Source organism: Caballeronia sp. LZ029 (assembly GCF_031451275.1).
Lineage (GTDB): Bacteria > Pseudomonadota > Gammaproteobacteria > Burkholderiales > Burkholderiaceae > Caballeronia > Caballeronia jiangsuensis.
This window is the reverse complement of record NZ_JARUXO010000004.1, coordinates 209,018-266,688: the sequence shown is the minus strand read 5'-3', so window position 1 is coordinate 266,688 and position 57,671 is coordinate 209,018. Positions and strand designations below refer to the sequence as shown.

At 64.1% G+C, this 57,671-nt stretch carries 48 protein-coding genes and 1 tRNA gene (1 of these 49 cut by a window edge); 22 read left to right on the top strand and 27 right to left on the bottom strand.

The features are described 5' to 3' along the window. Positions 1-225 carry the 5' portion of a hypothetical protein gene (locus QCE73_RS27165; protein WP_309884384.1) on the bottom strand. Its footprint begins 54 nt before the window's first position, so the window shows 225 of its 279 coding nt (coding positions 1-225); its start codon is at positions 223-225; the stop codon falls past the left edge of the window. 228 nt (positions 226-453) lie between these two features. Here QCE73_RS27165 and QCE73_RS27160 point away from each other — a divergent pair, with 228 nt between their 5' ends. Next, positions 454-1,386 (top strand): M23 family metallopeptidase, encoded by a 933-nt coding sequence (locus QCE73_RS27160; RefSeq protein WP_309884383.1) that lies wholly within the window; start codon positions 454-456, stop codon positions 1,384-1,386. Between the two features lie 95 nt (positions 1,387-1,481). On the opposite strand, the gene QCE73_RS27155 is transcribed toward QCE73_RS27160, so the two are convergent. Both QCE73_RS27155 and rpoD read right to left on the bottom strand, forming a co-directional pair. Further along, a tRNA-Ile gene (locus QCE73_RS27155) sits at positions 1,482-1,558 on the bottom strand. A gap of 123 nt (positions 1,559-1,681) precedes the next feature. Continuing rightward, complete coding sequence (rpoD, locus tag QCE73_RS27150; RefSeq protein WP_075583860.1) at positions 1,682-3,739, bottom strand: RNA polymerase sigma factor RpoD; 2,058 nt, start codon at positions 3,737-3,739, stop codon at positions 1,682-1,684. 49 nt (positions 3,740-3,788) lie between these two features. On the opposite strand from rpoD, the gene QCE73_RS27145 reads away from it, so the two are divergent. Beyond that, on the top strand, positions 3,789-4,148 hold the full coding sequence (locus QCE73_RS27145) for a hypothetical protein (RefSeq protein ID WP_309884382.1): 360 nt from the start codon (positions 3,789-3,791) through the stop codon (positions 4,146-4,148). 46 nt (positions 4,149-4,194) lie between these two features. Here QCE73_RS27145 and dnaG read toward each other — a convergent pair whose 3' ends face one another. From dnaG to QCE73_RS27130, 3 genes are all read right to left on the bottom strand, one after another. After that, a complete protein-coding gene (gene dnaG, locus QCE73_RS27140) occupies positions 4,195-6,075 on the bottom strand; it encodes a DNA primase (RefSeq protein ID WP_309884381.1) in 1,881 nt (626 codons plus the stop codon). A gap of 20 nt (positions 6,076-6,095) precedes the next feature. Further along, complete coding sequence (locus QCE73_RS27135; protein ID WP_035502425.1) at positions 6,096-6,542, bottom strand: GatB/YqeY domain-containing protein; 447 nt, start codon at positions 6,540-6,542, stop codon at positions 6,096-6,098. 259 nt (positions 6,543-6,801) lie between these two features. Then, the gene (locus tag QCE73_RS27130) at positions 6,802-8,028 is read right to left on the bottom strand and encodes an NAD(P)/FAD-dependent oxidoreductase (protein ID WP_309884380.1); all 1,227 of its coding nucleotides are present in this window, start codon (positions 8,026-8,028) and stop codon (positions 6,802-6,804) included. Between the two features lie 76 nt (positions 8,029-8,104). On the opposite strand from QCE73_RS27130, the gene tsaD reads away from it, so the two are divergent. Beyond that, a complete protein-coding gene (gene tsaD / locus QCE73_RS27125; RefSeq protein ID WP_309884379.1) occupies positions 8,105-9,133 on the top strand; it encodes a tRNA (adenosine(37)-N6)-threonylcarbamoyltransferase complex transferase subunit TsaD in 1,029 nt (342 codons plus the stop codon). Between the two features lie 4 nt (positions 9,134-9,137). Here the strand turns inward: tsaD and QCE73_RS27120 are convergent, their stop codons facing one another. Together QCE73_RS27120 and QCE73_RS27115 are read right to left on the bottom strand one after the other, a co-directional pair. Next, entirely contained in the window at positions 9,138-9,761 is a 624-nt protein-coding gene (locus QCE73_RS27120; RefSeq protein WP_309884378.1) for a glutathione S-transferase N-terminal domain-containing protein, read from the bottom strand. A 35-nt stretch (positions 9,762-9,796) separates the two neighbouring features. Continuing rightward, complete coding sequence (locus QCE73_RS27115; protein WP_309884377.1) at positions 9,797-11,017, bottom strand: MFS transporter; 1,221 nt, start codon at positions 11,015-11,017, stop codon at positions 9,797-9,799. 104 nt (positions 11,018-11,121) lie between these two features. Between QCE73_RS27115 and QCE73_RS27110 the strand changes: the two genes are divergently transcribed. Further along, entirely contained in the window at positions 11,122-12,039 is a 918-nt protein-coding gene (locus QCE73_RS27110; protein WP_309884376.1) for a LysR substrate-binding domain-containing protein, read from the top strand. Positions 12,040-12,047: 8 nt separating this feature from the next. Here QCE73_RS27110 and folE2 read toward each other — a convergent pair whose 3' ends face one another. The 4 genes from folE2 to QCE73_RS27090 form a co-directional block, all read right to left on the bottom strand. Then, positions 12,048-12,854: a GTP cyclohydrolase FolE2 gene (folE2, locus tag QCE73_RS27105; RefSeq protein ID WP_309884375.1), complete on the bottom strand. Its 807-nt coding sequence runs from the start codon at positions 12,852-12,854 to the stop codon at positions 12,048-12,050. 146 nt (positions 12,855-13,000) lie between these two features. Then, on the bottom strand, positions 13,001-14,917 hold the full coding sequence (dxs, locus tag QCE73_RS27100; RefSeq protein ID WP_035502411.1) for a 1-deoxy-D-xylulose-5-phosphate synthase: 1,917 nt from the start codon (positions 14,915-14,917) through the stop codon (positions 13,001-13,003). Positions 14,918-15,003: 86 nt separating this feature from the next. Then, positions 15,004-15,891 carry a farnesyl diphosphate synthase gene (locus QCE73_RS27095; protein WP_309884374.1) on the bottom strand — a complete coding sequence of 296 codons (888 nt, stop codon included), beginning with the start codon at positions 15,889-15,891 and terminating at the stop codon, positions 15,004-15,006. Next, positions 15,888-16,220 (bottom strand): exodeoxyribonuclease VII small subunit, encoded by a 333-nt coding sequence (locus tag QCE73_RS27090; RefSeq protein ID WP_035502408.1) that lies wholly within the window; start codon positions 16,218-16,220, stop codon positions 15,888-15,890. Before QCE73_RS27090 ends, QCE73_RS27095 begins: the two co-directional genes overlap by 4 nt. A 311-nt stretch (positions 16,221-16,531) precedes the next feature. On the opposite strand from QCE73_RS27090, the gene QCE73_RS27085 reads away from it, so the two are divergent. Beyond that, on the top strand, positions 16,532-17,638 hold the full coding sequence (locus QCE73_RS27085) for an aromatic ring-hydroxylating dioxygenase subunit alpha (protein WP_035502406.1): 1,107 nt from the start codon (positions 16,532-16,534) through the stop codon (positions 17,636-17,638). A gap of 112 nt (positions 17,639-17,750) precedes the next feature. Then, positions 17,751-18,620, top strand: coding sequence for a sulfurtransferase (locus QCE73_RS27080; RefSeq protein WP_309884373.1), 870 nt, complete (start codon positions 17,751-17,753; stop codon positions 18,618-18,620). Positions 18,621-18,626: 6 nt separating this feature from the next. On the opposite strand, the gene QCE73_RS27075 is transcribed toward QCE73_RS27080, so the two are convergent. The 3 genes from QCE73_RS27075 to polA all read right to left on the bottom strand — a co-directional run bounded on the left by QCE73_RS27075 (position 18,627) and on the right by polA (position 23,961). Next, complete coding sequence (locus QCE73_RS27075; RefSeq protein WP_035502403.1) at positions 18,627-19,502, bottom strand: dienelactone hydrolase family protein; 876 nt, start codon at positions 19,500-19,502, stop codon at positions 18,627-18,629. Positions 19,503-19,694: 192 nt separating this feature from the next. Further along, positions 19,695-21,059, bottom strand: a complete 1,365-nt coding sequence (locus QCE73_RS27070; protein WP_309884372.1) for an NAD(P)/FAD-dependent oxidoreductase — start codon at positions 21,057-21,059, stop codon at positions 19,695-19,697. A 163-nt stretch (positions 21,060-21,222) separates the two neighbouring features. Further along, positions 21,223-23,961, bottom strand: coding sequence for a DNA polymerase I (gene polA, locus QCE73_RS27065; protein WP_309884371.1), 2,739 nt, complete (start codon positions 23,959-23,961; stop codon positions 21,223-21,225). Between the two features lies 1 nt (position 23,962). On the opposite strand from polA, the gene QCE73_RS27060 reads away from it, so the two are divergent. Both QCE73_RS27060 and QCE73_RS27055 read left to right on the top strand, forming a co-directional pair. After that, positions 23,963-24,712, top strand: coding sequence for a TIGR00730 family Rossman fold protein (locus QCE73_RS27060; RefSeq protein WP_035502399.1), 750 nt, complete (start codon positions 23,963-23,965; stop codon positions 24,710-24,712). Between the two features lie 329 nt (positions 24,713-25,041). Next, positions 25,042-25,887, top strand: coding sequence for a hypothetical protein (locus tag QCE73_RS27055; RefSeq protein WP_309884370.1), 846 nt, complete (start codon positions 25,042-25,044; stop codon positions 25,885-25,887). A 53-nt stretch (positions 25,888-25,940) separates the two neighbouring features. On the opposite strand, the gene QCE73_RS27050 is transcribed toward QCE73_RS27055, so the two are convergent. Further along, positions 25,941-27,467 carry an AMP nucleosidase gene (locus QCE73_RS27050; protein ID WP_309884369.1) on the bottom strand — a complete coding sequence of 509 codons (1,527 nt, stop codon included), beginning with the start codon at positions 27,465-27,467 and terminating at the stop codon, positions 25,941-25,943. 231 nt (positions 27,468-27,698) lie between these two features. Here QCE73_RS27050 and QCE73_RS27045 point away from each other — a divergent pair, with 231 nt between their 5' ends. From QCE73_RS27045 to QCE73_RS27035, 3 genes are all read left to right on the top strand, one after another. Further along, a complete protein-coding gene (locus QCE73_RS27045; RefSeq protein WP_035502396.1) occupies positions 27,699-28,106 on the top strand; it encodes a hypothetical protein in 408 nt (135 codons plus the stop codon). Between the two features lie 118 nt (positions 28,107-28,224). Next, positions 28,225-29,193, top strand: a complete 969-nt coding sequence (locus QCE73_RS27040) for a homoserine kinase (RefSeq protein ID WP_309884368.1) — start codon at positions 28,225-28,227, stop codon at positions 29,191-29,193. A gap of 9 nt (positions 29,194-29,202) precedes the next feature. Continuing rightward, a complete protein-coding gene (locus QCE73_RS27035) occupies positions 29,203-30,024 on the top strand; it encodes a BPSS1780 family membrane protein (RefSeq protein WP_309884367.1) in 822 nt (273 codons plus the stop codon). A gap of 113 nt (positions 30,025-30,137) precedes the next feature. Here QCE73_RS27035 and QCE73_RS27030 read toward each other — a convergent pair whose 3' ends face one another. Further along, a complete protein-coding gene (locus QCE73_RS27030) occupies positions 30,138-30,311 on the bottom strand; it encodes a DUF3563 family protein (protein WP_075583859.1) in 174 nt (57 codons plus the stop codon). A gap of 138 nt (positions 30,312-30,449) precedes the next feature. Next, positions 30,450-31,607 (bottom strand): PHB depolymerase family esterase, encoded by a 1,158-nt coding sequence (locus QCE73_RS27025; protein ID WP_309884366.1) that lies wholly within the window; start codon positions 31,605-31,607, stop codon positions 30,450-30,452. A gap of 331 nt (positions 31,608-31,938) precedes the next feature. On the opposite strand from QCE73_RS27025, the gene QCE73_RS27020 reads away from it, so the two are divergent. Then, on the top strand, positions 31,939-32,625 hold the full coding sequence (locus tag QCE73_RS27020; RefSeq protein WP_309884365.1) for a phosphatase PAP2 family protein: 687 nt from the start codon (positions 31,939-31,941) through the stop codon (positions 32,623-32,625). Positions 32,626-32,655: 30 nt separating this feature from the next. Here QCE73_RS27020 and QCE73_RS27015 read toward each other — a convergent pair whose 3' ends face one another. After that, positions 32,656-33,480: a TOBE domain-containing protein gene (locus QCE73_RS27015; RefSeq protein WP_309884364.1), complete on the bottom strand. Its 825-nt coding sequence runs from the start codon at positions 33,478-33,480 to the stop codon at positions 32,656-32,658. Between the two features lie 45 nt (positions 33,481-33,525). After that, complete coding sequence (locus tag QCE73_RS27010) at positions 33,526-35,016, bottom strand: CHAD domain-containing protein (protein ID WP_309884363.1); 1,491 nt, start codon at positions 35,014-35,016, stop codon at positions 33,526-33,528. 177 nt (positions 35,017-35,193) lie between these two features. Between QCE73_RS27010 and QCE73_RS27005 the strand changes: the two genes are divergently transcribed. Next, positions 35,194-36,780 (top strand): inorganic phosphate transporter, encoded by a 1,587-nt coding sequence (locus QCE73_RS27005; RefSeq protein ID WP_309884362.1) that lies wholly within the window; start codon positions 35,194-35,196, stop codon positions 36,778-36,780. 312 nt (positions 36,781-37,092) lie between these two features. Beyond that, positions 37,093-37,251: a DUF3309 family protein gene (locus tag QCE73_RS27000; RefSeq protein WP_035502384.1), complete on the top strand. Its 159-nt coding sequence runs from the start codon at positions 37,093-37,095 to the stop codon at positions 37,249-37,251. An 87-nt stretch (positions 37,252-37,338) separates the two neighbouring features. Here the strand turns inward: QCE73_RS27000 and QCE73_RS26995 are convergent, their stop codons facing one another. Both QCE73_RS26995 and QCE73_RS26990 read right to left on the bottom strand, forming a co-directional pair. Continuing rightward, positions 37,339-37,650: a hypothetical protein gene (locus tag QCE73_RS26995; protein WP_309884361.1), complete on the bottom strand. Its 312-nt coding sequence runs from the start codon at positions 37,648-37,650 to the stop codon at positions 37,339-37,341. A gap of 17 nt (positions 37,651-37,667) precedes the next feature. Further along, the gene (locus QCE73_RS26990) at positions 37,668-37,892 is read right to left on the bottom strand and encodes a hypothetical protein (protein ID WP_309884360.1); all 225 of its coding nucleotides are present in this window, start codon (positions 37,890-37,892) and stop codon (positions 37,668-37,670) included. A gap of 267 nt (positions 37,893-38,159) precedes the next feature. Here QCE73_RS26990 and QCE73_RS26985 point away from each other — a divergent pair, with 267 nt between their 5' ends. From QCE73_RS26985 to QCE73_RS26975, 3 genes are all read left to right on the top strand, one after another. Then, positions 38,160-38,432, top strand: a complete 273-nt coding sequence (locus tag QCE73_RS26985; RefSeq protein ID WP_035502378.1) for a DUF2866 domain-containing protein — start codon at positions 38,160-38,162, stop codon at positions 38,430-38,432. Positions 38,433-38,525: 93 nt separating this feature from the next. Further along, positions 38,526-38,963: an MbcA/ParS/Xre antitoxin family protein gene (locus QCE73_RS26980; protein ID WP_035502376.1), complete on the top strand. Its 438-nt coding sequence runs from the start codon at positions 38,526-38,528 to the stop codon at positions 38,961-38,963. Further along, positions 38,963-39,694, top strand: a complete 732-nt coding sequence (locus QCE73_RS26975; RefSeq protein ID WP_309884359.1) for an RES family NAD+ phosphorylase — start codon at positions 38,963-38,965, stop codon at positions 39,692-39,694. Before QCE73_RS26980 ends, QCE73_RS26975 begins: the two co-directional genes overlap by 1 nt. 22 nt (positions 39,695-39,716) lie before the next feature. Here the strand turns inward: QCE73_RS26975 and QCE73_RS26970 are convergent, their stop codons facing one another. The 5 genes from QCE73_RS26970 to QCE73_RS26950 all read right to left on the bottom strand — a co-directional run bounded on the left by QCE73_RS26970 (position 39,717) and on the right by QCE73_RS26950 (position 45,377). Next, positions 39,717-41,078, bottom strand: coding sequence for a DNA topoisomerase IB (locus tag QCE73_RS26970; protein WP_404989818.1), 1,362 nt, complete (start codon positions 41,076-41,078; stop codon positions 39,717-39,719). Positions 41,079-41,129: 51 nt separating this feature from the next. Then, positions 41,130-41,867: a metallophosphoesterase gene (locus QCE73_RS26965; RefSeq protein WP_035502371.1), complete on the bottom strand. Its 738-nt coding sequence runs from the start codon at positions 41,865-41,867 to the stop codon at positions 41,130-41,132. A 153-nt stretch (positions 41,868-42,020) separates the two neighbouring features. Beyond that, complete coding sequence (locus QCE73_RS26960; RefSeq protein ID WP_309884357.1) at positions 42,021-43,250, bottom strand: cytochrome c; 1,230 nt, start codon at positions 43,248-43,250, stop codon at positions 42,021-42,023. After that, entirely contained in the window at positions 43,247-44,842 is a 1,596-nt protein-coding gene (locus QCE73_RS26955) for a GMC family oxidoreductase (protein ID WP_309884356.1), read from the bottom strand. The genes QCE73_RS26960 and QCE73_RS26955 overlap by 4 nt, the downstream gene beginning before the upstream one ends. A gap of 43 nt (positions 44,843-44,885) precedes the next feature. After that, positions 44,886-45,377, bottom strand: coding sequence for a sugar dehydrogenase complex small subunit (locus tag QCE73_RS26950; RefSeq protein WP_309884355.1), 492 nt, complete (start codon positions 45,375-45,377; stop codon positions 44,886-44,888). 85 nt (positions 45,378-45,462) lie between these two features. Between QCE73_RS26950 and QCE73_RS26945 the strand changes: the two genes are divergently transcribed. From QCE73_RS26945 to glgB, 5 genes are all read left to right on the top strand, one after another. Then, positions 45,463-46,119 (top strand): DUF1345 domain-containing protein, encoded by a 657-nt coding sequence (locus QCE73_RS26945; protein ID WP_309884354.1) that lies wholly within the window; start codon positions 45,463-45,465, stop codon positions 46,117-46,119. Between the two features lie 274 nt (positions 46,120-46,393). Beyond that, positions 46,394-48,049 (top strand): glycogen synthase GlgA, encoded by a 1,656-nt coding sequence (gene glgA / locus QCE73_RS26940; RefSeq protein WP_309884353.1) that lies wholly within the window; start codon positions 46,394-46,396, stop codon positions 48,047-48,049. Positions 48,050-48,400: 351 nt separating this feature from the next. Continuing rightward, complete coding sequence (locus tag QCE73_RS26935) at positions 48,401-51,805, top strand: maltotransferase domain-containing protein (protein WP_309884352.1); 3,405 nt, start codon at positions 48,401-48,403, stop codon at positions 51,803-51,805. 94 nt (positions 51,806-51,899) lie between these two features. Beyond that, positions 51,900-55,286 (top strand): maltose alpha-D-glucosyltransferase, encoded by a 3,387-nt coding sequence (gene treS / locus QCE73_RS26930; protein WP_309885264.1) that lies wholly within the window; start codon positions 51,900-51,902, stop codon positions 55,284-55,286. After that, positions 55,273-57,498 (top strand): 1,4-alpha-glucan branching protein GlgB, encoded by a 2,226-nt coding sequence (gene glgB / locus QCE73_RS26925; RefSeq protein WP_309884351.1) that lies wholly within the window; start codon positions 55,273-55,275, stop codon positions 57,496-57,498. Before treS ends, glgB begins: the two co-directional genes overlap by 14 nt. Positions 57,499-57,671: the final 173 nt, after the last annotated feature.

Sequence of the window (57,671 nt, the reverse complement as noted above, 5' to 3'; positions counted from 1 at the left end):
CGATCGTTTGATCGCCGTCGCTGCGCCTCGCGTCTCGAACAATGAGAAGGAGATAACGTGTATCTGACATCCAGCCAACGCAGCGCGCTGATGCAAGCCTTCGCGCGAGAGCAAGACGACCGTCAGCGAATCGCCGCCATCGATGCCGTCGTCGCACAATTGCGGCTCGACAATCCCGCCGCGTTTCATACCGCCGCGTCGCTCGAACAGCGGGTGTTCTTGCACGAACCGGACAGCGATATTCCGTATCTCGCAGCTATCAAACCGAAAGTCTCTGCATCGCGACGCGGGGACGGTTCTGCGATCTAGACCAGCGCGACGGCCGGTCGGTTCGTTGCCTTGCGATCGCAGTTCTGCTCACGCCTATCCCAAATTTATCTGATTTGTCCGATAGAGGGATGTCCGACGCGCTCTTACTATCTCAAAATTCGCACTGGTTGCTGGGAGGTAAGGGTGGCTTCAGTCGTGTCGCGGTCGAAAAGCGATCTGTACGTTGTGATGCGGCGTAGTTCGCTGCGCGCCATTGTCGGCACCGCGTGCTCGGTGGCCGTGCTCGCGCTGGCTGCCGGCCTTTCGTTGGCGCATTACGGCGTTCAGACGTCGCGTATCCATTACGCGTCCGCGAGGGCGTCTCCCGCCTTCCCTTACACGAGCGGCGAGGTCGCGCGTTTGCAGGCCGCGAACGCCTCGCTGGACGCGCGCGTGGAGCGACTCGCCGCGCAGCTCGACACGCTCAGCGCGTTTGACCAACGCCTGCGCGCGCAGTCACTGCGGGCAATGCCGACCAACACGGTGGCATCGGCGCGCACTCGCTACAGCAACGCGGCGGGTGGTCCCGAACTGCCGCCCCGGACTTGTGAAGCAACCGACGCGCATCCAGATCCGCAAATCACCCGTGACAATCTTGACTGCCTGGCAGCGACGCTCGCCGCCGTCGAGCAGGGAGCCGCGCAGCACGAAGCGGCATGGGCGGCTTTCCCGGGGCGCCGTCCGCTCGCGCTCGGGCGGAACGGCTCATCGTTCGGCAACCGCCTCGACCCGTTTACACGCCACCTGAGTTTTCATCCGGGCATGGACCTGGTCGCGCCGACAGGCACCTCGATCCTCGCGGCGGCCAGCGGTCGCGTGATCCACGCCGGACGCATGCCCGGCTATGGCAACACCGTGGAGATCGATCACGGTAACGGCTTCATCACGCGTTACGCTCACGCTTCGAAGATAGGGGTGCGGGTCGGGCAGCGAGTGCAGCCGCGCGAGCTGATCGCCAAGGTCGGCTCGACCGGTCGCTCGACAGGTCCGCATCTGCATTTCGAAGTCCGCGTGGGCGGTCGAGCGGTCAACCCCGCCGACTATCTCGCGCTGTTTGCGGCCGACGGCGATGCGTGAAAACGAAGCTTTGTTGTGAGTTGGCTTTGGGATAGCGAAGTGTCAGAGCGAAAGCGGCGGACGAACTGGAAGGGATGATAGAACGAAAAAATGAATGGTGGGCCGGGTGGGACTCGAACCCACTATCGGTCGATTATGAGTCGACAGCTTATACCAGTTAAGCTTCCGGCCCTTTGCACTCAAGAGGCAAAAAGAAAGCGCCGATAGCGGCGCTTTCTGTTACTCCCGAACATTGCGCGAGGCGACTACGAAGGGTTGCGAGTGTGCCTCACAACGCCTCTCAAAACAAGTCCCGTCAGTTGCCTTCCAGGAACGATTTCAACTTGTCCGACCGACTCGGATGCCGCAACTTGCGCAGCGCCTTCGCCTCGATCTGGCGGATCCGTTCGCGCGTCACGTCGAACTGCTTGCCCACTTCCTCGAGCGTGTGATCCGTGCTCATCTCGATACCAAAGCGCATCCGCAACACCTTCGCCTCACGCGGCGTCAGCGAGTCGAGCACGTCCTTAACGACATCGCGCATCGATGCATGCAGCGCGGCATCGGACGGCGCCACCGTGTTCGTATCCTCGATGAAATCTCCGAGATGCGAATCGTCGTCGTCGCCGATCGGCGTCTCCATGGAGATAGGCTCCTTCGCGATCTTCATGATCTTGCGGATCTTGTCCTCCGGCATCTCCATCTTCTCGGCAAGTGTCGCCGGATCCGGTTCGAGGCCGGTTTCCTGCAGAATCTGCCGCGAGATGCGGTTCATCTTGTTGATCGTTTCGATCATGTGAACCGGAATGCGGATCGTGCGCGCCTGGTCCGCGATCGAGCGCGTGATGGCCTGCCGGATCCACCACGTCGCGTAAGTCGAGAACTTGTAGCCACGACGATATTCGAACTTGTCCACCGCCTTCATCAGGCCGATGTTGCCTTCCTGAATCAGGTCAAGGAACTGCAAACCGCGATTCGTGTACTTCTTCGCGATGGAAATCACGAGACGCAGGTTCGCCTCGGTCATTTCACGCTTCGCCTGACGCGCCTTCAACTCGCCCGCCGCCATCTGACGGTTGGTTTCCTTCAGGTCCTTCAGCGGCAATACGACCCGCGCCTGAAGATCCAGGAGACGCTGTTGCTGCTCGCGGATAGCCGGAATATTGCGCTCCAGCACCGCGCTGTACTCGTGACCTTCGGCGACGACCTTGTCGGACCATTCGAGATCCGTCTCGCTGCCGGGAAAACGCGTGATGAATTCGGCGCGCGGCATGCCGCACTTGTCGACGACCGTATGCAGAATCTGCCGCTCGACCTGACGCACCTCATCGACCTGCGCGCGCAACGTATCGCACAGGCGCTCGACGGTGCGCGCCGTGAAACGGATGTTCATCAGCTCCGTCTGGATGGCTTCCTGCGCCTTCAGATAGGCCTTCGACTTGTAGCCTTCCTTCTCATAGGCGCGGCGCATCTTGTCGAACCATTCGCTGATGAGCGCGAACTTCTCGAGCGACTGTGCCTTGAGGGCTTCGAGTTGCGCGGCATTGGCGCTCGCTTGCGCACTGCCGTCGTCCTCTTCTTCCTCTTCCTCGTCGCTCTCTTCCTCGGTTTCCTCGTCTTCGGATTCGATCGCCTCGGCTTCCTGCTCGGAGAAACCGTCGGTGTCCTGCGCATTCGGATCGATCAGGCCGTCGACGAGTTCATCGACGCGGATCTCTTCGTTCTGCACACGCTCGGCCATTGCGAGGATGTCGGCGATGGTCGTCGGGCACGCGGAGATCGCCATGACCATGTGCTTCAGGCCATCCTCGATCCGCTTCGCAATCTCGATTTCGCCTTCGCGCGTCAGCAACTCGACCGTGCCCATCTCGCGCATGTACATGCGGACCGGGTCGGTGGTGCGTCCGAATTCCGAATCGACAGTGGAAAGCGCGACTTCGGCTTCTTCCTCGACTTCATCGTCGGAGGAGGCGTTCGGCGCGTTGTCGTTCAGAAGCAGGGTCTCGGCATCCGGCGCTTGCTCGTACACCGCCACGCCCATGTCATTGAACGTGCTGATGATGCCTTCGATCGCCTCTGTCTCCGTGAAGTTGTCCGGGAGGTGATCGTTGATCTCGCCGTAGGTCAGGAAACCGCGCTCCTTGCCGAGCTTGATGAGCGCGCGCAGCTTCGAGCGCCGCTCCTCGAGTTCCTCTACGGTGCCAGGCGCGCTCGACGAGAACGCGTCCTTCAGCAGTGCTTTTTCCTTCGCGCGGCGATCGCGAGCCTTGGCCTTTTCGACCTTCGCCGCAGGAGCGGCAACAGACTCTGCGTTTTGCGTTGCGTCGTCTTCGACGGATACATCGTTCAGCTTTTTCGTCATGGAGTTCGCCATACCGGCCTTAGTCTCGACTCGCGGCTGCTGGACAACAGCCGATGGAACCGTGAATACCCAATACGCGCACGCTGCTTCGTCCTGCGTGCCCTGCCCGGGGCGCCATCGCGGTTCGAACGAGTGTGAATCGTCTCCTCGCCCTACCCTCAATAGCAGCCGCTTCCCTTATGCCCGTCTGTTCGTCGGCGTGCTTATCGGCCTCTTTTGTAAGATTTATGCGGCGTGCACCACGTATGACCGTGCCGCATTCCCGAGAACCAATTCAGCCCGCGCCTTCCTGCTTCCTTCCCGTTCCTCTCCCGCACCGGACAACCACGCCGGCATTCCCGCCAAAACCATCCAAATGCCCTTTGCCCATTGCCCGGGTGCCGCCGCCGAACCACGTTTCAGAACGACGAAAAACGCCTGAACAGTTGACAAAAAACATTCATTTTGAACTTTTTATTATAGCATTCTCACTTTCCGGCATCCGGGCTCGCGCCCCGCCCAGCCTTGATCTGTGCGACTCTCGCCGACAGCTCAGAAAACTCCGCCACCTCTTCCGCCGACAAGCTACTTTGCCTCGCCAGTTGATCGAGCCGCGCCCGATAGCTGTCGTGCCGTAACTTCACCACCGTCGCCTGCAATTCTTCCGCGAGCAGACGCTTCTGTTCCTCGACTCGCTGCGCCGCGTCCTCGTCGGCGGGGTCGCGCATCAGCAAATCGCGAACGTTTTCATCATAGGCGAGAATTTCCTGGAAGATATCGTCGTACGTGGGCGCGTTTGCGGCATTTCTCAAGATCTCGGACAGCAACTGGAATTCCGCCGCATCGCCGAGTTCGCGCGCGTGCGACACGACCTCGCTGAACAGTTCGCCGTGCTCGGTCATCGTCACGAGGGTGCGCTCGCTATCCTGATCGAGCGCAGCCGCGATGCCCGGGTACATCACCAGATTGCGCAGCGCGCGCTGTTCCTGCCCGGTCACACGCCGGCGTTCGCTCTTCGGCACGTTCGCGCGCGCGACGGCTGCCGCACGCGAATCGATGTCGCACAACGCCGCGATCTCGGTGAACGGCGTGTCGAGCCGGTCCGCGAGCATATGAAGGATCTGCACCCGCAACGCATTCGCGGGCAGCGCCTGAAGCAGCGGCTTGGCGTCGAAGAGCGCCTTCGCGCGGCCTTCGGGCTGCTCCAGTTCCTTGTCGTTCAGCACCTCGTTCAGGAGGAACTGCGACAGCGGCATCGCGCGATCGACCTGTTCGCCGAATCCGTCGGTGCCGAATTCGCGCACGTAGCTGTCCGGATCGTGCTCCTTCGGCAGAAAGAGAAACTTGACCGTGCGGTTGTCCGCCGCATGCGGCAGCGCCGCTTCCAGCGCCCGGCGCGCGGCGCGGCGGCCCGCCGAATCGCCGTCGAAGCTGAACACCACGGTGTCGGTCTGGCGAAAGAGCTTCTGTACGTGGATCGGCGTGCAAGCCGTGCCGAGCGTCGCCACGGCGTTCGCAAAGCCGAGCTGCGCGAGCGCGACGACATCCATATACCCTTCGACGACGAGCACGTAGCCCAGTTCACGAATCGCGAGACGCGCTTCGAACAGCCCGTAAAGCTCGCTGCCCTTGCTGAACAGCGGCGTCTCCGGCGAGTTCAGATACTTGGGCTCGCCGCCGTCGAGCACGCGCCCGCCGAAGCCGATCACGCTGCCCTTCACATTGCGGATCGGGAACATCACGCGCTCGCGGAAGCGATCGTAGCGCCGTGCCTGTCCCTGCGAATCGGTCTTCTCGCTGACGATCACGAGGCCCGATTCGACCAGGTTGTCATCCCGATAATCGGGAAACGCCGTTTCGAGGTTCTGCCAGCCATCCGGCGCATAGCCGAGCCCGAAACGCGCGGCGATTTCGCCGGTCAGTCCGCGCTTCTTCAGATACGCGATGGCGTCGGGCGCGCCGCGCAGTTGCTTGCGATAGAAATCGCAAGCGGTCTGCATGACTTCCGTCAGCGCGACACTGACCGCCTTGCTCGGCGCGCTCTCGCCGCCGCTGCCGCCACGGAAGCCGTTCGATGGCTCCTGCGGAACCGTAAGGCCCGCGCCTTGCGCGAGGTCCTTCACGGCCTCGGGAAACGTGAGGCCGGTGTGCTCCATCAGAAAGCCGATCGCGGTGCCATGCGCGCCGCAGCCGAAGCAGTGATAGAACTGCTTGGTCGGACTGACCGTGAACGACGGGCTTTTCTCGTTGTGGAACGGGCAGAGGCCCATGAAGTTCGCGCCGCCCTTTTTCAACTGGACGTAGCGGCCCACCACGTCGACGATATCGACGCGGTTGAGCAAATCCTGCAGGAAAGCGTGCGGAATCACCGAATCAGAAGCAGTGCAAGTTACTTGGCGAGTGCGGCTTTCACCTGCGCGGAGACAGCGGTCATGTCGGCCTTGCCTGCGAGCTTCGGCTTCAGCACGCCCATGACCTTGCCCATGTCCTGCGGGCCGGCGGCGCCGGTCGCGGCGACGGCGGCCTGAACTTCGGCGGCGATCGCATCGGCGGAAAGCTGTTCGGGCATGTACGCCGACAACACCGCCAGCTCCGCTTTTTCCTTGTCGGCGAGATCGGTGCGGCCCGCGGCTTCGAACTGGCTGATCGAGTCCTTGCGCTGCTTGATCATCTTGTCGATGACGGCGGTGATGCCCGCGTCGTCGAGCGTGACGCGATCGTCGACTTCACGCTGCTTGATTCCCGCGAGCAGCAGTCGAATCGTGCCGAGGCGCTCGGTTTCCTTTGCGCGCATGGCAGTCTTCATGTCGTCGCTGATCTGGTCTTTGAGGCTCATCGTTCACCCGGTGCAATTGCGAAAGTATGGATTCCGGCCGGCGCCCGGCTGTCCCGCGAAAGCAAAAACCCGCTTGGGAACATCTCCTCAAGCGGGACTTTTAGCGGGCCGTTTTGAGGCGCGGCAAAGCGGTGCGACGACCCTTGCCGCGCTAACCGTGATAGCGCCTGCCAGAGCGGAGAGAATCCTCCGATGACCGTCTGAGTATAGCAAACGGGTTCGCGTTTCGAGACTCGCCAAAACCCCCGGCCAGGCGCGCTCAGGCAGCCGTCGACGCGTTCCGCGCGAACTCGCCCGCGGCCTTGCCCGCCGCCACGCCCGACGCCCACGCCCACTGAAAGTTATAGCCGCCGAGCCAGCCCGTGACATCGACGGCCTCGCCGATGAAATAGAGCCCCGCGACGCGTTCGCTCATCATCGTTGCGGACGAAAGCTCGCGCGTATCGACGCCGCCGCGCGTGACTTCCGCCTTGCGATAGCCTTCGGTGCCGCTCGGCGTGAGCGTCCAACTGGACAATGACGCGCCGATCGCCTTCAGCGTGCGGTCGGGCAAATCGGCGAGGCGCGCATCGACAGGCACGCGCTGCGCTTCCAGCCACGCGTGCGCGAGACGCGCCGGCACGTGCTCCGCCAGAAAATTGCCGATCTGCTTCTTCGAGCCGGCTTTGGCTTCGAGCAGCGTCTCGGTGGCGTCGGCACCGGGAAGCAGATCCACATGAATCGGCTCCGACGTATTCCAGTAGCTCGAAATCTGCAGCACGCCCGGCCCCGACACGCCGCGATGCGTCAGCAGCAGGTCTTCGTCGAACTCGCCGCGCGTCTTGCCGCGCCCCGTGCTGATGCGCACCGGCAACGAAAGCCCCGAGAGCGCGGCAAACGGCGCCCAGTCGGCCGACGTGAACGTGAGCGGCACCAGCGCCGGACGCGTGTCGACGAGCTTGTGCCCGAACTGCTTCGCGACGCGATAGCCGAACTCCGTCGCGCCGATTTTCGGAATCGACAGGCCGCCCGTCGCGATCACGAGCGCCGCCGTGTCGATGGCGCCCGCGGTCGAATCGAGCGTGAAGCGCGCGCCGTCGTGCCGGATCTCGTGCACGACGACCGGACGCCGCCACGCGACGCCGCCCGCATCGCACTCGCTTTTGAGCACGTCGATGATGGTTTCGCTGGAGTCGTCGCAAAAGAGCTGGCCCTTGTGCTTCTCGTGCCACTTGACGCGGTATTGCTTGAGGAGCGCGAGAAAATCGCGCGGCGTATAACGCGCGAGCGCGGAGCGGCAGAAATGCGGATTCGCCGACAAGAAATTGGCCGGCTGCGCGTTGATGTTGGTGAAGTTGCAGCGTCCGCCGCCGGAGATGCGGATTTTCTCGGCGAGACGCTCGGCGTGGTCGATGAGCACGACGCGGCGCCCGGATTGAGCGGCCACGGCCGCGCACATCATGCCGGCCGCGCCCGCGCCGATGACGGCGATATCGAAGGATTCCATGGCGCGCATTTTACCTTCGACACGCTCATCGAAGCCCGCTGCTATACTTTTCTGTTACCTCTGACGCATTGAATCCATGCTCGTTCTCGGCATCGAAAGCTCCTGCGACGAAACCGGCCTCGCCCTCTACGACACCGAGCGCGGCCTGCTTTCGCACGCCCTGCACTCGCAGATCGCGATGCATCGCGAATACGGCGGGGTCGTGCCGGAACTGGCTTCGCGCGATCACATCCGGCGCGCGCTGCCGTTGCTGGAAGAGGTGCTCGAACGATCCGGCGCGCAGCGCGCCGACATCGACGCCATCGCGTTCACGCAGGGGCCCGGACTCGCGGGCGCGCTGCTCGTCGGCGCGAGCATCGCGAATTCGCTGGCGATGGCGTGGGACAAGCCGACCGTCGGCATTCATCACCTGGAAGGGCATCTGCTGTCGCCGTTGCTCGTCGATGCGCCGCCGCCGTTTCCGTTCATCGCGCTGCTCGTGTCGGGCGGACATACGCAGCTCATGCGCGTAACCGATGTCGGCGTCTACGAGACGCTCGGCGAAACCCTCGACGACGCCGCCGGCGAAGCCTTCGACAAGACCGCGAAGCTGCTCGGCCTCGGCTATCCCGGCGGGCCGGAAGTGTCGCGGCTCGCGGAATTCGGCACGCCGGGCGCGGTCGCGCTGCCCCGTCCGATGCTGCATTCCGGCGATCTCGATTTCAGCTTCAGCGGCCTGAAAACGGCCGTGCTCACGCAGAGCCGCAAGCTCGGCACCAACGTCTGCGAGCAGGCGAAGGCCGATCTGGCGCGCGGTTTCGTCGATGCGGCGGTGGATGTGCTGGTCGCGAAATCGCTCGCCGCGCTGAAGAAAACCGGCCTGAGGCGGCTCGTCGTGGCGGGCGGCGTCGGCGCTAACCGGCAGTTGCGCGAGGCGCTGTCGGCGGCCGCGAAGAAGCGCCGCTTCGACGTGCATTACCCCGATCTCTCGCTCTGCACCGACAACGGCGCGATGATCGCGCTCGCGGGCGCGCTGCGGCTGTCGCGCTGGCCCGAGCAGGCCGTACGCGACTACGCGTTCACCGTGAAGCCCCGCTGGGATCTCACGTCGCTCGCGCGCGCCTGAGCGTTCATCGCGGCGGATTGAAAGGCTGCACGATCGCCTTGAAGACAGGCAGCGTTTCGCAGCGATCACTATGGCCGATGAGCGTAGGCCAGCGCGTCGAGCTGAAAATCTCCGGATGCGCCTCGCGCGCGAAACGCAGCGCGCAAGCCACGGCGATGTCCGCGTGACCGATCGCGTCGCCGAACCAGTATTGCGTCGCGCGCGCGGCGCGGTCCGCTTCCAGCGCATTCAAAACGCGCTCGACCTGCCCCGTGCAGCGATCGAGCCACGCCTGCGATTTCTCCTTGTGCAGCACGCGTTCGTAGACGAGCGCGACGGCCTTGTCGGCGAGACCCGTCGCGAGCGCGCAGACCTTCAGCGCCTGACGCCGCTCCGGGCCGCCCGATGCGATCATCGCGCGCTCGCCCGCCTGTTCGTCGAGATAGTCGAGGATCATCGCGCTTTCCACGAGCACGTCGCCGGAATCGAGCACGAGCGTCGGCACGCGGATCAGCGGATTGAAGGGCGCGATCTTGTCGGCATCGCCGAAGACGGACCACGGGCGATGCTCGTACGCCATGCCGTAGAGATTCAGCGCGATGGCGACGCGCCGCACGAACGGGGAATCGAATTGGCCGATGAGAATCAAGATGCGCTCCGTGATCGATTTCTCGGATGGCCAGTTTAAGGTCGCGCGGGCCTCGGAAACAACAGCAGCGCCAACGACGCGCACAGGCCCGACGCCAGCCATACGACCGGCCACGAACCCGCGGCGAGCACATGCGGAATGACGAGCGGCGTCACGAAGAACCCGGCGTACACGGCCGTATTCGCCATACCGAGCGCGGTGCCGGCGCGTTCGGTGCCGGCCAGTGTAGCCAGTTCCGTGTACGCGACGCCGTGCCACGCCGACACGCAAATCCCCGCGAAAACGAGCATCGCCGAAAGCAGTAAAGGCACTTGCGCCGCGCCGCCCGCGACCGCTGCCGCGAGCACGACGAACGACGCCGACGCCACGATCACCGAGCCGCGCAAGTACGCGCGCCGGTTGCGGTGACGATCCGTATGCCGGCCGCTCCAGACGCGCATGACCATCGCGCCGAGCTGGATCGCGCCCATCGTCGCGCTGATCGCGGTTACGCCGAAATGACCAGCGTCGTGAAGGAAGACGGTCGCGAAGGTCAGAATCGCGAATTGCGGCACGCACAGGATGCCGATGCCGAGCACGACGCGCCAGACCAGCGCGTTCTTCAATGGCGGCGCGCCTTTGCCCGTTACCGCGCGATGCACGGCATGCGGCGCTTCATGCAGCCAGCGCCAGGCGAACGCGCCGGAAACCGCGCACATTGCCGCCAGCGCGCCGTAGACCGCCGCGAAGCCATGCGACGACGCCAGCCACGGCAACAATGCCGCGCCTATGCCGCCGCCGAGCGGCACTGCCGTTTGCCGGATGCTCATCGCGAGGCCGCGCTCGCCATCGGCGAACCACGCCATCACCGCCCGCCCGCTCGATCCATTGACGCTGCCGCCCAGGAGACCCAGCACGCACATCGCGAAAACGAGCCAGCCGAGCGTCGCCGACGACGGCACCGCGAACAGACTCATCGCGACGAGCATCGCGGCTGTCAAAAGCAGGCCGGTCAGCAAAACAGGGCGGTCGCCCCAGCGATCCGTCAGCACGCCCCACGGCAGTTCCGACAGCGCGACGCCCAGTCCCAGCGCGCCGAGCGCGAGTCCCAGTTCGCCGTTGCTCAGGTGATAACCGCTGCGCATCCACACGGCCGTGGTCGGAATGCCCGCCGCCGCGGTCGAAAAGCTCGCGTTGGCCGCCACGCCGACGCCCAGCACTTTCCAGCGATGCGCGTCGCCGAACGCGTAAGCGCCTTTTACGAGAGAAGTGGCCATGATGCAATCCAATCGAATTTGACTTCGGCCAGTTTGACGGCTTAGGATCGTCCTGAAAATCGCAAAGTTTTTCATCGATCATTCAGAAAATCAGGACGATTGCCATGAGCCAGACGACATTCGATCTCGCGGTGCTGCGCAGCTTCGTCGCGGGGATGGACCTCGGCAGTTTCGCGAAGGCGGCGGACCGCGTCGGGCGCTCGACATCGGCGGTGAGCGCGCAGTTACGCAAGCTGGAGGAACAGGCGGGCGCGACGCTCTTTCGCAAATCCGGACGCGGGCTCGCGCTCACCGATGCGGGCGAGGTGATGCTCGGCTATGCGCGGCGCCTGGTCGAACTGAACGACGAAGCCGCCGTCGCGATTCGCGGCGTCGATCTGGAAGGCTGGATACGGCTCGGTTTGCAGGAAGATTTCGGCGAAGTCGTGCTTCCGGATGTGCTCGGCCGCTTCGCGCGGGCGCATCCGAAAGTGCGGATCGAAGCGCGCGTGGCGCGCAATACCGAACTGCTGGAGCGCATCGATACCGGGCAACTCGATCTCGCGCTCGTGTGGGGCGCGCCAGGCGTCACCGACGAAAGCAACGCCGCGATGATCGCCGAGCCGATCGCGGCGCCGTCGATGCGCTGGATCGCTTCATCGACGGTTCCGTGGCAGTTCGATCCCGACGAACCTTTACCGCTCATCGCGTTCGACCGTCCGTGTCTCTTTCACAGCGCGGCGGCCGCGGCGCTGGATCGCGCGGGCATCAAATGGCGTGTGGCGTTCACGAGCCCGAGTCTGTCGGGATTGTGGGCGGCAGCGGCGGCGGGTCTGGGCGTCACCGTGCGAACGAGCTACGGATTGCCGTCGACGGTGCGTGCGCTCGATGCCAGCGAAGGCGAATTGCCCGCGTTGCCTTCGATTCCTCTTGCGCTGCATCGCGCACCGGGAAGCGCATCGCCGCCGGTCGAGCGGCTCGCGTCGCTGGTGATGGCTTCCGTGCGGGCAGCGCACGTTCCTGCGGAAACGGCGCTCGCCTGAAGACGCGCTCAGGCGTCGCGGCGCTTGTCTCGCTCGATCACCGCATACGCGCTGTGATTGTGGATCGACTCGAAGTTCTCGGCTTCGAGCACATACGCGACGATGCGTTCGTCGGCGTTCAGGCGCGTCGCGATATCGCGCACGAGATCCTCGACGAACTTCGGGTTTTCATAGGCGCGCTCGGTCACGAACTTCTCGTCGGGGCGCTTCAGCAAGCCCCACAGTTCGCACGACGCCTCTTCCTCCGCGATGCGAATCAGTTCCTCGACCGCGACTTCGCCCGCGAGTTGCGCCGCGATCGTCACGTGCGAGCGCTGATTGTGCGCGCCGTATTGCGAGATCTTCTTCGAGCACGGGCACAGGCTCGTCACGGGCACGAGCACTTTCATCGACAGATGTGTTTCGCCGTCGCGTTTCTCAGCGATGAACGTCGCTTCGTAATCGAGCAGGCTTTGCACGCCAGAGACCGGCGCCGTCTTCATCACGAAGTACGGCAGAGTTACTTCGATGCGCCCCGAATGCGCTTCGAGCTTCGTCAGCATCGAAGCGAGCAGCGAGCGCAGCGCGGCCTGATCGAGCGGCTCGCGATTCTCTTCGAGCAGCGCGACGAAGCGCGACATGTGCGTGCCCTTCTGATCGGCAGGCAGATGCACATCGAGATTCCATACGCCGACGCTCGGCTGCACGCCGTTCGCCGTGCGCACCGACAACGGATGCCGCACGCCCTTCACACCGACGCGCTGAATCGCGATCTGACGCGTGTCGGGCGTGCTCTGAACATCCGGCATCACGAAGGCGGGATTCATCTGATTCATTTGTTTTGTCCTTATGCGCCGCGCGTCGCCGAGGACGCGAGCGGATCGAAACGTTCAAGCGCACACGGCGCGGGACGATGCCCGCGCCGTGTGCCAAAGCGTTGATGCACGGCGCGCCCCGAGCGCGCCGTTCGAGCGATGCGTCGTCAGGCGACGCGCTTGGTCAGTTTGCCGGCGTGCGCGCTTTCGACCGCGTCGATGAAGCGCTCGCGAATCGACCTGACGATGCCAGCCGAGTCCAGGCCGACGCTCGACAGCAGCTTGGCCGGATCGCCGTGATCGATGAAAGCGTCGGGCAGACCGAGTTGCAGCACGGGCTTCACGATCGAGCTGGCGAGCAATGCTTCGACGCACGCAGAACCCGCGCCGCCCATGATCGCGCCTTCTTCGATCGTCACGATGGCGTCGTGCGTCGCGGCGAGTTCGCGCAGCAAATCGGCATCGACCGGCTTCACGAAACGCATGTTGGCGACCGTCAGATCCAGCTCTTCCGCGGCGGCGAGCGACGGCGCGACCATCGTGCCGAACGCGCAGATCGCGATGCGCTTGCCCGAGCCGAGCTTCTGCGACGACTCGCGGCGAATCTCGCCACGGCCGACGGGAATCGCGGTCATTTGCTTGACCGTCGCGACGCCTGTGCCCGCGCCGCGCGGATAGCGCACGGCCGTCGGGTTCGGTTGCTGCAGCGCCGTATAGAGCATCTGGCGGCACTCGTTTTCGTCCGATGCGGCCATCACCGTCATGTTCGGAATGCAGCGCAGGAACGCGAGGTCGTAGTTGCCCGCGTGCGTCGCGCCGTCCGCGCCGACGAGGCCCGCGCGATCGATCGCGAACACCACCGGCAGGTTCTGCAGCGCGACGTCGTGGATCAGCTGGTCATACGCGCGTTGCAGGAAGGTCGAATAGATGGCGACGACGGGCTTCATGCCGTCCGCGGCCATGCCGCCGGCGAACGTGACCGCATGCTGCTCGGCGATGCCGACATCGAAATAGCGCTCCGGGAAGCGCTTCTCGAACTCGACCATGCCGGAGCCTTCGCGCATTGCCGGCGTGATGCCGACCACACGCGAATCCTGCGCCGCGGCGTCGCACAGCCACTCGCCGAACACCTGCGTGTAGGTCTTCTTCGACGGCGCCGTCGACGGCTTGATGCCTTCCGCCGGATTGAACTTGCCCGGACCGTGATAGAGCACCGGATCGGCTTCGGCGAGCTTGTAGCCCTGGCCTTTCTTCGTGACGACGTGCAGGAATTGCGGGCCGCGCAGTTCCTTGATGTTCTGCAGCGTCGGGATCAGCGAATCGAGATCGTGACCGTCGATCGGCCCGATGTAGTTGAAGCCGAACTCTTCGAACAGCGTGGCCGGCACGATCATGCCCTTCGCGTGCTCTTCGAGCTTGCGGGCGAGATCGAGCACCGGCGGCGCGTGGCGCAGCACGCGTTCGACGCCCGCGCGCGCGGCGGCGTAGAAACGCCCCGACATCAGACGCGCGAGATGGCGATTCAGCGCGCCGACCGGCGGCGAGATCGACATGTCGTTGTCGTTGAGGATGACGAGCAGCGGCACGTCATCGGCGACGCCCGCGTTGTTCATCGCCTCGAAGGCCATGCCCGCGGTCATCGCGCCATCGCCGATCACGGCGATCGAATAGCGGTTGTCGCCCTGCAGCTTGTTGGCGATCGCCATGCCGAGCGCCGCCGAAATCGACGTGCTCGAATGCGCGGTGCCGAAGGTGTCGTATTCGGACTCGGCGCGGCGCGGGAAGCCGGAGATGCCTCCCAACTGACGCAGGCCCGGCATCTGATCGCGACGGCCGGTGAGGATCTTGTGCGGATACGTCTGATGACCGACATCCCAGACGATGCGGTCATTAGGCGTATCGAACACATAGTGCAACGCGATCGTCAGCTCGACCGTGCCCAGATTGGACGACAGATGGCCGCCCGTCTGTGACACGCTGTCGAGCACGTAGGCTCGCAGCTCGTCGGCCAGCGGTTGCAGTTGGCGGCGATCGAGGGCGCGCAAATCGGCCGGATCGTCGATGGTTTTCAGCAAGTCGTACATCGTCGTCCCATTTTAGGAAAACTGGCGTGATTCGTTCGGCGCGATTATGTCTCTTCTCGCCGTGGGGTTCGTCACGCGTTCAACAATCAATTCACCCGGTTCACGACCAGGTCGGCAAGTTCTGCCAGGCGCTGGCCGCGTGCGCCGAACGGCTGGATCGCGGCGTGCGCGTCGCGGCCGAGCTGCGCAGCGAGTTCGCGCGACGCGTCGAGCCCGATGATCGACACATAAGTAGGCTTGTCGTGCTGCGCATCCTTGCCGGCGGTCTTGCCGAGCGTGGCGGAATCGGCGGTGACATCCAGAATGTCGTCGACGACCTGGAATGCGAGGCCGATGGCGGCGGCGTAGTGGTCCAGCGATTCGAGCGCATCCGCACCCGGATGCGTGCCCGCGAGCGCGCCCATGCGCACCGACGCGCGCAACAGCGCACCCGTTTTCTTGCGATGCATCGTCTCGAGCTCGGGGCGCGACAGCTTGCGGCCGACGCTTTCGAGGTCGATCGCCTGTCCGCCCGCCATGCCGAGCGAACCGCTCGCGACTGCCAGCTCGCGCACGAGCGCGGCTTGCTGGCCATCGTCCAGACCATTGCCTTCGGCCGTCAACGCGACGAACGCCTGCGATTGCAGCGCGTCGCCGACGAGCAGTGCCGTCGCTTCGTCATATTGGATGTGTACCGTGGGCTTACCCCGGCGCAGTGCGTCGTCGTCCATGGCGGGCATGTCGTCATGCACCAGCGAATAGACGTGGATCATCTCGAGCGCCGCGCTCGCCGCTTCCACGGCCGGCGCGCTCGCGCCGGTCAGTTCGCCGGCCGCGTGGACGAGGAGCGGTCGCACGCGCTTGCCGCCGCCTAGCACCGCATAGCGCATGGCCTCATGCAGACGCGCCGGCGCGACGTCCGTGCCCGGCAGATAGTGTTCGAGCGCCGTCTCGACGCGATCGAGCGTCACGCGCATCCATTGTTCGAAGTTCATAGGTCGTCGTCCCCGTTGTCGTTTGTCGCTCCGGCACCCTGGGTGGCGCGCTGTACCTCGGCGGGCAGCGGCTTGAGCGTCTCGCCATCGAGAACGCGTACCTGCTGCTCGACTTTTTCGAGCTGCTGTTGGCAAAAGCCCACAAGCGCCGCGCCGCGGCGATAGGCCGCGAGCGATTCCTCGAGACTCAGCGCGCCCTCTTCCATGCGCGCGACAAGCGATTCGAGTTCCTCCAGCGCCGACTCGTAATTCTCCGGAAGCTGCGCGGCGTCCGCGCCTTGCGCGTCGCCGGTTTGCTCGACTGTTTCCTGGACAGCGGTCTTCGCCATGAATCGTGGATGTGCAATTGAATTTTTGGAACCAAGTCGCACATTCTACGGCAAAAGACAAATTTTCGACCCGCATCCCGTCCGCGCGGAACCACCACGAGTGCTTTGCCGGATTGTCCGCCAAACGTCGCGGAGCGTGCCATCCGCATTCGTCTGCGTGGCGATTGCGAGGAACTCTCGCGACAATTTATACCCAAATCAAGGCCTTAAGTACCCCAAGGAGGGGGATTTCGGTATAATCGCGGGCTCCCTAAATCGAATCTTCGATGGTTGGGTTGTTCACTGCTTTCACGTTTTCATCGGGAGTGGGAATGTCCAATCTGAGCAATGCATTGCAGCTGAATGCCATTCACAGTCAGCTGCCAGTCACGGCTTACTTTGACGAAGCGCTTCTTACGCGCGAACTCGACACACTTTTCAAGCAAGGTCCACGCTACGTCGGGCACGAACTCATGGTGCCCGAAGCGGGAAACTATTTCGCGCTTCCGGGCGAAGGCGAAGGGCGCGTGCTCGTTCGTAATCAGCAGAACAATATCGAGCTGCTGTCGAACGTGTGCCGTCATCGTCAGGCGATCATGCTCAATGGCCGCGGCAGCACGGAGAACATCGTCTGCCCGCTGCATCGCTGGACCTACGATCTCGACGGTCAGCTGCTCGGCGCGCCGCATTTCGCGGACAAGCCCTGCCTGAACCTCGGCAAGACTTCGCTGCAGAACTGGCAAGGCCTGCTCTTCGAATCGGAGGGCCGCAACGTCGCCGCGGATCTCGCGAGACTTGGCACGGCGCGTCATTTCGACTTTTCGGGCTTCATGTTCGATCACGTCGAAGTGCACGAGTGCAACTACAACTGGAAGACCTTCATCGAGGTCTATCTCGAGGACTATCACGTCGCGCCGTTCCATCCGGGCCTCGGCAGCTTCGTGTCGTGCGACAACCTCGAGTGGGAATTCGGCGACTGGTACAGCGTCCAGACCGTCGGCGTCCACAAGAATCTGGAGAAGCCGGGCAGCCCGACGTACCGCAAGTGGCACGACGAGGTCCTGCGCTTCCGCAACGGCACGCCGCCCGAATTCGGCGCGATCTGGATGGTGTATTACCCCGGTCTGATGATCGAGTGGTATCCGCACGTGCTGGTCGTATCGTGGCTCATTCCGCACGGCACGCAGAAGACGACGAACATCGTCGAATTCTATTACCCCGAGGAAATCGCGCTCTTCGAGCGTGAGTTCATCGAGGCGGAACGCGCCGCATACATGGAAACCGCGCGCGAGGACGACGAAATCGCCGAGCGCATGGACGCCGGCCGTCGCGCGCTGATGTCGCGCGGCGAGAATCAGGTCGGCCCGTATCAGAGCCCGATGGAATCCGGCATGCAGCACTTTCACGAGTTCTTGCGGCATCAACTCGGGACCATCTGACGGCGGTTCCGGGTTTGCGTCGGACGTCGGCAAAAGACGGGCTTTCGAGCCCGTTTTTTCTTTTAGACTATTGGCTCATCCCCGCATTACAAGCGCCGCTTGAGGAGCCGTCATGCCGCACACCCACTACACCACGCTCATCTCGGCGACGAATCTCGCCGAACGGCTCGCCGCCGCGCCCGGCAGCATCCTCGTCTTCGATTGCCGCTTCGATCTCGCCGCGCCGGAATCGGGCGAAGCGGCTTATGCGCAAGGGCATATTCCCAGCGCGCACTATCTTCACCTGGATCGCGATCTGTCCGGCGTCAAGACCGGCACGAACGGGCGTCATCCGCTGCCCGAACGCGCCGCGCTCGTCGCAAAGCTGGCGAGTTTCGGCCTGAACGAAGGTCAGCAAGTGGTTGCGTACGATGCGCAAGGCGGCATGTACGCCGCGCGTGTCTGGTGGCTGCTGCGCTGGCTCGGCCACGATTCCGTCGCGCTGCTCGATGGCGGCCTGCAGGCGTGGGAAGCCGCGGGCAATTCGCTCGACAGCGCCGTGCCGCCGAAGACGCAAGGCACGTTCAAGGCCGGCGCACCGCTCCAGGTGACCATCGATGCGCAGGCGATCGAGCGCGGCATCGGCACGCGCGACCATCTGCTGATCGATGCCCGCGCCGCCGACCGTTATCGCGGCGAGAACGAAACGATCGATCCCGTCGGCGGACATATCCCCGGCGCGCTCAATCACTTCTTCAAGAACAACCTGACGACGGAAGGCCGCTTCAAGACCGCGCACGAGCTGCGCGAGGCGTTCGGCTCGCTGGTCGGCACGACGCCGGCAGACCGCATCGTGCTGCAATGCGGATCAGGCGTGACGGCGTGCCATAACGTGCTCGCGATGGAAATCGCGGGCCTGCATGGCGCGGCGCTCTATCCGGGCTCGTGGAGCGAGTGGAGCGCCGATCCGGGCCGACCGGTCGCGACCGGCCCGAATCCCTGAACGTCGTTATTTGACGCCGTGCTCGCGGAACCACGCGAGCGCGCGCTTCCAGCCGTCTTCCGCGTCGGCCTTGCGATAACTCGGACGGTAATCCGCGAAGAACGCATGCGGCGCGTCGTCGTAGACGACGAACTGCGAGTTCTTCGCCGGCGGCGGGTCGTTCGCGAGCGCCTGCTTCATCTGCTCGATGGTGTCCTGCGGGATGCTCTGATCCTGCCGGCCATACAGCCCGAGCACCGGCACCTTGAGCTGGCTCGCGAGGTCGATGGGATTGCTCGGCGTGTTCTCGGTCTTGTTGCCGACGAGCCGCCCGTACCACGCCACCGCCGCCTTCAGGTTGGGATTGTGCTCGGCATAGAGCCAGGCGATGCGCCCGCCCCAGCAGAATCCGGTGATGCCGATGCGCTTCGGATCGCCGCCATGCTCGCCCGCCCATTTGACGGTCTGGTCGATGTCGGAGATCACCTGCGAATCGGGCACCTTCGACACCAGTTGCTCGTTCAGTTGCTGCATCGACTTGTACGCCGATGCATCGCCCTGACGCGTGTAGAGATCCGGCGCGATGGCCAGATAACCCTGCTTCGCGAAGCGCCGGCAGACATCGGCGATATGCTCGTGGACCCCGAAAATCTCGTGAATCACGATGATCACCGGCAGATGCGTCTTGCCCTTCGGCTGCGCGCGATACGCGGGCACGAGCGTGCCGTCCGCACCGCGTATGCCAATCGCGCCCGCTTCCAGCCCGTCGGAATCGGTATGAATGGTTTGCGCCGACACCGGCAGCACGGCGGCCGCGAAGCCGGTGCCGAAGGTCGCCTTGATGAACGTGCGCCGATTGAACGGAACGTGCGGAATGAGGCTGTCGACTTCAGGGTCTAGCATGAATAGCTCCCGCGGCGGGGCCGTCGCGTCACTTTCGCGATCGAGCGCGACGGCGTGGATCCTTGAAACCGCGCGACGTGCTCGAGGCTGCACGCGGCGCGGCGCTGCACGACGAAGAACGCGCGCCCTCGATCGGGCGCGCCGCCCATTCTAAACAGCTTTGAACGAATGACGCAGGCGTTCTATTCCGTGTCAGTGCAGTTTCACGCGTGGCGCGGTGGAGCGGCGCAGCCAGTGCGCGACGGTATCGAGCACCATGCGCGCATAGCCGTGCAACGCGGCGACGTGCAGCCGGTAGAGCGACATGTACATGAAGCGCGCGAAGAGCCCTTCGATCAGCATGTTGCCGCCGATCAGCCCGCCCATCAGATTGCCGACCGCGCTGTAATGCCCGAGCGACACCAGCGAGCCGAAATCGCGATACGTGTATTCGGGCAGCGGCTTGCCCTGCAACATCCGCTCGAACGACTTGAACAGGAAACTCGCCTGCTGATGCGCGGCCTGCGCGCGCGGCGGCACGTTGCGCTCGTTGCCGGGCCACGGACACGCGGCGCAATCGCCGAGCGCGAAGACGTTGTCGTCGGTTTCGGTTTGCAGCGTGCGGCGCACGATCAGTTGGCCGAGGCGAGTCGTCGGCAGACCTTCGAGATTGGAAAGGATCGCGGGGGCCTTGATGCCCGCCGCCCAGACCGTGAGATCCGCGCGAATCATCTTGCCGCTCGCCGTGCGGATCGTGTCGCGCGAAACCTCTGCGACCGTTTCGCCGGTCATCAGCTTCACGCCGACCTTGGTGAGCAGTTCCGCCGTCGCGCTGGACACGCGCTCCTGCAGCGCGGGCAGAATGCGCGGCCCGGCTTCGATCAGCACGATGCCGATATCGTGTTTCGGATCGAGCTTGTGCAATCCGTATGCGGAAAGCACCTGCGCGGTGTTGCGCAGTTCCGCCGACAATTCGACGCCTGTCGCACCGGCGCCGACGATCGCCACCTGGATGCGCGGCACCGGATCGACGCCGGGATCGTCCTCGCCGTCCTCCACGCCCGCCGCGACCGGTTCCGGCGCGAAGTGCTCGGCGCGCATGCATGCCGCGATCAGGCGCTTGCGGAAGAGTTCAGCCTGACCGACGGTATCGAGCGCGATCGAGTTTTGCTGCGCACCTTCGACGCCGAAGAAATGCGTCGTACTGCCGATAGCGATGACGAGCGTGTCGTACTCCAGCTCGCGCTCGGGCAGCAGCTCGCCGGCTTCTTCATCGCGCAATGCGCCGATCGTGATGCGCTTTGCCGCGCGATCCAGTCCGACGAGGTCGCCCTGCTGGAATTCGAAGCCATGCCACAGCGCTTGCGCCGCGTATTCGAGTTCCTGCGTGAAAGGGTCCATGCTGCCCGCTGCGACTTCATGCAGGAGCGGCTTCCAGATATGCGTCGGATTGCGGTCGACGAGCGTGACTTGCGCTTTGGGCGGGGTCTTGCTGTCCGTCGAGCCGAAACGGTCGCCGAGACGAGTCGCGAGTTCGAGGCCGCCAGCCCCTCCGCCGACGATGATGAAGCGATGCATGGATCTCTCCCTGTGCTTTTATATTGGATCGGCCTTCGTGCTGTTCTTCCTCGACTGACTTATTGTGCGTGAGCTTCGATGACAGTCACAAGCGTGTCACCAACATGTCGGGCATATGCGACATCCGCCGCATATGCCTTGCGCAAAGAATTTCAGTGCGCCTTCAGTGCGCTTCTTCCCAGTTGTTGCCGACACCCACTTCCGCGACGAGCGGCACCTTCAGCTTCGCGACGCCGCACATCAGTTCAGGTAAGCGCTTCCTGACCTCGGGCAGCGCTTCCTCGGGCACTTCGAGCACGAGTTCATCGTGCACCTGCATGATCATCTTCGCGCCGATGCCCGACGCTTCCAGCCAGTCCTGCACCGCGATCATGGACAGCTTGATGAGATCGGCGGCGGTGCCCTGCATCGGCGCGTTGATCGCGGCGCGCTCTGCCGCCTGACGGCGCGGCCCGCTGCCGCCGTTGATCTCGGGCAGCCACAGACGCCGGCCGAACACGGTCTCGACGAAGCCATTCGCCTTCGCGCTCACGCGCGTGTTCTCCATATACGCCGCGACGCCCGGATAACGCGCGAAATAGCGGTCGATATAAAGCTTCGCCGCATCGCGCGTGATACCGAGATTCGACGCGAGGCCGAACGAACTCATGCCGTAGATCAAGCCGAAGTTGATGACCTTCGCGATGCGCCGCTGATCGTTATCGACTTCGAGCGGCGTGACGCTGAACACTTCCGACGCCGTCGCGCGATGCACGTCCTCGCCTTCCTTGAACGCGCGCATCAGCGATTCATCGCCGGAAATATGCGCCATGATGCGCAGTTCGATTTGCGAGTAATCCGCCGACACGATCTTCCTGCCCGGCGGCGCGATGAACGCTTCGCGAATGCGCCGCCCTTCGCCCGTGCGCACCGGGATGTTCTGCAGGTTCGGCTCGTTCGACGACAGGCGCCCCGTCACCGCGACGGCCTGCGCATAGTTCGTATGGACGCGCCCCGTCGATGCGTTCACCATGCGCGGCAGCTTGTCCGTATACGTGGACTTGAGCTTCGACAGCCCGCGATGTTCGAGCAGCACCTTCGGCAACGGAAAGTCTTCCGCGAGCTTTTGCAGCACTTCTTCATCGGTGGAAGGCGCGCCGCTCGGCGTCTTCTTCACGACCGGCAATTGCAGCTTCTCGAAGAAGATCTGGCCGATCTGCTTCGGCGAACCGAGATTGAATTCGCCGCCCGCGAGTTCGTAGGCTTGCGCCTGCAAATCGATGAGACGCTTCGCGATCTCGTTGCTCTGCGTATCGAGCCGCGCGCGATCGATCAGTACACCGTTGCGTTCCATCTTGCGCAGCACGCGCGAGGTCGGCAATTCGATGTCGCGATACACGTGCAACAGACCTTCCTCACGCGCCACTTGCGGATAGAGCGCCTGATGCAGACGCAGCGTGATATCGGCGTCTTCGGCTGCATAGGCGGCGGCCTTGTCGAGCGGCACTTCGTCGAAACCGATCTGCGATGCGCCCTTGCCCGCGACGTCTTCGTACTTGATCGTCTTCACGCCGAGATGCCGCAACGCGAGGTTGTCCATGTCGTGCGGACGATGCGACTCCAGCACGTACGATTGCAGCAGCGTGTCGTGCTCGACACCGCGCATTTCGATGCCGTAGTTCGCGAGCACCTGCTCGTCGTACTTCAGATGCTGACCGACTTTCTTCTTCGATGCGTCTTCGAGCCAGGGCTTGAGCTTCGCGAGCACTTCATCGCGCGGCAATTGCTCGGGCGCATCCGGCCCGCGATGCGCGACCGGAATGTAGGCCGCGTGGCCGGGCTCGGTCGACACCGACATGCCGACGATCTGCGCGGTCATCGGATCGAGCGACGTGGTCTCGCTGTCGAAGGATGTGAGCTCCGCTTCATTGATGCGCTTAAGCCATGCGTCGAACTGCTCCCACGTCTGCACCGTCTCGTAGTGATGCACGATTTCGGTGACTTCGGCGGGCGGCGTGTCGGTCGGACCTTCGACGGCATCGGCGATTTCGACTTCGCGCAGCCATGTCTTGAAGCCGTGACGCATGAACACGTCGCGCAACTCGTCGCGCGATTCGGGACGCGCCAGAAGCGTGCCTTCGATCGACTCGATCTGTGAAGCGAGGTCGCATTCCGTGTGCACGGTGACGAGCTTTCGCGCCATCGGCAGGAAGTCCAGAGCCTTGCGCAGATTGTCTCCTACCGCACCCTTGATCTCGCCGGCATGTTCTACGATGCCATCAAGGGTGTCGTATTGCGTGAGCCATTTGAGCGCTGTCTTGGGACCGCACTTCTCGACGCCCGGCACGTTATCGACGGTATCGCCGATGAGCGACAGATAATCGACGATCCGCTCCGGCGGCACGCCGAACTTCGCGAGCACGCCGGCACGGTCGAGCGTTTCGTTGGTCATCGTATTGATGAGGGTGACATGATCCGTCACGAGTTGAGCCAGATCCTTGTCGCCCGTCGACACGATCACCTTCATGCCGCGCTTCTCGGCTTCGACAGCGAGCGTGCCGATGACGTCGTCGGCCTCGACGCCCTCGATCATCACGAGCGGCCAGCCGAGCGCGCGCACGGCGACGTGAATGGGCTCGATCTGTCTGGAGAGGTCTTCCGGCATCGAGGGCCGGTTGGCTTTGTACTCGGCGTACCAGTCGTCGCGGAAAGTCTTGCCTTTGGCATCAAATACGCACGCGCTATACTCTGCATTGATTTCGCGCCGCAAGCGCCGCAGCATGTTGATCATGCCATACAGAGCGCCGGTGGGCCCGCCGTCGGGGCCTCGCAAGTCCGGCATCGCATGGTAGGCCCGGTACAAGTAGCTAGAACCGTCGACCAATAGCAGGGTCTTACCTTCAAGACTTAGTTCTTCAGGCATTATGAACAAGAGAAAAGTGATTCCGAGTCTGCGATCACTCGCAGATCAAGAGCGCGCGACGGCCAAGAAGGCTCGCGCATCGTGGCAGATGTTCACGATTATGGCAGAGTTTATCGAGGCGACCGAGTACCTCTCGGAGATTCGCCCTGCCATCAGCATCTATGGTTCGGCGCGTCTGAAACCGGAGTCGCCGTACTATCAGCTCACGATCGAAATCGCGCAGAAATTCTCCGACGCGGGCTTCGCCGTCATATCCGGCGGCGGGCCGGGCATCATGGAAGCGGCCAATAAAGGCGCGCACGCGGGCAAGTCGCCTTCTGTCGGCCTCAATATCGAACTGCCGCACGAGCAATCGGGCAATCAGTGGCAGGACATCTCGCTGCGCTTCCGTCACTTCTTCACGCGCAAGGTGACATTCGTGAAGAACTCGGATGCCGTCGTGGTGATGCCGGGCGGCTTCGGTACGCTGGATGAGCTCGCCGAAGTGCTGACGCTCATTCAGACCAAGAAGTCGCGTCATGTGCCGATCGTGCTCGTCGGCGCGGAGTTCTGGGCCGGACTGCTCGACTGGTTCAAGAACACGCTTCTGACCAACGGCGTGATCAGCCCGAAGGATCTCGATCTGATGCAGGTGATCGACGATCCGGATCAGGTGCTCGATGCCGTGCTGCGGTTCTATGAAGATCGCGAAGATTCGGTCGAGCAGCCGGCGGAAGGTAAGTCGGATGAGGATCGGATGTTTTATCTTTGACGCGGTAGCACCAACCGTGCGAAAGGCCGTGTGCGCACACGGCCTCGAGCTTGAAATTGTTGTAGCGCGCTTCTCATATCCCCGCACCGCAATGCCGCGGTATCATACATTTCCACAAAATATAGTTATCCGAAATGTATCCTAGCGCCCGCGCGGGCAGTTAGCCCTGCGTCTTGGCGCTCGCCATCGAAACTCGCATACGACAGTCAGGCACATGTCGATTTTTGCGTTTGTCGATAGCTTTCACTGATTAAATCTGGCTTTTCGAGAGATAGCGCCCCGATCGGAACGCCCTTGCCTTTGCCAGAAATGGCAAGCCCGGACCCAACATGAAACATTTGTCGAATCGACCATTGCGGCTGGCCGCCGCCGCGGCCTTGGTCATCTCACTGCTCGCCGCCTGCGACCAATCGAAAAACCCTTCGAATACCGCGCCAGCATCCGTCGCCCAGGATAGCAAGATCACGCTGCTCAAGGACATCTCCGGCGTATGGACTCCGACCGCGACTCCCGGCCTGACCACGATCTACTACGCGGATAACCGCTTGCAGATCCTCCAGGGCGACACGCCGCTGGCCGTCACCCTGGGCGACGTGGACCCCGCCGAGGAAACGGTCAACGTCAACACAGTGGCGCGCGGCAAGGAAGAGATTCTGACCATCCGCAGAAAGTGGAACTCCGATCACACCGCCTACAACCTGTCGATGACCGGCGGCGATGGTTACCAGGAGACACTTGGCTTCGTGCGTCGAATCAGCAATGATGATCTGAACAGGATCAGCAGGCTCACTGTGGCAAAGACGCCTGCGCCGCAGCCTTCGCAGCCCGTCGAAACCTCGCCCGCTTCCGTCGCTCCGAGCGATCGCGGCGTCATCGATATGTGGCTGAGCGGTATCGACATGAACATGCGCTCGTGCCCCGGCTCGACTTGCGCGGCCGTCATCATCGTGCCGAAAGATTCGAAATTGAGCGCCGATACGTCGACGATTCGCAACGTCACCGAATCGTCGGGCGCGAACACGCCTTGGGTACGCGTTACTTACGAGGGCGCGTACTGCACGCCGGCCGAGCTGGATCAACAGACCGGCTGTACACCGTCTCACGGCACCGAAGCGCCCGTCACCGGCTGGATGAACTACAGCCGACTGCTGTCGGCCCCACGCGTGCAGCAATAATCACTTCGCGGGCGGCATCCTGCGCCGCCCGCCTTTTTGTTAGTTCAGCCACGTCACTGAAACGCCACTTCCGCAAAGCTTCGCAACTTGCGCGAATGCAGCTTCGACAACCCGTTCTCGCGCAGCAACTCCATCGCCTTCACACCGATCTGCAAATGCTGATCCACCTGCGCGCGATAAAACTGATCGGCCATGCCGGGCAGCTTCAGTTCGCCATGCAGCGGCTTGTCCGACACGCATAGCAACGTCCCATACGGCACGCGGAAACGGAACCCGTTCGCCGCGATCGTCGCGCTCTCCATGTCGAGCGCCACCGCCCTGCTCTGCGACAACCGACGCACCGGCTCGCGATGATCGCGCAATTCCCAGTTGCGGTTATCGACGCTCGCGACCGTGCCCGTGCGCATCACGCGCTTCAGCTCGACGCCTTCGAGTTTCGTCACCTGCGCGACCGCGCGCTCGAGCGCGACCTGCACTTCCGCGAGCGCCGGCACCGGCACCCACAGCGGCAGATCGTCATCGAGCACGTGGTCTTCGCGCACATAGCCGTGAGCGAGCACGTAATCGCCCAGACGCTGCGTGTTGCGCAAGCCCGCGCAGTGCCCGAGCATGATCCACGCATGCGGCCGCAACACCGCGATGTGATCCGTGATCGTCTTCGCGTTCGACGGCCCCACGCCGATATTCACCATCGTGATGCCGCTGCCGTCCGCACGCTTCAGGTGATACGCGGGCATCTGCGGCAGACGCGCGGACGCCGTGCCTTCCTCCGGCTGCTCGCCGAGATTCGCGTTATACGTGACGACATCGCCGGGTTCGACGAACGACGAATACTCGCTGCGATACGCACGCGTTTCCTCGTCGTCGGCGCGCGACATCATCGTGCGGCCGAGCTTCACGAACTCATCGATATAGAACTGGTAGTTCGTGTACAGCACGTAGTTCTGAAAGTGCGTGGGCGACGTCGCCGTGTAGTGTCTCAGCCGATGCAGCGAAAAATCGACGCGCGCCGCCGTGAACAGCGCGAGCGGATGCGGCTCGCCCGGGCCCGGCTCGTACGTGCCGTTGACGATGCGATCGTCGAGCAGCGCGAGATCGGGCGTATCGAAGATATTTCGCATCGCGAGCAGCCGGTCGCGATCGAGATCGCCTTCGAGATGAATGCCTTCGGCGAATGCGAAGTGAATCGGAATCGGATGCGCGGACACGCCCACTTCGAGGCCCACATGATGATTTTTCGTGAGCAGTCGCAATTGCTCGCGATAGTAATCGCCAAAGAGATCGGGACGCGTGAGCGTCGTTTCATAGATGCCCGGGCCCGCCACGAAACCATACGAGCGCCGCGAATCGATCTGCGTATTCAGCTCGGTACGCACGCGCACGAACGGATAGCACGCGCGCACGCGATGCGTGAAGCGTTCGTTGCGGCGATAGCGCGCGAACGCATCGCGCAGAAATGCGGTATTCGCTTCATAGATCGACGAAAGGCGCGTGACGGCCGCAGCGGGATCGTCGAAGGATTCGGTCGGAAAATCGTTGGCAGGCGTGCCCTGTGTGCTTTGAGTCCGGTCGTTTGTCATGATCTTGTGTGTTCTTCAAATGCCCTCGTGGTGAATCGACATTAACACGGAAGAAAGTGCGAACCATGAAGTCCCTCTTTGCGTGAGTGCGTGCGATCACACCTCGCAACACCTTTTTGGTTTCCGAAGTCAAAATTCGCGAAACCAGCGCAAAATAAGGCGTTGACCCAGCGCGAGTCACTGAGTCCGCAACCGTTTTGTTAGAATCCGGCCATCGCCTGGAGAACCATCATGAAGCCGCACCTTTGCGCCGCCGCCGCGGCAGTCCTCGCCGCAACAAGCTTCGGCGCATTCGCGCAGCCGGCGCAGGCCGGCAGCACGGCACCCCAACCGGCGACCCAGAAAATGTCGCCGGAAGAAGCCGCTGGCCTTCCGGATCTGAAAGCCATCAATCGCCCGCCCGCGAATGTCAGCTCGAAAGTCGAGATTTCGCCGCCGCGCACGCCGAGCTATCACGAATTGAGCACCAACGGCACCGAAATCACCGAATTCCGCGACAAAGGCAAACCCGTCGAAATCGATGTGCATTCCAATTTCGGCACGCGCTATCAGATGAGCGCGCCGGCCGACACATCGCCGCAAGTGCGCGACAACGGCAAGGCGAGCACGCGCCTGCCATCGATCAACCTGCATTACTGATCCCGTATCGCTCTCGGACCCGCTCTTTCCGGGCGGGTCGCGGCACTGTGGCTCCTTGCCCGGCGCCTCCGTTCACAGGCCTCTTCCCGGCCGTCCAACCTGACCGACGCTTTCCCGCATGGCCGTCTTCACTCCCGTCACCAACGCCGATCTCGGCGACTGGCTGCAAGACTACGATCTCGGCGACGTCGTCGAATTTCGCGGCATCCAGTCGGGTATCGAGAACAGCAACTTTTTTCTCACGACGACGCACGGCGAGTACGTGCTCACGATCTTCGAGAACCTCACGGCGACGCAACTGCCGTTCTATCTCGATCTGATGCGGCATCTGGCGTCGCATCGCGTGCCCGTCCCCGATCCGATGCCGCGCCGCGACGGCTCGCTCTTCGGCATGCTGCACGGCAAGCCCGCGAGCATCGTGACGAAGCTCGAAGGCGCGCCCGAACTCGCGCCGACGCCCGCGCACTGCATCGAAGTCGGCCAGATGCTCGCGCGCATGCATCTGGCGGGCCGCGATTTTCCGCAGCATCAGCCTAATTTGCGCAGCCTTTCGTGGTGGCAGGAGAAGGCGCCTTCGATTGTCGATTTCCTGAGCCGCGAGCAGCGCGATCTGTTCGAGAGCGAACTTGAGCATCAAGCGGCGTTCTTCGGCTCGGCGGATTACGCATCGCTGCCCGATGGCCCGTGTCACTGCGATCTGTTCCGCGACAACGTGCTGTTCGCCCACGGCCGCGAGCACGCGCGGCTCGGCGGCTTCTTCGATTTCTACTTCGCGGGCGTCGACAAATGGCTCTTCGACGTCGCCGTGACCGTAAACGACTGGTGCATCGACCTCGCCACGGGCACGCTCGATTCGGCGCGCGTCGATGCGATGCTGCGCGCATATCAGACCGTGCGCCCGTTCACGCCCGCGGAGGAGCGTCACTGGAACGACATGCTGCGCGCCGGCGCGATGCGCTTCTGGGTCTCGCGCCTTTTCGACTTCTATCGCCCGCGCGAAGCACAAATGCTGAACGCGCACGATCCCGGCCACTTCGAACGCATTCTGCGCGAACGCGTCAAAGCCGCTTCTCCCGTTAATCGATAACCTAGCCACATGCGACTGATCGAAGTTCCCGCCAAGACCGGCTACGTGTGGTTCCGTCAGGGCATCTGGCTGTTCCGCCGCAACCCGTTTGCGTTTCTCACGGTGTTCTTCGCCTATTTGTTCGTGATGACGCTGATCTCGCGCGTGCCGCTCCTCGGCCCGCTCCTGCCGCTGCTCTTCATTCCGGGGATTGCGGTCGGCTTCATGGCGGCGTGCCGCAACACGATCGCGGGCAAGCCCGTCTGGCCGACCATACTCGTCGACGGCTTCCGTTCGTACGGCAGCGTCGTCGCGCGGCGGCTGCTCGCGCTGGGCGCGCTGTATATCGTCGCGATGGCGCTGATCTTCACGGCATCGGCGCTCGTCGATGGCGGCACACTGCTCAGCATCATGATGGGCGATGGCCCGAGCGGCGATCCGGAAACGGTCGCGGCGAGCTTCAGCCCGCTCGCAGTGCTCGTCGCGATGGGATGCTATGTTCCGGTCGCGATGCTGTTCTGGTTCGCGCCGATACTCGTCGCATGGCACGACGTGCCGCCCGCGAAGGCGCTGTTCTTCAGCCTCGTGTCGTGCTGGCGCAACCGCGGCGCGTTTATTTACTACGGCGTGCTGTGGATCGCTATCGCGCTCGCGGTGTCGTTCGGCCTGACCGCGCTGATGCAGGCGCTCGGCGCGGGTCAGGAAATGGCGCTGGCGGTGCTCATGCCCGCGTCCATCATCGTGACGACGGCGCTGTATTGCTCGTTTTACGCGACTTATCGCGGCTGTTTCGGGGTGCAGTCGTCGGACTCGCCCGACATTCCGGACGCGACCGGCACGCCCAGCACCTGACGGTGCCGCATCTGGCGGCGTCGCAAACAAAAATGCCGGCTCGAAAGCCGGCATTTTGCATTTACATCCCGCAGTGACGCCGAAATCTACCAGCGCACTTCAAACCGAGAAACTTAGTTCGCCATCCACGACGGGTGACGAGCGATCGCACGCTGATCCAGCTTTTTCATACGATATTCGAGATCGTAGATATCCGTGGCTTCGGCGAGATAGGCGTCGTCGCGCGCACGATCGCGCTCGTCGGCGGACTTGGTAAGGAACAGGAAAATGCGGCTAATCAGGAACATGGTGGACCTCGCTTGAATACTGGGGTTACTACCTATGAAACCGATTATAGGGTAATCCCTGATCAAACACCAGCCCTAACCGCTAGAAGATTGATACGAAAGACTAATTTGCAACACCTGAAACGCTCGGCGGCGACCTCAAGCGACGTATGCGCCGCGCGCAGCCTCGCTGGGGCGCCGCTGGTGCTTGAAGAACTCCCACATGACCGCAGCCGAATCCGGCCCCTTGGACGAATGGAACGCGACGGTATCGTCGCCACCGGCCCATGAATGCCCGAGGCCGCGCACGATCGACGTCTTCACGACGCGCCGGCTGTTCTTGAAGTAATCGGTCACGACGCCGTCTGGATGCTTTTCCTCGCGCGCCTCGCCTGCGCGGCGATTGCCCGCCGCATCGATGAAACCGTTCAGCCGCAGAAACTGTTTCGCCAGTTGCGCGGCATTGGCTGCCGTCACCACGGAATCCAGTTCACCGTGCACGATGATCGCAGGCATGCCCGGATAATCGCGGACGTCGACGGCAGCGTCGATCAGCGCGACAGGATCGCTGCGCGCGCCACGACGCATCACATCCATCGCACCGATGGCCGAGCGCGCCTCGCCGAACACCACGCCCGAATGCAGGCCGACGGCGGCGAACATGTGCGGATAGCGCACGGCGAGCAGCGCCGCAAGCCCTGCACCGGCCGACATCCCCGCGACATACACGCGCTCCGCATCCAGATCGTGCTGCTCGACGACCGCATTCACCAGCGATACGACCGACGCCGCCTCGCCGCCGCCGCTCCCGGCATCGTCATACCAACGCCAGCAGCGATGCGCGTGATCGTGCTTCGACTGCTCGGGGAACAACACGGCGAAACCGAATCTGTCGGCGAGAAGATTGATGCGCGTGCCTTGCGCGAATTCGTCGGCGTTCTGCTTGCAGCCGTGCAGCATCACGACGAGCGGCATCGGCTCGGGCCCGGCTTTGGGCGGCATATAGAGCGCGTACGACATGTGATTCACGAAGCGCCCGGCCGTGGGCGGCGCCGAGTGGTACGAGCGCGCCCACTTGCCGCGCGCCCAGGCCGACGCACGCGGACGAACGCGCGATTCACGCGCCGCCGGTCGCGCGGCGGCACCGGGCGCGACCGTCGCTTTCGCGGCCGTGCGTGGCTTCAGCTTCGACTTGGTGGTCTTCACGCGCGCGGGCTTGGCTGCCGCGCGGGGCTTCGGTGAGCGAATCGCGTCCACCTGGCCGGCGACCAGGCGTCTCAAGCCGCGCAACCAGAGCTTGGTAAGGCTTTTTGACATTGGGCTGGGTCCTCCACAAACGTGCAATCGGATGACGCGTCGAAACGCGTCGGGTTGTGCAGTGCACAATAGCACTAAACCGCGTTGACGACGCGCGCCCCGACCTCACATATCGGGATGAATTAACAGCAATTCAACAAAAAAGCCAAAATTAAACGAAAGTTACGCGATGTAACGACAAGCCGCTCTGAACTAGCGCGCATAATTCAGCATGTTCCCAAGCGTTATACTGCTATAAATTTGCGGCGTCGCATTTGACGTACTTCCGAAGTCGCGGGCCATTTCTGGCGTGGCTGCCGCACTGCAGCAACCCTCATTCCCAAGAGTAGCAATGAACGTGGATTTATCTTTTTCCGCCTGGATTTTCGTGACCGCGCTCGGCAGCGTCGGCGTGATGGGGCCGGTTGCGCTCATCGTCGCCGCGTGGCTCGCGCTCGGCTATCGCTGGAAATACGCTGGCGCGTGGCTCGCGCTGCTCGGCGCGGCGAGCGGCCTCGTCGCGTTGAGCAAGATCGCTTTCATCGGCTGGGGAATCGGCGTGCGTCACCTCGATTTCACCGGCATCAGCGGACATGCGTTGATGTCGACGGCGGTTCTGCCCGTCGCGATTTTCGTCGCGCTTCTGCCCATGCGTGGTGCAGTGCGCGCCATCGGCGTCGCGCTCGGTCTGATGCTGGGAATCTGGGTCGGCGTGTCGCGCGTCGTGCTCGATGCGCATTCGGTTTCGGAGGTGGTCGCGGGCTGCGCGCTCGGCGCGGTGGTCGCGCTCGCGTTCGTGTGGATCGCGTGGCGGGCCGAGTCCGGCAAGCTCGCGCCCGCGCCCGTCGCCGCGAGTCTCGCGGCGGTCGTCGTGGCCTTGCATGGCGTGCCCGTGCCGACGCAGCACTGGATCACGGAAATCGCGCTCGGACTGTCGGGCCACGAGCGTCCTTATGTGCGAGCGAGCTGGAAGGCGAAGACCTTTCGCGCGCCGGATCGCCGCACCGAATTGCCGCCGGAGCAACGCGCGGCCGCCTGATGCGGCCGCCGCGCCCGCACTGCGCGCGGCTTAGTCGTTCACGCCGATGATCACGCTCGACGCCTTGATCACCGCCACGGCCTTCTGACCTTGCGCGAGGCCGAGCGTATCGGCGCTCTGGTTCGTGATGATCGCGGTGATGGTCGTGCCGCCGTCGAGCGACAGCGACACTTCCGCATTGACCGCGCCCTTCGTCACGCTGGCAACCGTGCCGCGCAACTGATTGCGCGCCGACAGCTTCGCGTTCGTGTCTTCCATCAGCATGACCCACGACGCCTTGATGAGCGCGAACGCGTCGCCGCCTTCCTTCAGTCCGAGCGATTGCGTGCTCTCGTGCGTCACGACCGCGACGATCGTCTGGCCGCCCGGCAAGCCGAGTTCGATTTCATCGTTGACCGCACCGCGCGTGACTTTCGTTACCTTGCCGGCCAGTTGGTTGCGTGCGCTTGTTTTCATGCCTAGTCTCCCGATCAGTTGCCAATCATGGGCGAAGCCTTCGATGGCCGCGCCCGCCCGTTCCAGAAATTTTCGATGCTCGCGTTCGATCGCGCGGAACGTGTCGATGAGACGAAGCGCGGCCGGCGTGAGCACCGTGCCGCCGCCGCCCTTGCCGCCGACCGCGCGTGTCACGAGCGGCTCGCCGGCCAGATTGTTCATCGTATCGACTGCATCCCACGCGGCCTTGTAACTCATGCCGACGGCCTTCGCCGCGCCGGTGATCGATCCCGCGTCGCGAATCGCCGCCAGAAGCGCGATGCGCGCCGCGCCGCCGAGCGTCTCGGTGCCGCTTCGCAGCCATACGGAGCCGCCGAGTTCCAGCGGATCGCGCACGTTCGACGGTGCTGTCTTACTCATCTGTCGCCTTTGCGGACGGTGCCGGATCAATGAACGCGTGACGCATTATATCGATGCCTTCACACGCGGACGACGCATCGAACGAAGCAGCCGCTCGCCCTCCTGCGCGTCCTTCCTCGCCGACGCCGCGCCCCACGCCCGCGCGAAACCGCGCTGATAATCGCCGGCTTCCGGAATCGACGCGAGCCGATCGGCGGCGACGGCCGCGTCGTTCGCTTCGCCTAGCGCCGTCTGCAACTCGCCGAGCAGCTTCGCGGTGTCCTTGCGCGTGCGCCGCGACGTGACCGAGCGGAAAAATTCGAGCGCATAGCGCAGCCGCTTTGCATGAATGCGCACGCGATGTCGCTCATGCGCTTCGAGCGATGCGAGATCGGGCACGCGCGCGATGCGCCGGTAGTCCTTGCGGATGCGCTTTTCGGCATAGCTGACGAAGCGCGTCGGCGACTCGTCCTCTTGCGAGGCGAAGCGGGCGAGCCATTCGACGAACGCGAGCGTGAGACGCGCGTAGCGCTTCGACGCGAGCGCATCGCGCACCTTGTCCCGCGCGACGCGGCGCTTCACTTCCGCAGCGGCGATGAGCGTCTGCCAGCGCTCAGCGCTGTCGTCCGATTCGGCGTACGCGGGGAGCGTCTTGTCGACGAAAACGTCCCAGTCGCGCGCATGGGCTAGCAGGTCGCCGAACCACGTCAGATCGGGCGCGATGCGGGTGCTCCAGACATCATCAACATAATCGCGAAAGAGTTTCAGCAGTGTCTTGAGCCGCCGCTGCGCGACGCGCAACTGATGCACATGCTCGTCGCCGAGACCTGCGCGCGATGACGCCGCGTTGCCGAACCACTGCCCCGCCACCGACGACGCGATCGCGACGAACGCCTCGCGGCGCGTCGCGGTGCGCGGAAGATCGAGCGTCGCCGCGTACACCGGTTCCGCTTCCGACGCGTGCTCATCGTCCGGCGCGATGCAAAACGGCGCGGCATCGATCACTTCGCCCGCGACGCTGAAGACGGCATCGAGCGCACCGTTCACCGATGGCGCCGCGAGCCGCAACGTCGGCAGCGTCTGTGCGGACGTTTCGAGCGTCGCGAGGATGTCCGCGCCGCTCGCGTCGATGCGCCATTCGATGCGCTCGACTTCGAGCTCGGGCGCAAAAGCATCAGGCGTCGCGACGGTGTCGGGCTCCGCCTGCCGATACGCCTTCGCGAGCCGCCCGCGCAACGCTTCGTCGGCCTGCGCGAATTCGATCAGGGATGCCGACAGATCGTCGCCCGCAGGCCGCGCGAACGTCCGGTAACGCATGAAGCCGGGCATCGGCGCGCCTTCCGTCTCCACGGCGCACAGCGTGCGTGCGCCTTCCAGCGTTTCGACCGACAGCCGCCAGCCCGGCGCTTTCAGCGGAACCTCGCGCGTCGCAAAGCGCGTCGACAAGGATGTCGCGCCCGCGAACGCGGCGATGCGCTGCAACGTCTCCGCGAGCGCGCAGATCGATCCGTCGTCCGATCGGCTGGATTGCAGCGTCACCTCGACCCACATCGTCATGAAGTCTCCCGGAGCGGTCTCGCGCCGCCCGTCAATTCATACGAAAGGCTCGTATTTCCCGATTCATGAAATCGACACACGCACCGGGAAACATGGCCATTTGAGCTTCTGAAACGCTTCTCGTCTGCCTTTTCACCTTCCGATACGCCCTCGCGCAAGACCACCCAAGGACGCGACATGAACCAGATTGCCTTTCCCCAATCACGAGAAGGCCGCACGCTCGGCCAGCGGCTCGCGCTGCTGCTTTTCCTGCTCGCCATCGGCGTCGGCGCCGGCTACTGCGTCCTGCATCTGCTCGAAGATCTCGCGCCGGTGCGCGAATCGTCGGTGTTTCCGTATGTCCTGCTCGGCGTCGCGCTGCTGATCGCGCTCGGCTTCGAATTCGTCAACGGCTTTCACGACACCGCGAATGCTGTCGCAACCGTAATCTACACGCACTCTTTGACACCAAACTTAGCGGTTGTCTGGTCGGGCGCATGGAATTTCATCGGCGTGCTGATTTCGAGCGGCGCGGTCGCGTTCGGCATCCTGCAACTGCTGCCGGTCGAGCTGATTCTCGGCGTCGGCAGTTCGCAGGGCTTCGCGATGGTCTTCGCGCTCCTGATCGCGGCGATCATCTGGAATCTCGGCACCTGGGCGCTCGGTCTTCCTTCGTCCAGTTCGCATACGCTGATCGGCTCGGTGATCGGCGTCGGCCTCATGAATCAGATGTTGCACGGCACCAACGGCACGTCGGGTGTGGACTGGAGTCAGGCGATGTCGGTCGGCAAGTCGCTGCTGTTTTCGCCGATCATCGGCTTCGTCCTCGCGGGCTTTCTGCTTTATGTGCTGAAGCTCGTCGTGCGCGTGCCGGCGCTCTACAAGGAGCCGGAGAAGAACACGCCGCCGCCGTTCTGGATCCGCTGCCTGCTGATCCTCACCTGCACGGGCGTGTCGTTCGCGCACGGCTCCAACGACGGCCAGAAAGGCATGGGCCTCATCATGCTGATCCTGATCGGCACCGTGCCGACCGCCTACGCGCTCAACAAGGCCGTGACGGCGAACGAGACGCAGACCTTCGTCGCCGTGAGCCACAGCGCGTCCGACGTGCTGCAGCGCTACAGCAACGGCGCGGCGCCGGCAGCCGACGCGCGCGGCCAGGTCGAAAAATACGTGCAGACGAAAACGCTCGCGCCGGACACGATCGCGTCGCTGAAGAGCGTGGTCGATTCGATCGAATCGCAGATCCGCCCGAGTCAGACGATCGCCGACGTGCCGCAAGGCAACGTCCGCAACGTGCGCAACGAGATGTACATCGCGTCCGAAGCGCTGCGCATCATGGAGAAGCAGAAAGCGCCGGCCTTCTCCAGCGACGATGACGCCGTGCTCAACAACTACAAGAAGCAACTCGATCACGCGACCAAGTTCATTCCGACCTGGGTGAAGGTCGCCGTCGCGGTCGCGCTCGGTCTGGGCACGATGGTCGGCTGGAAGCGCATCGTCGTGACGGTCGGCGAGCGCATCGGCAAGACGCATCTGACGTACGGGCAAGGCGCGTCGGCGGAGCTCGTGGCGATGGTGACCATCGGCGCCGCCGATGTCTACGGCCTGCCGGTCAGCACGACGCACGTGCTGTCATCGGGCGTCGCGGGCACGATGGCCGCGAACGGCTCCGGCCTGCAATGGCGCACCGTGCGCAGCCTCGCGCTCGCGTGGATCCTGACGCTGCCGGTGTCGATCGCGCTCTCGGGCCTGCTGTTCTGGGCGTTCCGCGGCATCTTCTGACCGGTTCTTTGGGATGACTGCACGGCGGCTTTCAAGCGCCGTGCAACTTTTGCCCGCCCTGCCTCGTTTCGCCTCTCCTTTTCGACAATCGTATGCTCACGCGGGCGTTCGTTCGATCCGCGGAACGCCTTGTGCGACGGTCTTTCAGGCTCACTGGCACGACCGTTGCTCTTCTCCTCTCGTCGATCGCACATCTGATCGTGCCGGCGGCCACGAGCCGCCGTTCCCCTGGCGCATGACTGTCGATGACAGTTGGGAGGCTGCGCCGGACGCCGGTCCGTCCCGCGGTCATTTGAACAAAGGAGAAGTCGAATGACGATCGGAACCATACTGCTGATCATCCTGATCCTGCTTTTGATCGGCGCCATACCTTCCTGGCCGCACAGCCGCAGTTGGGGCTACGGGCCGAGCGGGATTCTCGGCGTCGTGCTGGTCGTGGTGATCGTTCTGTTGTTGATGGGTCGGTTGTGACATAGCGCGGTCAGTCTGGCCGCAAAAGCAAAAAGGGGCGCTCCGTTCGGGCGCCCCTTTTTGCTGTTCGTGCCGCGCGCACGCGTTCTAGACGCGCATCACCTGCCCGTTCGGCTCGATCTTGCGCGGAATGACCGGCACGGCCGGCTTCGGCGACGCCGACTTCGGACGCGGCGTGGCGGACGGCTGCTCGATGGCGGCCCTGTCGGCGACCTGCTTCACCGACGTGGCGCTCTTGTGCTTTTTCCTGGCTGCGGCGGTCTGCGCGGCCGCGTGCGTCTTGCTCTTGCCCTTGACGGACTGTGCTTCGGGAGGATTCCAGACTTCCGTGTAGCGCTCGGCCGCAAAGAGCGACGACGAGCCGATCAGAAGGACGACGATCAGGAATACGCGCTTCAAGTGATTCGCTCCAACGGTTAGTGGCCCGCTCTGCGCGAGAGGATGGCGTCGAGCGATTGCTCGGAGGTTTCCAGTTCGCGCAACGCGGCGTCTAGACGCTCGAGCGAGCGAGCGACGGATTGCCCGTCCTGCACGAAATCGGGCTCGCCTCGCGTGGCGTCGAACGCAACGTTGACCGCGCGCGTCGCGCGCATGAAACGTTCGAGCGCAGCCGCTTCGAGCGGATCGTTGCGTGGAATCATCGGCAGGCTCCCTGTTGCAGACAAGCTGTACGAATATACAGTAAGCCGTCGCCACGGCAAACAGGCGGCACGCGGCGTGGTGAAAATGCCGAAGCGCCTCTTGACCTGCGCTCGCGGCGTCTTTCGGCGGCATTTCGTCGCGGCTCGACGCGACGTCGCTCGCGATTAAGTCGCCCTTAATTCTCGCCCGACACACTCGTCTTGCGATCCGGCTCAATTGCCGCCGTCCGCATCGGACGGCCGGGTCATCACCGTGAGGAATGTGCCATGTCAGCCAACACCGCCGCGCGCCGAAGCTCTGCCAATCTCGCTCCGACGATGCGCAAACAATACGCGCTCACGCTGCGCGAATGCCGTCTCTCCCTGCCGGTCGAACCGCTGTGGGGACCGGCGTATCGCATGGTCGAATGGGTGCTGAAGAACGATCAGCGCGTGCAACGCCGCGTGCTCCCCGCCGATTGCACGCCCTCGCAGATCGCGGATGCGCTCAAGTCGCACGTGCCGGGCCGCCGCTACGGTCCCACCGACGACGACGGCTGATCCGTCGCTGCGAGTCGAAACATTCATGGCATGCTTGTATTAATCCAAATGTGGACTAATATGTGAAACAAGTTCCTTTGGAGACTTAACGACATGTCCAACGCCGCACGCGCCGAACTCGCGCCGGCCAGCCGCCCGGTGCCGCGCCCGGCACTGGATTCGGGCGATCTTTCCGCCGCCGGCCTGCGCGCGTTCTTCAATATCGCGCGCGACTGGGAGCTTTCGGCCGAGGAGCAGATCACGTTGCTCGGCTCGCCCGGCCGCTCGACCTATTTCAAGTGGAAGCAGGACCCCGCATCCGCGCGGCTCGCACGGGACACGCTGGAGCGCCTGTCGCTGATTCTCGGCATCTACAAGGCGCTGCAAATCCTCTTGCCCGATCCCAAAGCCGCCGATACCTGGATTCGCCGCCCTAACGCCGCGCCGCCCTTCGGCGGCCATCCGGCGCTCGATCGCCTGCTGGCGGGCAATATCAGCGACCTCGTCGCCGTGCGCCAGTACCTCGACGCGATGCGAGGCGGCTGGGCGTGATGGGGATAGCATTCAGCAAGGACGAATCGAACTGGCGCGAACGGTGGCCCCACAGCTTCATCGACTGGTCGCCTGCGTATCGCGTGATTCCCACGCGTTTTCCGGCCGTCAATCTGTTCGACCGCGTAGCGTCGCCGCAGGATTTCGAAGCGCTCTACGCGCTCGAAGCGATGACCAACGACCGCCTGCGCACCGAAGTCGGCGAACTCGATCTCGTTCCGGCCGACGAACGCTGTTTCGGGCCGGGTTGCGGGCCGATCATGGCCGCGTTCACGCATCTGAATCCGAACGGCAGCCGCTTCTCCGATGGCAGCTACGGCGTGTTCTATTGCGGCCGCGAACGGCAGACCGCGATCGCCGAAACGCGCTATCACGCCGGCCTCTTTCTCGCGGCGACGAACGAAGCGCCGTTGCGCCAGCAGATGCGCCTCTACACGGTACTGGCGCGCGGCGAAGTCGTCGATCTGCGCGGCGATGCGATCGTGCAGGCGGGCCTCGATCCGCGCATTCTCGCGCCGGACGACTACGGCCCCGGCACGGCGCTCGGACGCGCGGTGCGTGCGGCGAGCGCGCCGGGGATCGTGTATCCGTCGGTGCGTGATCCGGATGGCGAATGCCTCGCCGCACTGCGCACGACGATGCTGCGCGATTGCCGGCACGCGGCATATCTGGAATACAACTGGAACGGCGAGACGATCGACTATGTCTTCGAGTTGAATCAGGTCGGCTGAGCGGGCAAACGTTTCACATGCTTCAGCGGATCGCGATTGCCGTTTCGGTGCGCGTGCGCGCGAGCTTCTTCGAAGCCGGGCGCGCAGCCTTTCTCGCCGGCTTCTTCGCGACATGCTCCAGCGCCTGCGCTGCTGCGTTCTTGCCGCTCGCCTTCAGCCCGCCGGCGCGCGCCTTGCGGCTCGATTCCGATAGCAGCCTAGTCAGGCGCGCGTCGCTCGGCGCATCGCCCTTGCGGTTCTTGCGCGCCGCCTCGCGCGTGCGGCGCTTCGCTTCCTTTTCGAGGAAGATCGCGAGCGCGGCCTCGTCGGTCTTGAGCCCGTGACGGCGCGACGCGGACATCGTCTCGGCGAGCTCGCCGGCCTCGAATGCGTCGATCACCGCCGGATGCACATAGCACTTGCGGCACACGGCGGGCGTATTGCGCAGCAGTTGCGCGACTTCCTTGATCGTGCCGACGATATGCTTGCGCGCCTCCGTGACGGTCTCCCATTTCAGCCGTCTCAGCGCCGCGAGCGCGAACACGCTGCCCGCCCACGTCCGATAGTCCTTCGCGGTGAAATCCGCACCCGTGATCTCGTGCAGATAGTCGTTAATATCGGATGAAGAGACGGTGTGACGTGTGCCGTCCGCATCGAGATACTGGAAGAGATCCTGCCCCGGCAAGTCCATGCAGCGTTTGACGATGCGCGCGACCCGCGTGTCGCTCACGGCGACATCGTGCTCGATGCCGCTCTTGCCGCGAAACCTGAACCTCAACGTTCCCGCCGATACTTTCAGATGACGCTTCCTCAGCGTCGTCAGTCCGTACGAGCGATTCTCGCGCGCATATTCCTCGCTGCCGACGCGGATGAGCGTCGTGTCGAGCAGGCGCACGACTGTCGCGAGCACCTTGTTGCGCGGCATGCCGTCGAGCTTGAGATCGCGCGCGACCCGCGAACGCAGTTTCGGCAGCACCACGGAAAACGCGAGCATGCGCTCGTATTTGTTGGCGTCGCGGGTTTCGCGCCATTGCGGGTGATAGCGATACTGCTTGCGCCCACGCGCATCGCGTCCGGTCGCCTGGAGATGGCCGCGCGAGTCGGGGCAGATCCAGACGTCGGTATAAGCGGGCGGAACGGCGAGCGCATTGATGCGGCGAATCTCGGCTTCGTCGTCGATACGCTTGCCTTGCGTGTTGAAGTACGCGAATGCGCCGTCGATCCAGTCGCGCGTATAGCCGCGTCGCGAATCGTCCATGTAGCGCAGGCCCGGCGGCAAATCTTCCGGGCAGCCCTGCACGCCGCCCGTCAGAACGTCGCTGGCCCCGCCGCCTGTCTCGTTGTTCGTTCCGATTCTCGCCACCGCGCGCCTCGCCTGATTGTCGTTCGAGTCATGGCGATGCATCGAGCAACGTGCGTGCCGGAGCGGCCGCCCGTGCGAGCAGGGAGGGGAAAATCAGGGCAGCGCGAGTTCGCGCGCGCCTTCGGAGGCGGCCCAGCGCTCCTTGACGGACCAGCGCTCCTCGGTGCCGGCCTGAACGATCGTGAGCCGGCCTTCCGGCGCGAAAGCGCACGTATCGATGTAAATCTGCGAGCCGATCTGCTTCACCGCGCGCGTCGGCGTATGGCCGCAGTAGGTCGGCGACAGGCCGAGCTGTTGCTGCGGGTCCGCGTGACCAAGCGCGAGGCCGCGGCCCCACAGAATCTGGCTGCGCACGTCTTCATGAAACTCGCCGGCGTCGAGTTCGGCGTCGTTGCCAAAAAACTCCGCGTGCAGCACGTTGAAGCGCCGCTCGCCCTCGCCGACGATGCGCACGAGCGGCAGCGTCGCGAGCCGCGCCGCGAGCGCGGCGAGTTGATCGTCGGGGACCGTTTCGGCCCACGCGCCGCCGATGGCGTACCAAGACTGACGGCGCATCGTGCCCGCCGCCACGGAGATCAGCGAATCCTCGTGATTGCCGAGCACCGGATAGAACCACGGCTTGTCGATGAGATCGACGGCCGCGAGCGAGTCCGTGCCGCGATCGACCAGATCGCCGACGGAAAACAGCCGGTCCCGCGCACCATCGAAGCCGATTTCGTGCAGCAGATAGCGCAGCGCATCCACGCAGCCATGCAGATCGCCGACCACGAAATCGCGGCCGATATCATTGGCAGGATGCCTGCAGACGATAGGATAGGTAGGACCATTCATGCGCCCATGATAGCGCTGCTCAATGACGGAATGTGAGTGCTGCCTCGCTTTTGCAAGCAGTCCGCAAGCCGCATCCACACTCGTTACAACGGCGTTACCGGCGCGCTCGAAGTGCGCGTAAAAGCTGCCGCACGTGCTTGCCGGGAACCGTATTTATTGCGTCATCCAACGAAGCCGCGCGACCGATTTCGCATCGGTCGCCGCGCGTGGATCGCCGAACTGGCGCGTGATGAAATTGCTCAACGCGGCGATCTGTTCGTCCGTCAGTTGCGTGGCGAACGCGGGCATCCGCGCGTAGGCATCGCGTGTTTGGCGATTCACGCCGTGCAGGATCACGAGGACGAGATTGCTCGTCGTCGCTGTGCCGAGTGCGCCGGTCACGCCGTCGTGCACGAGCGGGGGAAACGGCTTGCTGCCCTCGCCCGTCATGCCGTGGCAACTGGCGCACGCGGCGGCGTAGAGCCGTGCGCCGTCGGTGCCGAGCGCCGTGATGTCCGTGCGGGCTGGCCGGCCGAAACTCGTGCGCGAACGCGCGTCCTTCACCGCGACGGGCGGCAACGCGCGCATATACGCGATCATCGCGCGCAGATCGGCAGTCGTCAGAAATTGCGTGCTCGTGGACACGACTTCCGCCATCGGTCCGATGGCATAGGCGCGTCCAGGCGCGGCGCCGGTCGACAGAAAGCGCAGCAGTTCATCGTCACGCCATGCGCCAATGCCCGCAACGCGCTCCGGCGTGAGGTTGCCGGCCTGCCAGCCCGCGACCGTCGCGCCGCCGAGCCGCTCGCTTCGATTCAAACCGCCGAGCCAGTTGCGCCGCGTGTGACATTCGCCGCAATGCCCGAGCCCTTCGACGAGATACGCGCCGCGATTCCACTCCGCGCTCTTCGACGGATCGGCCACGAAGCGCCCCGGCGAAAAGTTGAACAGATTCCACAGCGGCATCAGCCAGCGCTGGTCGAACGGAAACGCGAGCGTGTTGCGCGGCGTCGCGGCGCGCACGGGCGGCACGGTCGCAAGCCACGCGCGCATCGCGAGAAGATCGGCGTCGGAGAGCAGCGTGTACGCGGTGTACGGAAACGTCGGATACAGCCGCTCGCCGTTGCGGCCGATGCCCTCGCGCATCGCGCGGACGAATTGCGCGTCGGTCCATGCGCCGATGCCCGTTTCGCGGTCGCTGGTGATGTTCGGCGCGAACACGTTGCCGAACGGCGTCGCGATGGGCCGCCCGCCCGCGAACGGCCGCGCGGGATCGGCGGTATGGCAGCTCATGCAGCCGCCCGCGCGCACGAGATATTCGCCCTGAGCGGCTTTCGTTTGTGCCCTGGCGAGACCGGGCAGACAAGCCAGCGCGACGATCAGACACGCGAGCCGCGCGGTCATCGGAGCGAGGTTTCGATCGTGCCGGCGAGTCGCAGCGACAGCGCCGCGATCGTCAGCGTGCAGTTGACCGAGCCGCCCGCCGGCATCACCGCGCTGCCGGCGATGAAAAGATTCGGATGATCGTGCGCGCGGCATTCGGCATCGACGACCGCATCGTTCGGATCGCGGCCCATGATCGCCGTGCCCATGATGTGGCTGCTCGCGCCGAGCGAATCGTCGTATTCGATTTCGGTGCCCTCGAACATGCCGGCGATGCGCTCGAACTGCGCGTGCGTATCGGCGGCGCTCTTGCGCACGTAATCGTCGATGGAATAGGCGATCTCCGGGCGCGGCAAGCCGAGCGCATCCTTTTGCGCCGACAGCGTCACGCGATTCGCGCCCGATGGCAATTGCTCGTGAAAGCTGCCGAACGTCAGCCTGCGCGCGCATTGCTCGCGGATCTGTCGATCGAGCTCGCCGCCCGTCAGACCTCGGCCGACGAGATTCCAGGTGACGGCGAGCGTCGGCGCGGCGTTCGACAGATGCAGCTTCTTCGCCGCCTGCTGCGCGCGAAACGGGCCGTCGCGAAAATCGACGATCGAGCTCATTTCCACCGGCCCGCGCCCTGGCCACAGCGCCTCGTTCGCGAGAAAGCTCACGCTCGCGCCGGGATGATCCATCAGATTGCGCCCGACCTGATCCGAGCCATTGGCGATGCCCTTCGGATAACGCGCCGACGCCGACATCAAAAGCAGCTTGGGCGTTTCGACGCCGTTCGCCGCGATCACGAAGCGCCTGCCGGTCACGCGCGTGCTCTGGCCGTTCGGGTCCTTGCAGTGAATCGCGACGATGTCCCCGCGATCGTTCGCCTCGATGCGATACGCGACCGCCTGCGCGATCAGCGTCGCGCCCGCGCGCTCGGCCTTGTCGGCGTGCGTGGCGGCGTGGTACAGCGCACCGATCGGGCAAATGGGCATGCAATTGTTGTTGCCGCAGCACGCGGGGCGCGCATCGTACGGACGGTTGTTGCGCGCCATCGGCTCGGGCACGACGCGCATCGACTGCGCGCCGAGCACCTCGGCCACGCGCCGGTCCATCCATGAAAGCGGCAGCGCGCTCATCGGATACGGCGTGGAGCGCGGCGAGCCGAGATCGACGTCCGGGCCCGCGACGCCCAGCTCGGCTTCCGCCTGCCCGTACCAGGGTTCGAGCGTCTCGTAGGGAAACGGCCAGTCGCGCCCGACGCCGTATAGCGACCTCACGCGAAAATCGGCGGGCAAGAGTCGCCACGCGGAGCCCGCCCAATGCCACGTCGTGCCGCCGACGAGCCGCAGATATTGCGGCTGATACGGCGTCGCGCCGCGATCGACGAGATACGCGCCGGGATTCATCGGCTCGGGGCGCGGCGCGTGACGCAGAAGCGGATACGGCGCGCACAGGTCGCGCTTGTCGGCCACGCGGCGAAAGCTGTCGACGATCTGCCAGCGCGCGAGACGCGGCCCGGCTTCGAGCAGGATCACCGACGCGCCCGCCCTCGCCAGCCGATACGCGACGAGACTTCCCGCCACGCCCGACCCGACGACGACCACATCCGCCGAAGTGGAACCCGCCATGCGCGCGCCTTTGTCCTTGGTCGTGATACGGCGGTCCGGTCGTTCAGGGCTTGCTCGCCCAGTCGGCCGGCTCGCCGCGGCAGTATGAGGGAATCGTGAGCATGTCGCCGACCGGATCGAACATCAGTGCGCGTTCGTACGCAACGACCTCGACATGCGGCGGCTCGCCGACGACGCCGAGATACCACGCACGCATCACCGCGCTCACTGTCTTCGCCAGTTCGGGATGCGTGGCTTCGAGCGCGGCGGTGATGATGTCGGTCGGTGTGCCGCCGTGCGTCGCGATCCATTGATCCAGCGCGGCGACCTTCGCAGCGAACCCGGGAACGTTGCGGGCGAGCGCGGCGTGCACGCGGTCGGCCAGAAGCGGATCGAAGCTCGCGCGGCCGGTGAGTCGCGCCGATACCGCGAGAAACGTATCGAAGCCGGGTGCGCGCGCCGGTTCAGCGCGCAGCGGCGGCAACGCCCACGCGGCGCACACGCCCGCCACGATGCCCCGCCGCATCACGAAAGACACGCGCTCAGACGCTTTCATGCGCTTTCCTCAGGCTGCCGAAAGGTAGCCGGGCAATAATCGCAGGCATCGAGCGAAGCCTGGCTCTCATGCGGATAAAAACGAAATGAAGCAGATTCTCCCGCCCGTTCTGCGCTACCGGCCGCGCGCCCTGATCGGCCTTCTGGTTGGTTGCGTCGTCGCCGCTTTGGTTCCGGCGCACGTGCGGCCGACCGCGCGGGCGCTGATCGGCTGGGACTCGGCGGTGTGGCTCTATCTCGTGCTGATCTGGCTGAAGATGGCGACGGCGCGCCAGACCGACGTGCAGGCGCTCGCCGAACGCGAGGACGAAAACGCCGCGACCGTCCTGATGGTCGTGAGCGTCGCGGCGATCGCGAGCATCGTGGCGATCGTCGTCGAGTTGTCGACCGCGAAGAACATGGGCGCCGGAGCGGTGCTGCATTATGTGCTGACCGGCGCGACGATGCTCGGCGCCTGGTTCCTGATCCCGACGATGTTCACGCTGCACTACGCGCGGCATTACTATCAGTCGCCGGACAACGATCCCGCGCTCAAGTTTCCCGACCGGCATCTGAAGCCGGATTACTGGGACTTCCTCTACTTCTCCTTCACGATCGCGGTCGCGTCCCAGACCGCCGACGTCGCCCTCGCATCGACGGCCGCGCGCCGCACGGCGCTCGGGCAGGCGGTGCTGTCGTTCTTCTTCAATCTCGCGGTGCTCGGGCTCTCGATCAACATCGCCGCGAGCATGGTCGGCGGCTGAAACGACGCTGTCACGCGCGCTCCATAAGCTCGTCGGATACGCCGTGTAAAAACGCGGCGCGCGCCGCTGTCAGTTTTACACGCGGCACGTTCGTGCCGTTTCGCCGGCGTTCTCTTCGTGCCATCGGCGCACATGGACGGGCTGCACCGTTCACGCAATCGGTCTCGTGGCACACCGATTGCTGCACTGCGCCAGTCAGTTCCGACGAAACCCCGATCAGCGCTCGCATGCGCGGCTTATCGCCCGCACGTTCCTCTTGCTCAGGAGCCCCATTTTGCCTTTGAACGTTCTGCTGGTCGCCTCCGAAGCCGTACCGCTCGCCAAGACCGGCGGACTCGGCGACATGGTCAGCGCCTACGCCGCCGCGCTGCGCGAAGCCGGCGTCGATGCCACCATCCTGCTGCCCGCCTATCCGAACGCGATCGCTCAGGCGCAAGGTCTGAGCAAGGTCGGCACGCTCACAGGCCTGCCCGGCGGCGATGCGGCGCTGTTGCGCGGCCGTATGCCCGACACCGGCGTGCCCGTGTTGCTGCTGCGCTGCGACGCACTCTATGCGCGCACCGGCCTCTATCAGGATGCGCAGGGCCGCGACTATCCGGACAACGCGATCCGCTTCGCGACGCTCTCGGCCGCCGCCGTCAGGATCGCAGAAGGTGTGCGCGGCGTGAAGAAGCCGGACATCGTTCATGCGCACGACTGGCATACGGGCCTCACGCCGCTCCTGATGAAGCACGCGGGCGTGCACGCGAAGAGCGTATTCACGATCCACAATCTCGCATTCCAGGGCAACTACGCGCTCTCGCTTGGTGCGTCGCTCGGCGTGCCGGAAAAATGGCTGGTGCATGCGCTCAGCGATCCGCAGAGCATCGAGTTCTACGGCGCGCTGAGTCTGATGAAAGCGGGCATCGTGCACGCCGATCGCGTGACGACCGTCTCCGAAACCTATGCGCGCGAGATTCTCACGCCGCGCTTCGGGCATCTGATGGAAGGCGTGCTGCAAAGCTGCGCGGACAAATTGCAGGGCGTCGTGAATGGCATCGACGAAGCAACGTGGGACCCCGCCGCCGATCCGCTCATCGAACGCAACTATTCATTCGACGACATGCGCGGCAAGCACGCGTGCAAGCGCGCGCTGCAACGCAAGTTCGGCCTGCCTGTCGATCCGTTCGCGCCGCTCATGGCGATCGGCAGCCGCATGACCGGTCAAAAGCTCGCCGATGTCGTGGTCGAGGCGCTGCCGCGGCTGCTCGAAAAACATCCGCGCCTGCAACTCGCGGTGATCGGCAAGGGCGAAGCGTATATCGAGGCGGGCTTCAGAAAACTCGCGCAGGAATGGCCGGATCGCGTGGGCGTGTATATCGGATATGACGAACGGCGCGCGCATGCACTGCACGCGGGCGCGGATCTTCTGCTGCACGGCAGCCGCTTCGAGCCGTGCGGCCTGACGCAGATGTATGCGATGCGCTACGGCACGTTGCCGATCGCATCGCGCGTGGGCGGCCTCGCCGACACGATCGTCGATGCGGCGCAAAACGTGGCGCATCGCGTGCGCGATGTGCTGCGTCCATCCGCATATCTGCGCGACGGCACGCACGACATGCCGATCGCGTCGATCCCCGCGCCGCGCGCCTCGCACGCGCCCACGGGCTTTCTCTTCGACGGCGAACGCGCCGCCGATGTCATCGACGCCGCGAGCCGCGCGCTCGATGCCTACATGCGTCCGCAAGTGTGGCGCGCGCTGCAGCGCAACGCGATGTCCTGCGATTTCGGATGGAACGAAGCCGTGACGACGATGGTCGCACTGTACGTCGGCCTGAGCGACGCGCGCCCGAGCCGCTCGACATTGCGTGCGCGCCGCGTTCCCGACGTCATGCAGGCGCCCGTGCAGACGCATGCGCAGGACGCGCGTTCGCTTGCGCGCACCGCATGAGCATGGGCGGCGCAGTTGCTCCATAGTAGTGCCTTGATGCAAAGCCGAACCGGACATTCGCAAGGGGCGCGGCACGCAACGTGCTGCCTCGCCCCGTGGAATGACCGAAGGAAATCACTTGGGATCGTGGCGCCCACCGTGAGCGCGGCCAGCGCTCGATGCACGGTGCATCGCGATACGCGGCCAGGCAGGCGTCGATTCACGCGGCGCCAGGGTGTAATCTGAGTTCCGCCTGAGCGCCGCGCGATTCCGTATGTGCGGACCGGCTCTTCAGCAGTTTGGCCCGTGAGCGTGATCGCGATTGATGCCCGCATCCCCGCCACCGCAGGACGACTCTGGAAAAGACGAACGATGGAAAACCATCAAGCTCATCATGCGTACGCGCCGCGTATTTACTTCATCGATCCCCTGCTCGTCGGCCCGCTAGCGAACTGGCCCGACCAGTTCAGACATGCGGCCGCGCTCGGCTTCGATCACGTCCTGATCGGCTCGCCGTTCGTGCCCGGCAGCAACGGGCATCGCGAGGCCGTCGCGGATCATCATCGGCTGCATCCTGTTTTCGAATCCGATGCGAGCGCATCCGATGGCCTGCGCCAGCTCGCCGACGCCGCGAAGAAACACAAGCTCACGCTGCTCGTCGATATCGTGATCGATCGCGTGAGCGCGGAGGGCGGGCTCTATCAGGAGAACAAACACTGGTTCCAGCCGTTCGAGAGCGCCGATGCGCGGCTCGATCCGCGCAAGCCGCCGCGTCAGCGCGATGTCGCCTGGGCGAACTTCGCCGATGGCGAGTCCGCGCATCATCTGACCGAATGGTGGGCGCGCGAGCTGAACCTGCTCGCCGATGCGGGCGTCGGCGGCTTTCGCTTCGATTCGCCGCATGCGGTGCCCGCGCACGTGTGGCGCAGGCTCGGCGCGGCCGTGCGCGAGAAGCATCCCGAGACGCGCTGGCTCGCATGGACCGTCGGCGTCACGCGCCATGATCTGCACGGTCTCGCCGACGCCGCCTTCGACGCCGTGTTCGCATCGACGCGCTGGTGGGACTTCAGGAGCGCGTGGCTCTTCGACGAGCACGCGGCGCTGTCGCGCATCGCATCGCCGATCACGTTTCCCGAAGACCCGTTCGGCGCGCGGCTCATCAGCGATCTCTCCGACACGAGCGACACCGCGCTCGTCGAACGCGCCTACACGCGCGTGCTCGATACCGCCGCCGCGCTCGGCACCGGCATCATGGTGCCGATGGGTTTCGAGTATGGCGTCGGCCTGCCGATGTCGCCGCAATACGGCATCGCCGCCGAATACGAACGTGCGAAGAACGAGAAGCGCATCGACCTCACGGCGCGCGTCAAACGTGCGAACGACTTGCAGCGCAACGTCGCTACGCTGTCGAGCGTCGGCGAACTGCGTGCGCTGACGGGCGCGGGCACGCCGTACGCGGCGCTGATCCGCGCGGACGGCGGCGATCTGCGCCACAGCAACGACGCCGTGCTCGCCGTGATCAATCCCGATCTCGTCGCGCCCGTGCATGTCGATACGCTGCATCTGCTCGAATCGGTGCCGGGCAATTACACGCGCTTCGCGCTCATTGACGATTCCATGGGAAAGGCCGAACGTCTCGCGCCGTTCACGCTGAAGGCGGGCGAAGTGCGGCTCTTCCGCGCCGAGGCCGAGCCCTTCATCCTGCTCGCGCAGCCGCAGGTGAAACGCGGCGCGAAGACCGCCGACAAGAAGGCGGTGACCGAGGCGATCGCCGCGGCGCGCGTGTCGATCGAAAGCGTGACGCCCTCGGTCGATCATGGGCGCTTTCCGGCGAAACGCATCGTCGGTGAGGCAGTGGAGATTCAGGCCGCGATCTTCGCGGAAGGCCACGACAAGATCGCCGCTGCCGTGCAATGGCGCGCCGCCGACGAAACCGACTGGCACGAAGCGCCGATGCGCGCCGTGCAGCCCGCCGGCCTCGACTTGTGGAGCACGCGCATTCCGCTCGAACGCGTGGGCCGTCACGAGTTCGTCGTGATGGCGTGGCGCGACGATTTCGCGTCGCTCGTCGATCACATGCAGAAGAAGCTGAAGGCCGGGCAGACCGTCGAACTCGAAGTCGAGGAAGCGAAGCATCTATTCGCGCTGATCCTCGCCGAAGTCAAGACCGCCGACGATCCCGACAGCGACAGCGCCCCGCTCGACGCGATCGTGAAGGACTTCACGAAGGCCGACGACGCGCGCAAGCTCGAACTCACGCTCGCGCCCGCCACCGCGAAGGCCATTGCAGCGGCGCGGCATCGTCCGTTCCTGTCGCGCGATCCGGTCGTGTATCGCGTCGATGCGGAACGCGCCGCCGCGCGCTTCGCAAGCTGGTACGAGATCTTCCCGCGCTCGATGAGCGACGACGTGAACCGTCACGGCACGTTCATCGACGTGATCGGCAAGCTGCCGCGCATCCGCGAGATGGGCTTCGACGTGCTCTATTTCCCGCCGATCCATCCGATCGGCGTCGCGAATCGCAAGGGCAAGAACAACACGCTGACGGCAGGTCCCGGCGATGTCGGCAGCCCGTATGCGATCGGCGGCAAGGAAGGCGGACATACCGCAGTGCATCCGGAGCTCGGCAATCTCGACGACTTCAAGCGCATGCTCGAAGCCGCGCATGAACATGGTCTGGAGATCGCGCTCGACTTCGCGGTGCAATGCTCGCCCGATCATCCGTGGCTCAAGGAACATCCGACGTGGTTCGCGTGGCGTCCCGACGGCACGCTGCGTTATGCCGAGAATCCGCCGAAGAAGTATCAGGACATCGTGAATCCGGACTTCTATGCGCAGGACGCGAAGCCCGATTTATGGATCGGGTTGCGCGATGTCTTCCTGCACTGGATCGCGGCAGGCGTGCGCATCTTCCGCGTCGACAATCCGCATACGAAGCCGTTCCCGTTCTGGGAATGGGTGATCGGCGACGTGCGCGCGCGCCATCCCGACGTGATCTTCCTCTCCGAAGCGTTCACGCGGCCGCGCGTGATGAATCGTCTCGCCAAGCTCGGCTTCTCGCAGTCGTACACGTACTTCACGTGGCGCGAGAGCAAGCGCGATTTCATCGACTACATGCACGATCTCACGCAGACCGATGCGAAGGAATTCTTCCGCCCGAACTTCTTCGTGAATACGCCGGACATCAATCCGCGCTTTCTGCAAAGCTCCGGGCGTCCGGGCTTCGTGATTCGCGCGGCGCTGGCGGCGACCTTGTCGGGCTTGTGGGGCGTGTATAGCGGCTTCGAGCTGTGCGAGTCCGCCGCGCTGCCGAACAGCGAGGAGTATCTCGACTCCGAGAAGTATGAAATCAGGGCGTGGGACTGGAATCGTCCCGGCAATATCGTGACCGAGATCACCGCGCTCAATCGCATCCGCCGCGCGAATCCCGCGTTGCAGACGCATCTCGGCGTGAACTTCCTGCCCGCGCATAACGATCACATCCTGTTCTTCGAGAAGGCGAACGCATCGCGCGACAACGTCGTGCTCGTCGCGATCAATCTCGATCCGTTCAACGAGCAAGGCGCGGATATCGAGTTGCCGTGGCAGACGCTCGAACGCTGGGGCGTGCACGAAGGCGATGCTCTCGCCGTCGAGGATCAGGTGACGGGCGAACGATTCGAATGGCGCGGACGGCGTCAGCACGTGCGGCTCGATCCGCATTCGCTGCCTTTCGCGATCTGGCGCATTTCACCGACATGGGGCTTGCCGAAGCCGCAGCCGGACAACGAAGGATGAATCCTCAGCAGCGAACGAGAGCACACGAATAACAAGGGCGAATAGCGATGCATTCAGCCCATAAGGACATTGGAGCGAAACCGTGGATACAAGGGTGAAGCGCAACAAGAAGGCCTCGATTCTCAGCGACGATCCGCTCTGGTACAAGGACGCGATCATCTATCAGGTTCACATCAAGTCTTTCTTCGATGCGAACAACGACGGCATCGGCGATTTCCCCGGCCTGCTCGCGAAGCTCGACTACATCGCGGAGCTGGGCGTCGATACGATCTGGCTGCTGCCGTTCTATCCGTCGCCACGCCGCGACGACGGCTACGACATCGCCGATTACCGCAACGTGCATCCGGACTACGGCACGATCGCGGACGTCAAGCGCTTCATCCAGGAAGCGCACGCGCGCGGCATACGCGTGATCACCGAGCTCGTCATCAATCACACGTCGGACCAGCATCCGTGGTTTCAGCGCGCGCGCCATGCGAAGCCGGGCTCGAATCATCGCAACTACTACGTGTGGTCCGATACGGACAAGAAGTACGAAGAGACGCGCATCATCTTCATCGACTCGGAGCCGTCGAACTGGACCCACGATCCGGTCGCCGGCCAGTACTACTGGCATCGCTTCTATGCGCACCAGCCCGACCTGAACTTCGACAACCCCGCGGTCCTGAAGGAAGTGCTCTCCGTGATGCGCTTCTGGCTCGACATGGGCATCGACGGGCTGCGGCTGGATGCGGTGCCCTATCTCGTCGAGCGCGAAGGCACGAACAACGAGAACCTGCCCGAAACGCACGACATCCTGAAGAAGATTCGCGCGACGATCGATGCGGAGTATCCGAACCGCATGCTGCTCGCGGAAGCGAATCAGTGGCCGGAAGACGTGAAGGAATATTTCGGCGACGAGGACGAATGCCACATGGCGTTCCACTTCCCGCTGATGCCGCGCATCTACATGTCGATCGCGAGCGAGGATCGCTTTCCGATCACCGACATCATGCGTCAGACGCCCGATCTCGGCACGACGAATCAATGGGCGATCTTCCTGCGCAACCACGACGAGCTCACGCTCGAAATGGTCACGGATTCCGAGCGCGACTATCTGTGGAACACGTATGCGAGCGATCGCCGCGCGCGCCTGAATCTCGGCATTCGCCGGCGTCTCGCGCCGCTCATGGAACGCGATCGCCGCCGCATCGAACTGATCAACTCGCTGCTGCTGTCGATGCCCGGCACGCCCGTCATCTATTACGGCGACGAGCTCGGCATGGGCGACAACATTCACCTGGGCGACCGCGACGGCGTGCGCACGCCGATGCAATGGTCGTCCGATCGCAACGGCGGTTTCTCACGCGCCGATCCCGAGCAACTCGTGTTGCCGCCGGTGATGGGTTCGCTCTACGGCTATGACGCGGTGAATGTCGAATCGCAGAGCCGCGATCCGCATTCGCTGCTGAACTGGACGCGCAAGATGCTCGCGGTGCGCCGCTCGAAGCACGCGTTCGGACGCGGCACGATCCGCTTCCTGCGGCCTGCGAATCGCAAGATCCTTGCTTATCTGCGCGAGCTCGAAGGCGAGCCGCCGATTCTGTGCGTCGCGAATCTGTCGCGCGCGCCGCAGGCGGTGGAGCTCGACCTGTCGGAGTTCGATGGCTCGGTGCCGCTCGAAATGACCGCCGATTCGCCGTTCCCGGCCATCGGCAAGCTCACGTATCTGCTGACATTCCCGCCCTACGGCTTCCTGTGGTTCCAGCTTTGCCCGGGCAACCTGCGCCCTGCGTGGGCACAGGCGCCGTCGGAGCAGTTGCCCGAATTCGTGACGATGGTGATCCGCGCGGGACAGACCGGCCCGACGCCCGAGAACGTGCGCCTGCTCGAATCGGAAGTGCTGCCGAATTACCTGAGCAAGCGCCGCTGGTTCGCGTCGAAGGATCAGAAGCTGCATGGCGTGCGCCTCGCCGCGCTGACGACGATCGAAGGCGCGGGATTCGCGTTCACGGAAATCGAAGCCGATGTCGGCGATCATTGCGAGCGCTACGTGCTGCCGCTTTCCATCGCGTGGGGCACGGAGACGACATCGCCGCTCTATATGCAGCTCGCGCTGGCGCGCGTGCGCCGCAACCGCAACATCGGGCATCTGACCGATGCATTCTCGGTGCCGCAATTCACCTACGGCGTGATGCGCAAGCTGAAGGAACGCGCGGTCGTGCCGACGGTGCAAAAGAGCGAGATCCGCTTCATCCCGACCGAGCGCCTCAACGAGCTCAACTACTATCCCACCGATCTGCCCGAGATCCGCTGGCTCGCGGCCGAGCAGAGCAACAGCTCGCTCGTGATCGGCGACAAGGTCGTGCTCAAGCTCGTGCGGCGAGTTGTCGGCGGCATTCATCCCGAAGCGGAGATGAGCCGCTATCTGACGAAGCTTGGCTATGCGAACACCGGCCCGCTCTATGGCGAAGTGGTGCGTGTCGATCCGCAGGGCGTGCCGCATACGCTCGTCATTTTGCAGGGCTTTATCGACAATCAGGGCGATGCGTGGAACTACGCGCTCGACTATCTGCGCCGCACCGTCGATGAACTCGCGGTCGTGGTGGAATCGGACGAGCACACGGCGGAGCGCGATGCGCAAACGGAAGGCTTCTCGGGCTACGGCAACATCGCGGGCGTGATCGGCAAGCGGCTGGGCGAACTGCATGTCGCGCTCGCGTCGCCGACCGAAGACGAAGCCTTCGCGCCGCAACGCGCGACGGCCGAGGACGTGAAGGGCTGGATCGACGGCACGCTGAAGCTGCTCGAATCGGCGCTCGATATCCTTGCGCAGAAGATCGGCGAGTTCAACGAGCACGACCGTTTCCTCGCGCAGAGCCTGCTCGATCGCCGCGCGCCGCTCGTGGATGCCGTGAAGAAGCTTGTCGCGGCCGGCGCCGATGCGCTGTGCATCCGCATTCACGGCGACTTCCACCTGGGCCAGGTGCTGATGGCGCAGGGCGATGCGTATCTGATCGACTTCGAAGGCGAGCCTGCGCGCGCGCTCGAGGAGCGTCGCAGGAAGACGAGCCCGCTGCGCGATGTCGCGGGACTGTTGCGTTCGCTGTCGTATGCGAGCGCGGCCGCGCAATCGACGACCGAGAACGCGCCCGCCCAGACGGCGGATCGCAAACGCGCGCTGTTCGAACGGCTGCGCGCCTTCGCCGAGGAGAGCTTCTTGCGGGAGTACATGGCGGCGATCGCATCGTCGCCTGAAACGATCGCGGCCGAAGACGTTTTCGAACCGTTGCTCGATCTCTTCCTGATCGAAAAGGCCGCCTACGAAATCCGCTACGAAGCAGCGAACCGGCCGACCTGGATCGGCCTTCCGCTGCGGGGTCTCGCGTCGCTCGCGAGCCGTTTGCTGGGAGACACGGGCGAGCCGCCCGCTCCGGGCACGCGACCCGTATTCGGAGCAACCAAGGACAATCCGGATGGAACCCACCATGAACAATCGTAGCGATCCGGCGGATTCCAGAAATCCCGCGCACGGACTCAATCCGCTCGACATCGACGCGCTCGTCGAGGCAAGGCATCCCGACCCGTTCTCGATGCTCGGCCTGCATGAAACCGACCGGGGACATGTCGTGCGCGTGTTCCTGCCGGGCGCATCGTCGGTGAGCGTGACGGATTCGGGCAACGGCGAGCACATCGGCTCGCTCGCGCGCATCCACGATGCGGGTCTCTACGCGGGCTTCGTCGAAAGGCCGACGGCGTATCGTCTGCAGGTCGACTGGCACGGCACGCCGCAAGAAACGCACGACACGTATTCGTTCGGCCCCGTGTTGTCCGATGAATGGCTCGATCGCCTCTCGCAGGCGGACCCGTATGCGGTGCTCGAATGTCTCGGCTCGCGTCCTGTCACGCACGGCAATGTCGCGGGCGCGCGCTTCGCGGTGTGGGCGCCGAATGCGCGGCGCTTGTCCGTGGTCGGCGACTTCAACACATGGGATGGGCGGCGGCATCCGATGCGCCTGCGTCACGGCGCGGGTGTGTGGGAGTTGTTCATTCCGGGCATCGGCGCGGGCACGCGCTACAAGTACGAGATCGTCACGCGCGATGGCCACACGCTGCCGCTGAAGGCCGATCCCTGCGCGATGCAGAGCGAGAAGCCGCCGTCGACGGCATCGGTCGTCGCGGATGCGGATGCGATCGATCACTACGCATGGACCGACGCCGACTGGATGAGCACGCGCGGCGGCAAGCAGACGCCGCAATCGCCGATCACCATTTACGAGGCGCACGCCGAATCGTGGCTGCGCGTGCCGGAGGAAGCCAATCGCGGCATGAACTGGCACGAGCTTGCCGAGCGCCTGATTCCGTATGCGAAGGGCATGGGCTTCACGCACCTCGAATTCATGCCGATCGCGGAACATCCGTTCGGCGGCTCGTGGGGCTATCAGCCGCTCGGGCAGTTCGCGCCGTCCGCGCGCTTCGGCACGCCGGAGCAGTTCGCGGAGTTCGTGAACCGCGCGCACGAGGCGGGGCTCGGCGTGATCATCGACTGGGTGCCGGCGCATTTTCCGAACGACGCGCACGGTCTCGTGCAGTTCGACGGCACGCCGCTCTACGAACATGCGGACCCGCGCGAGGGCTATCACCAGGACTGGAACACGATGATCTACAACCTCGGCCGCAACGAGGTGAGCGCGTTCCTGATTGCGTCGGGGCTTGCGTGGCTGAAGCGCTATCACATCGATGGATTGCGCGTGGATGCGGTCGCGTCGATGCTGTATCGCGACTATTCGCGCAAGGCGGGCGAGTGGGTGCCGAATATTTACGGCGGGCGTGAGAATCTCGAATCGATCGCGTTTTTGAAGCGGCTGAATCATGAAGTACGGCAGATTCCGGGCGCGATTACCGTGGCGGAGGAATCGACGGCATGGCCGGGCGTGACGGCGGATGTCGAGAGCGGTGGCCTTGGCTTCGACTTCAAGTGGAACATGGGCTGGATGCACGACACGCTGCATTACATGCAGGAAGATCCGGTTTATCGGCAGTATCACCATCATCTCTATACGTTCGGGATGGTGTATGCGTATTCGGAGCGCTTCGTGCTGCCTTTGTCGCACGATGAAGTGGTGCACGGCAAGGGGTCGCTCATCAACAAGATGCCGGGCGACAGGTGGCAGAAGTTCGCCAATCTGCGCGCGTATTTCGGCTTCATGTGGACGCATCCGGGCAAGAAGCTTTTGTTCATGGGCGGCGAATTCGGGCAGTTCGCGGAGTTTAATCACGATGAATCGCCGCATTGGCATTTGCTCGACGATTCGCTGCATGGCGGTTTGCAGAAGCTCGTGCGCGATCTGAATCATCTCTATACGAGCGAGCCTGCGTTGCACAAGCTGGACAGCGATGCGCGCGGGTTCGAGTGGATCGTCGGTGATGACAATGCGAACAGCGTGTATGCGTATCGGCGTACGGATGCCGAAGGGCGTGATCTTGTCGTCGTGTGCAATATGACGCCGGTGCCTCGGCTGGCTTATCGGATCGGGTTGCCTCGGCGCGGGCGTTGGAGTGAGGTGTTCAATTCGGATGCGGCCATTTATGGCGGGTCGAATACCGGGAATGGCGGGGTCATTCATTCGGATGACTATCCTAGTCATGGGAAGGAACAGTCTGCGGCGTTGACCTTGCCGCCGTTGGCGACGATTGTTTTGCGAGCGGATTGAGGGGGTTTTTGCGCGGGCTTTTCGTTTTCTGGCTTGTTGTCGTGGAAGCCTGATTTCGTGTCGGTCTATTGGCTCTGCCCCTCCCCGGGGCGGGGGTCACTTTCTTTGCTGCTGCAAAGAAAGTAACCAAAGAAAGCAGCTTCTCATCGCCCGCGGTCACACGCAGTTTGGCC

Excerpts from the sequence above, each read along its gene's own strand:
- rpoD (WP_075583860.1), bottom strand. The coding sequence starts at position 3,739 with ATGGCGAACTCCATGACGAAAAAGCTGAACGATGTATCCGTCGAAGAC.
- QCE73_RS27135 (WP_035502425.1), bottom strand. The coding sequence starts at position 6,542 with ATGAGCCTCAAAGACCAGATCAGCGACGACATGAAGACTGCCATGCGC.
- QCE73_RS27130 (WP_309884380.1), bottom strand. The coding sequence starts at position 8,028 with ATGGAATCCTTCGATATCGCCGTCATCGGCGCGGGCGCGGCCGGCATG.
- tsaD (WP_309884379.1), top strand. The coding sequence starts at position 8,105 with ATGCTCGTTCTCGGCATCGAAAGCTCCTGCGACGAAACCGGCCTCGCC.
- QCE73_RS27115 (WP_309884377.1), bottom strand. The coding sequence starts at position 11,017 with ATGGCCACTTCTCTCGTAAAAGGCGCTTACGCGTTCGGCGACGCGCAT.
- QCE73_RS27110 (WP_309884376.1), top strand. The coding sequence starts at position 11,122 with ATGAGCCAGACGACATTCGATCTCGCGGTGCTGCGCAGCTTCGTCGCG.
- folE2 (WP_309884375.1), bottom strand. The coding sequence starts at position 12,854 with ATGAATCAGATGAATCCCGCCTTCGTGATGCCGGATGTTCAGAGCACG.
- dxs (WP_035502411.1), bottom strand. The coding sequence starts at position 14,917 with ATGTACGACTTGCTGAAAACCATCGACGATCCGGCCGATTTGCGCGCC.
- QCE73_RS27095 (WP_309884374.1), bottom strand. The coding sequence starts at position 15,891 with ATGAACTTCGAACAATGGATGCGCGTGACGCTCGATCGCGTCGAGACG.
- QCE73_RS27090 (WP_035502408.1), bottom strand. The coding sequence starts at position 16,220 with ATGGCGAAGACCGCTGTCCAGGAAACAGTCGAGCAAACCGGCGACGCG.
- QCE73_RS27085 (WP_035502406.1), top strand. The coding sequence starts at position 16,532 with ATGTCCAATCTGAGCAATGCATTGCAGCTGAATGCCATTCACAGTCAG.
- QCE73_RS27080 (WP_309884373.1), top strand. The coding sequence starts at position 17,751 with ATGCCGCACACCCACTACACCACGCTCATCTCGGCGACGAATCTCGCC.
- QCE73_RS27075 (WP_035502403.1), bottom strand. The coding sequence starts at position 19,502 with ATGCTAGACCCTGAAGTCGACAGCCTCATTCCGCACGTTCCGTTCAAT.
- QCE73_RS27070 (WP_309884372.1), bottom strand. The coding sequence starts at position 21,059 with ATGCATCGCTTCATCATCGTCGGCGGAGGGGCTGGCGGCCTCGAACTC.
- polA (WP_309884371.1), bottom strand. The coding sequence starts at position 23,961 with ATGCCTGAAGAACTAAGTCTTGAAGGTAAGACCCTGCTATTGGTCGAC.
- QCE73_RS27060 (WP_035502399.1), top strand. The coding sequence starts at position 23,963 with ATGAACAAGAGAAAAGTGATTCCGAGTCTGCGATCACTCGCAGATCAA.
- QCE73_RS27055 (WP_309884370.1), top strand. The coding sequence starts at position 25,042 with ATGAAACATTTGTCGAATCGACCATTGCGGCTGGCCGCCGCCGCGGCC.
- QCE73_RS27050 (WP_309884369.1), bottom strand. The coding sequence starts at position 27,467 with ATGACAAACGACCGGACTCAAAGCACACAGGGCACGCCTGCCAACGAT.
- QCE73_RS27045 (WP_035502396.1), top strand. The coding sequence starts at position 27,699 with ATGAAGCCGCACCTTTGCGCCGCCGCCGCGGCAGTCCTCGCCGCAACA.
- QCE73_RS27040 (WP_309884368.1), top strand. The coding sequence starts at position 28,225 with ATGGCCGTCTTCACTCCCGTCACCAACGCCGATCTCGGCGACTGGCTG.
- QCE73_RS27035 (WP_309884367.1), top strand. The coding sequence starts at position 29,203 with ATGCGACTGATCGAAGTTCCCGCCAAGACCGGCTACGTGTGGTTCCGT.
- QCE73_RS27030 (WP_075583859.1), bottom strand. The coding sequence starts at position 30,311 with ATGTTCCTGATTAGCCGCATTTTCCTGTTCCTTACCAAGTCCGCCGAC.
- QCE73_RS27025 (WP_309884366.1), bottom strand. The coding sequence starts at position 31,607 with ATGTCAAAAAGCCTTACCAAGCTCTGGTTGCGCGGCTTGAGACGCCTG.
- QCE73_RS27020 (WP_309884365.1), top strand. The coding sequence starts at position 31,939 with ATGAACGTGGATTTATCTTTTTCCGCCTGGATTTTCGTGACCGCGCTC.
- QCE73_RS27015 (WP_309884364.1), bottom strand. The coding sequence starts at position 33,480 with ATGAGTAAGACAGCACCGTCGAACGTGCGCGATCCGCTGGAACTCGGC.
- QCE73_RS27010 (WP_309884363.1), bottom strand. The coding sequence starts at position 35,016 with ATGACGATGTGGGTCGAGGTGACGCTGCAATCCAGCCGATCGGACGAC.
- QCE73_RS27005 (WP_309884362.1), top strand. The coding sequence starts at position 35,194 with ATGAACCAGATTGCCTTTCCCCAATCACGAGAAGGCCGCACGCTCGGC.
- QCE73_RS27000 (WP_035502384.1), top strand. The coding sequence starts at position 37,093 with ATGACGATCGGAACCATACTGCTGATCATCCTGATCCTGCTTTTGATC.
- QCE73_RS26990 (WP_309884360.1), bottom strand. The coding sequence starts at position 37,892 with ATGATTCCACGCAACGATCCGCTCGAAGCGGCTGCGCTCGAACGTTTC.
- QCE73_RS26985 (WP_035502378.1), top strand. The coding sequence starts at position 38,160 with ATGTCAGCCAACACCGCCGCGCGCCGAAGCTCTGCCAATCTCGCTCCG.
- QCE73_RS26980 (WP_035502376.1), top strand. The coding sequence starts at position 38,526 with ATGTCCAACGCCGCACGCGCCGAACTCGCGCCGGCCAGCCGCCCGGTG.
- QCE73_RS26975 (WP_309884359.1), top strand. The coding sequence starts at position 38,963 with ATGGGGATAGCATTCAGCAAGGACGAATCGAACTGGCGCGAACGGTGG.
- QCE73_RS26970 (WP_404989818.1), bottom strand. The coding sequence starts at position 41,078 with ATGCATCGCCATGACTCGAACGACAATCAGGCGAGGCGCGCGGTGGCG.
- QCE73_RS26965 (WP_035502371.1), bottom strand. The coding sequence starts at position 41,867 with ATGAATGGTCCTACCTATCCTATCGTCTGCAGGCATCCTGCCAATGAT.
- QCE73_RS26960 (WP_309884357.1), bottom strand. The coding sequence starts at position 43,250 with ATGACCGCGCGGCTCGCGTGTCTGATCGTCGCGCTGGCTTGTCTGCCC.
- QCE73_RS26955 (WP_309884356.1), bottom strand. The coding sequence starts at position 44,842 with ATGGCGGGTTCCACTTCGGCGGATGTGGTCGTCGTCGGGTCGGGCGTG.
- QCE73_RS26950 (WP_309884355.1), bottom strand. The coding sequence starts at position 45,377 with ATGAAAGCGTCTGAGCGCGTGTCTTTCGTGATGCGGCGGGGCATCGTG.
- QCE73_RS26945 (WP_309884354.1), top strand. The coding sequence starts at position 45,463 with ATGAAGCAGATTCTCCCGCCCGTTCTGCGCTACCGGCCGCGCGCCCTG.
- QCE73_RS26935 (WP_309884352.1), top strand. The coding sequence starts at position 48,401 with ATGGAAAACCATCAAGCTCATCATGCGTACGCGCCGCGTATTTACTTC.
- glgB (WP_309884351.1), top strand. The coding sequence starts at position 55,273 with ATGAACAATCGTAGCGATCCGGCGGATTCCAGAAATCCCGCGCACGGA.